The sequence below is a fragment of the Pseudomonas sp. FH1 genome (assembly GCF_000510895.2).
Lineage (GTDB): Bacteria > Pseudomonadota > Gammaproteobacteria > Pseudomonadales > Pseudomonadaceae > Aquipseudomonas > Aquipseudomonas azotoformans_A.
The window spans coordinates 1-57054 of the sequence record NZ_AOHM01000123.1 but is presented as its reverse complement, the minus strand read 5'-3'; the positions used below and the strand labels follow the sequence as shown (position 1 = coordinate 57054).

Below are 57054 nucleotides of genomic sequence, written 5' to 3'. Positions count from 1 at the left end.
GAATAAAAGGGAACTGCAATGAGCTTGATCATTTCCATGGCCGCCTTCGCGTTGGCCACTTCCATCACGCCCGGACCGGTGAATGTGGTGGCGCTGAGTTCGGGGGCGCGTTTCGGGTTTGTCGCCAGCCAGAAACATGTGGTTGGCGCTGCTGTGGGGTTCACCTTGTTGCTGGTGCTGATTGGCCTGGGCCTGCATGAGGTACTGGTGCGCTGGCCGATCCTGACCCAACTGATCCAGTGGGGCGGAGTGGCCTTCCTGCTGTACATGGCTTGGAAGCTAGCGGTCGACGATGGTCGACTGGATGCCGAGGGCACTGCCACCGCACCGTCGATGCTGTATGGCGCGATCATGCAATGGCTCAACCCCAAGGCGTGGCTTGCCTGTGTGGCGGGGATGGGGCTGTTCGTCGCGGACGGCGACGCCGCGCAAGTCTGGCTGTTTGCGGCGCTTTACCTGGTGATCTGCTACCTGTCGGTGGCCTGCTGGGCCTATGCGGGAACCTTCCTGCGCCGCTACCTGGGCAATCCCCAGGGCGTGCGGGTGTTCAACCGTTCAATGGCCGCGTTGCTGGTGGCCAGTGTGGGTTATTTGCTGATGGCGTGAGCCGGTCGCGGTACTGCCCCGGCGTGGCGGCGAAATGCTGTTTGAAGGTGCGCTGGAAATGCGCCTGGTCGGCGAAGCCTGCGGCCAGGGCTACATCGGCGATCAACTCGCCCTGGCGCAATTGCGTACGGGCAAAATGGATGCGCTGGTTGACCAGGAACGCATGGGGCGTGAGGCCGTAATACTGCTTGAAGGCCCGGATCAGGTAGGACGGTGACAGCTCGGCCGCACCGCAGATATCTTCGAGTTTCAGCGCCTGGGTGCAGTGCTCTCGGATGTACTCGGCGGCCCGCTCCAGCCTTTGGTTGACCTCGCGCAGCGGGGTATGGGAGGGGTTGAGTCGCTGCTGTACTTCGCTGAAGTAGCTCACCAAAGCGCTTTGTTTTTTCAGGTGCTCGGCCTGTTCATCCACCAATATCCGGTACAACGCCAGCAGGCCCTGGTACAGCACCGGGTCCTGGGTGTAAGGCGTGTTGAAGGGCCGGTAGCCCTGGTCAGCACTGAAGCCCAACTGATGCTGCAAATCCGTCAGCCAGGGCGTGTCGAGGTACACCATCTGATAGGACCACGGCTCATTGGCGATGGGATTGCACGCGTGCACGTCGCCGGGGTTCATCAACACCACGGTGCCGGCGCTGATCTCAAAGGTGTCGACGCCATAGTGGTAGTAGCTGCGGCCGGTTGTCACTGCACCAATGGAAAAGTGCTCGTGCGCGTGTCGGGTATAGGTCACCTTGCGCCCATCGTCGATGGTGCGTGCCTCGATGAAGGGCAGGCGCTCGTCGCGCCAGAAGCGCGGCGAGCGTGAAAGATGAGCGCGGTTGTGCATCGACATGGCGGCGGTTGCCTCCCTTGAGCGAGTGCAGGGATCATTACACACACCGCCAGTGCCGTCAGCTCAGAAGTCCCACTTGGTCGCCAGTTGCACGCTACGCGGCTCGCCATAGAAGCCCGTACCGAAGTTACCCAGGCCGGTGTAGTACTTTTTGTCGAACAGGTTCTTCACGTTGAGCGTGGTGCTCAGGTGCTCGTTGAAGCGGTAGCGCGCCATCAAGTCCACCAGGTAGTAGCTGTCCTGGGTGATCCGCGAGTTATGGCCGAAGTTGACGGTGTCGGCCGGATCGGGCTGGAACACATTGCCGAAGAACTCGCTCTGCCAGTTCACGCCGCCGCCCACGGTGACGTTCTGCAGGGCGCCGGGCAGGCGATAGGCGCTGAACAGGCGTACCACTTGCTGCGGCGTGGTGGTTTGCAGCACCGAGCTGTAGACGTAGCCATCATTGGCATCGCGGGTGTGCTGGTAGGTGTAGCCGGCGGAAAGGTTCCAGCCGTCCAGCACTTCACCCGACAGCTCTGCTTCGAAGCCCTTGGTGGTGGCGCCGGCAATAGGGCGGTACACCGAGTCGGTCTCGAAGCCCGAGACATACTCGGCGACGTTGTCCTGCTCGATGCGGAACGCGGCAAAACTGGCGTTCAGGCGGCCCTCGTAGAACGCGGCCTTGATCCCGGCTTCGTAGGTTTCGCCTTCGATCGGGTCGAGCAATTTGCGGTCCGCGTCCTTGCTGGTTTGCGGACGGTAGATTTGCGTGTAGCTGGTGTAGACCGACCAGGTGTCGTTGAGGTCGTAGACAATCCCCGCGTACGGCGTGACCACGCCGCTCTGATGATACGTGGTGCGATTGTCGGTCTTGGTCGGGTCGTAGAAGTCGGTGGTGTCGGTGCCACTGAAATTGCTGACGCGGGTGCCGAGGATCACCGACAGGTCATCGGTGGGTTTCAGGCGCGTGGCCAGGTAGGCGCCGGTCTGGCGTTGCACGATGTCGTTCTGGCCGCTGCGTGGGATATCCGGCTTGGCGTACTCGCCGCGCCAATCGAAGATGCTGCCGCCCACCGCGGGGTAGATCGAGCCATACACTGGTACGTCCTGCTTCGAACGGGTGGCCATGAAGCCCATGATCAACTCGTGCTCGCGACCAAACAGACTGAACGGCCCGCTGAGGTTGACGTCCAGGGTGTTCTGCACCTGATCGCCCTTGTACTTGCCCATGAACATGTACATGTTCTCGCCGCTGACCGGGTCCGGGTTGCCGCCGCTGGCGGAGGCGAGCAGGGTGTCGTGCTGGCTGCGCTTGCGGTCGAGGCTGACCTTGAGCGACCAGTCGTTTGCCAGCTTTTGCTGCACCGAAGCGAAGAGCGTCTGGTTCTGGAAGTCGCGACGGCTCCAGTCGGCCGCCGGGTTGAACGAGCGCGAGAAGTTCGTGCGCGAGCCGTCGCTGAAGTACATCGGGAAACCGGTCCAGCTGGCGCCGCGTGAGCGGGTGTTCTGCTGGTCGATGCCGAAGGTCAACAGCGTGTCGGGCGTAAGGTCCGCCTCAAGGATGCCGTAGGCGATGTCCTTGGTGTTCTGGTAATGGTCCAGGTACGACTGGCGGTCCTGATACACACCGACAAACCGTCCACGCACATTGCCTGATTCGGTCAGCGGGCCGGAGATATCGCCTTCGGTGCGGTAGTTGTCCCAGGAACCGAAGGTCTGGGTCACCGAGGCCTTGAACGCTGCCGTAGGTTTCTTGCGGATCAGGTTGACTGTGGCGGACGGGTCGCCGGAACCGCTCAACAGGCCAGCCGAACCCTTGATGATTTCCAGGTGGTCATACACCGCCATGTCGGTGCTGGTGGTGCCGTAGTCATACACGCCGTCGTAGGTGGAGTTGACGCCGTCGTACTGGAAATTGGTGATTGGCAGGCCACGGCTGGAGAACTCCCAGCGCTCACTGTCGTAGTTCTGCACGCTCACGCCGGGGGCGCGGCGCAGGGTGTCGGCGATGCTGTTGGAGCCTTGGTCATCCATCTGCTGGCGGGTGATCACGGTGACCGATTGCGGGGTCTCGCGCATCGACAGTGGCAGGCCGGTCGCCGAGGCCATGGAGCCAGTGGTGTAGGAGCGGGTGTCTTCGGTGGTGGCGCCGAGGTCCTGGCCGGAGATAGTCGTGGCGCCCAGTTCGAGGGCGCTGGTATTGGCCGGGATCTGTTCCAGCACATAGCCGTTGTTGCCTTGGGGCAGGGCCTGCAAACCGCTGCCCTGCAACAAGCGCTGCAAGCCGGCTGCCGGGGTGTAGCTGCCATTCAGGCCGGGGCTGATCTTGCCGGCGGCGAGGTTGTTGTGGCCGGCGATGTAAATACCGGACTGCTCGGCAAAGCTGTTCAGCACACTGATCAGGGAGCCGGCGGCAATGCGATAGCTGCGGCTGGCTTCCTGGGTCGAGGGCGACTCGGCGGCTTGCAGCGTCGGTGTGCCAAGGCAAAACAGCGAGGTAGCCAGCGCCAATGGGCGCAGCGCGAAGCGAGCAGGTTGCGACATGGATGTTTCCCTTTGGATCAAATCGATCGGCGAAATGAAGCGTCTGCAGGGTTAACCGAACGAGTTTTCAAAAAGGGAACTGGCGGTTGAGGATTGTTTACCGAGGACCGACGGTGACCCACCATGTCATCGGTTTATCGACACGTATCGGCAATGCGGCTTGCAGCAGATTCAGCGCGTGGTCGCTGTCCATCAACGGGAATGAACCCATCACCGGCAAGTGCGCCACGGCCGGGTCGCAGCCCAGGTGGCCGGGGCGATAACGGTTGAGTTCGGCGATCAGTTGGCCAAGCGGCAGGTTGTCCGCCAGCAAAACGCCGCGGCTCCAGGCCTCGCGCGACGGTGAGGCCGGTGCGGTTGGCTGGAAGCCGTTGCGGCTGAATGAGACTTGCTGGCCGGCTTCGATGATGCGCACGGGGTGGTTGGCAGCGGTGACTTGCACCCGGCCTTCGAAGACGTTGAGTTGGGTGTGGTCGTCGCTTTGTACCACGCTGAAACGAGTACCCAGCGCCTGCATACGGCCGTGTGCGGTATCCACCAGGAATGGCCGGCTGGCATCCTTGGCCGTGTCGATCAGCACTTCGCCGAAACGCAGTTGCAGCAAACGTTGAACCCCATCAAAGCGCACATCCAGAGCCGTCAAGGCGTTCAACCACACATGACTGCCATCGGCCAGCAGCGTGTCGTGGGTTTCACCGCTACGGGTGGCATAGTCCGCACTCCAGCCGCCGACCAGTCGGGGCAGGGCGGTTGTGCGCCAAGTGCCCCAGGCCAGTGTCGAACCGACGCCCAGCACCAGCAGCGTCTTGAGAGTTTGACGGCGCGAGGTGCGCAACGCCCGGCTGGCGCCGTGGGCGTGTTCCTGCAACGGGGTAAAACGCTGGCTTACACGCTGCACATAGTGCCAGGCCGCCAAATGCTCGGGGTTCTGCGCGACCCAGGCCTGCCAGTGCAGTTGCTCCAGGGCTCCCCCTTGATCCTGCAGGCGCACGTACCATTGCGCCGCCTGCTCCAGGCTGGCGTGGCTGAGTTTGCCGGGCGTGTTCATTGCACCAGCATGCCGTCGAGTTCCGCTTCCAGGATCGCGCAATGCAACAGGGCCTGAGCCATGTACTTCTTGACCATGCGCTCGCCCACGCCCAACTGCTCGGCAATCTGCTTGTAGGCCAGGCCGTGCAGTTGGGCGAGCAGGAAGGCTTCGCGGACGTTCTTTGGCAGGCGCGCAAGCATGGCGTCCACTTCGTAGAGTGTTTCGACGATGATTGCGCGTTGTTCCGGTGACGGCTGGGTGGCTTGCGGACACAGGGCCAGGCTGTCCAGCCAGGCCTTCTCTAGCTGGCGCCGCCGCCAGAGGTCGATGCACAAGCCACGGGCGATGGTTGCCAGGTACGAGCGCTGGCCCACGTGGTCGGTTTCGACCGGCGGGCGGTTGAGGAGGCGAATAAAGGTGTCGTGGGCCAGGTCGGCGGCATCCCAACGGTCATTCAGCCGACGGCGCAGCAGGCCGAGCAGCCAGCCGTGGTGAGTGCCGTAGAGGTGGGTGAAAGAGGTCGACACGATGTCCATCCAGCGCAAAAGGATTGGCGTAAATAAGAATTGGTCGCGATTAAAGCAAAGGGGGCGCGTGTGCGCAAATGATATTGAATGGCTATTGAAGGGGAGGTGTGCAGTCGATCAAATGTGGGAACGGGCTTGCTCGCGAATGCGTTTTGTCAGTCATAGATGCATCGACTGACACACTGCATTCGCGAGCAAGCCCGCTCCCACATTTCTGATCTACGTACATCAGGCGGGCACGAGGAACGCTGCTTCCAGCAGTTGCCGGGTGTAGGCATGCTGCGGGTCGGCAAAAATCGCCTTGGCATCGCCTTGTTCCACCACCTGCCCATGCTTGACCACCATCAACTGGTGACTCAGCGCCTTCACCACCGCCAGGTCATGGCTGATGAACAGGTAGGTCAGGTTGTACTTGGCCTGCAGGCTACGCAGCAGTTCCACCACTTGGCGTTGCACCGTGCGGTCCAGGGCTGAGGTAGGTTCATCGAGCAGGATCAGGCGCGGCTTGAGCACCAAGGCGCGGGCGATGGCGATGCGTTGGCGCTGGCCGCCGGAGAACTCGTGGGGGTAGCGGTGCCGGGATTCGGGGTCGAGGCCCACTTCCTTGAGCGCCGCGATGATCGCGGCTTCCTGCTCGGCCGGCGTACCCATCTTGTGGATGCGCAGGCCTTCGCCGACGATCTCGCTGACGCACATGCGCGGGCTCAGGCTGCCGAACGGGTCCTGGAACACCACCTGCATTTCCCGGCGCAGCGGGCGTACCTGCTGCTGGGTGAGCTTGTCCAGTTGCTGGCCTTCAAAGCGAATGCCGCCCTTGCTGGCGATCAACCGCAGAATCGCCAGGCCCAAGGTGGATTTGCCCGAGCCGCTTTCACCGACGATGCCCAGGGTCTGCCCCTGGGGCAGGCTGAAGTTGATGCCGTCCACCGCCTTGACGTAATCGACGGTGTTGCGCAAGAAGCCTTTCTTGATCGGGAACCAGACTTTCAGGTCATCGACTTCCAGCAACGGGGGGCCGACTTCGTTGCTGGCCGGTCCGCCGCTGGGCTCCGCCGCGAGCAGTTCCTGGGTGTACGGATGCTGGGGCGACTGGAACAGCGTTTCACAGTCGGCCTGCTCGACGATGCAACCCTTTTGCATCACGCACACGCGATGGGCGATACGCCGCACCAGGTTCAAGTCATGGCTGATCAGCAGCAGGGCCATGCCCAGGCGCGCCTGCAGTTCCTTGAGCAATTCGAGGATCTTCAATTGCACCGTCACATCCAGCGCCGTGGTCGGCTCATCGGCGATCAGCAGCTCCGGCTCATTGGCCAGGGCCATGGCGATCATCACCCGCTGGCGCTGGCCGCCGGACAGCTCATGGGGCAGGGCCTTGAGGCGTTTGTGCGGCTCGGGAATGCCCACCAGATCGAGCAGCTCCAAGGTGCGCTGGGTGGCGACCTTGCCTTGCAGCCCCTTGTGCAGGCCGAGCACTTCGTTGATCTGCTTCTCGATGGAGTGCAGCGGGTTCAACGAGGTCATCGGCTCCTGGAAGATCATCGCAATGCGGTTGCCACGAATATGGCGGATGGTTTTTTCTTTTAGTGTGAGCAGGTCCTGCCCGGCATAGTCGATGGTGCCGGAGGGGTGCCGCGCCAGCGGGTAGGGCAGCAGGCGCAGGATCGAGTGGGCGGTCACCGATTTGCCCGAGCCACTTTCGCCCACCAGGGCAATGGTCTCGCCACGCTTGATGTCGAAGCTGACGTTGTTCACCACGCGGTGGTGATGGTCGCCCGTGACGAACTCGACGGAGAGGTCGCGGATTTCGATCAGATTATCCTGATTCATCTCATTTCCTCGGGTCGAAGGCATCGCGAGCGGACTCGCCGATAAACACCAGCAAACTCAACATGATCGCCAGCACGGCAAAGGCACTCATGCCCAGCCACGGCGCTTGCAGATTGGATTTGCCCTGGGCCACCAGCTCACCCAGGGACGGTGAACCGGCCGGCAAGCCAAAACCGAGGAAGTCCAGGGCGGTGAGGGTGCCGATAGCGCCGGTGAGAATGAACGGCATGAAGGTCATGGTCGACACCATCGCATTGGGCAGGATATGCCGGAACATGATCGCGCCATTCTGCATGCCCAGGGCCCTGGCGGCGCGCACGTATTCCAGGTTTCGCCCGCGCAGGAACTCGGCGCGCACCACGTCCACCAGGCTCATCCACGAAAACAGCAGCATGATGCCCAGCAACCACCAGAAGTTGGGTTGCACGAAACTGGCGAGGATGATCAGCAGGTACAGCACCGGCAACCCGGACCAGATCTCCAGGAAGCGCTGCCCGGCCAAGTCCACCCAACCGCCGTAGAAACCCTGCAAGGCCCCGGCGATCACGCCGATGATCGAACTGAGCACTGTCAGCGTCAGGGCAAACAGCACCGACACACGGAAGCCGTAGATCACTCGTGCCAGCACATCGCGGCCCTGGTCATCGGTGCCCAACAGGTTCACGCTGGAAGGCGGCGCGGGCGCCGGCACTTTCAGGTCGTAATTGATGCTCTGGTAGCTGAACGGAATCGGTGCCCACAAGGTCCAGGCATCCTTGGCCTTGAGCAGTTCCTGGATGTAGGGGCTCTTGTAGTTGGCCTCCAGCGGGAATTCACCGCCAAAGGTGGTCTCCGGGTAGCGCTTGAGCGCCGGGAAATACCAGCCGCCGTCGTAGTGCACAGCCAGCGGCTTGTCGTTGGCGATCAGCTCTGCGCCCAGGCTCAGCACGAACAGGATCAGGAACAGCCACAGCGACCACCAGCCACGCTTGTTTGCCTTGAACCGCTCGAACCGGCGGCGATTGAGGGGGGATAGATTCATCTCAATGCTCCCGGCTGGCAAAGTCGATACGCGGATCGACCAGGGTGTAAGTGAGGTCGCCGATCAGTTTCACGATCAGCCCCAGCAGGGTGAAGATAAACAGGGTGCCGAACACCACCGGGTAGTCGCGGTTGATCGCCGCTTCAAAGCTCATCAGGCCCAGGCCGTCGAGGGAGAAAATCACTTCCACCAGCAAAGAACCGGTGAAGAAAATCCCGATGAAGGCCGAAGGGAAACCGGCGATCACCAGCAACATCGCGTTGCGAAATACATGGCCGTACAGCACGCGGTGGTTGGTCAGGCCCTTGGCCTTGGCGGTGACGACGTACTGCTTGTTGATCTCATCGAGAAAGCTGTTCTTGGTCAGCAGGGTCATGGTGGCGAAGTTGCCGATCACCAGGGCTGTGATGGGCAGCGCCAGGTGCCAGAAGTAATCGAGGATCTTGCCGCCCCAGCTCAGTTCGTCGAAGTTGTTCGACGTAAGCCCGCGCAAGGGGAACCAGTCCAGGTAGCTACCACCGGCAAACACCACGATCAGCAGGATCGCAAACAGGAACGCCGGGATCGCGTAGCCGACGATGATCGCCGAGCTGGTCCACACATCAAAATGGCTGCCGTGTCGCGTGGCCTTGGCGATCCCCAGCGGGATCGACACCAGGTACATGATCAGCGTGCTCCATAACCCGAGGGAAATGGACACCGGCATCTTTTCCTTGATCAAGTCGATGACCTTGGCGTCGCGGAAGAAGCTGTCGCCAAAGTCCAGCTGGGCATAGTTCTTGACCATGATCCACAAGCGTTCCGGCGCCGATTTGTCGAAGCCGTACATCTTCTCGATTTCCTTGATCAGCGCCGGGTCCAGGCCCTGGGCGCCACGGTAGCTGCTGGAACCGGCCACCGACACTTCGGCGCCGCCACCGGCAATGCGGCTGGTGGCGCCTTCAAAACCTTCAAGCTTGGCGATCATCTGCTCCACCGGGCCACCGGGGGCGGCCTGGATGATGACGAAGTTGATCAGCAGGATCCCGAACAACGTGGGGATGATCAGCAACAGGCGGCGAAAGATATAGGCCAGCATTTAATCGCCTCCACTCGCCGGATCGGCGCTGGCGTCTGGTTCTGAGGTGACGGCGGGTTTTACGTCAGGCTTGGCCCACCAGGTGGCGGTGCCAACGTCGTAGCGCGGCGGGACTTTGGGGTGGCCCAGGTGATCCCAGTACGCCACGCGGAAGGTCTTGATGTGCCAGTTCGGGATCACGTAGTAGCCGAACTGCAACACGCGGTCCAGGGCCTTGGCGTGCGCCACCAGGCTTTTGCGCGAATCGGCGTCGATCAGCTCTTCCACCAGCTGGTCGATGGCCGGGTCCTTGAGCCCCATGTAGTTGCGGCTGCCGGGTTTGTCGGCGCTGGAGGACTTCCAGAACTCGCGCTGTTCGTTCCCCGGCGAGGTGGACTGCGGGAAGCTGCCCACCAGCATGTCGAAGTCCCGCGAGCGAATGCGGTTGATGAACTGCGAGACGTCAACCCGACGGATCACCAGGTCGATGCCCAGGTCGGCCAGGTTGCGCTTGAACGGCAGCAGGATGCGTTCGAACTCGGTCTGGGCCAGCAGGAACTCGATTTTCACCGGCTTGCCGGTGGTGTCGACCATCTTGTCATCGACGATGCGCCAGCCGGCTTCCTGCAGCAGTTGGTAGGCCTCGCGCTGCTGGGTGCGGATCATGCCGCTACCGTCGGTCTTGGACGGTTCGAAGGCCTGGGTGAAGACTTCAGGCGGGATCTTGTCGCGCAGCGGTTCGAGGATCGCCAGTTCATCCGGGCCCGGCAGGCCGGTGGCGGCCATTTCCGAGTTTTCAAAGTAGCTGCGGGTGCGGGTATAGGCGCCGTTGAACAGCTGCTTGTTGCTCCATTCGAAATCCAGCAACAGGCTGATGGCCTTGCGCACGCGCACGTCCTGGAACATCGGCTTGCGCATGTTGAACACGAAGCCCTGCATGCCGGTGGGGTTGCCGTTGGGAATTTCTTCCTTGATCAAGCGGCCCTGGGCCACCGCCGGGATGTTATAGGCGTTGGCCCAGTTCTTGGCGCTGAACTCCAGCCAATAGTCGAACTGCCCGGCCTTGAGGGCTTCCAAGGACACGGTGCTGTCGCGGTAATAGTCAGTGATGCGGTTATCGAAGTTGTAGAAACCCTTGGCGACCGGCAGGTCCTTGGCCCAGTAATCCTTGACCCGCTCGTAGCGGATCATGCGCACGGCCTTGACCTCGGCCACCTTGTACGGCCCGCTGCCCAGCGGCACTTCGAGGTTGCCCTTGGCAAAATCGCGGGTGGCCCACCAATGCTTGGGCAATACCGGCAGTTGCCCAAGGATCAGCGGTAATTCGCGGTTGTTGGTGCGCTTGAACTTGAACAGCACCTTCAGCGGGTCTTCGGCGATCACTTCGTCGACGTCGGCGTAGTAAGTGCGGTAGATCGGCGAGCCTTCCTTGATCAGTTCCTGGAAGGTGAACACCACGTCTTCGGCGCGGATCGGGTGACCGTCATGGAAGCGGGCTTCGGGGCGCAAATAGAAGCGCACCCAACTGTTGTCCGGGGCTTTTTCGATCTTGCCGGCGACCAGGCCGTATTCGGTGATAGGTTCATCAAGGCTTTGCATGGCCAGGGTGTCGTAGATCAAACCGAGGTTGTCGGCCGGCACGCCCTTGCTGATGTACGGGTTGAGGCTGTCGAAGCCGCCCATGGCCGACTCGCGGAACGTGCCGCCCTTGGGCGCGTCCGGGTTGACGTAGTCGAAATGCTTGAAGTCGGCGGGGTATTTGGGCGGTTCGTTGTAGAGCGTCAACGCATGTTGCGGGGCGGCGTGGGCCGCGGTGCACAGCAGCAGGCCGCCGAGCAGTGCAGTACGCAAATACATCATTGGGCTTTCTCCGAAGCTTTCAGCCACCACGCGCTCAGGCCCAGGCTATAGGGCGGCGTGGTGACAAAGGCGAACCGGTTGCGGTACGCCAAGCGATGATAGTTGAGGTACCAGTTGGGAATACTGTAGTGCTGCCACAGCAGCACCCGGTCCAGGGCACGGCCGGCGGCCAGTTGCTCTTCGCGGGTCTTGGCGGCCAGCAGTTGTTCCAGCAGGTGATCGACAATCGGGTTGGCAATGCCTGCGTAGTTCTTGCTGCCCTTGATCGCGGCCTGGCTGGAGTGGAAGTACTGCCACTGCTCAAGGCCCGGACTCAAGGTCTGGTTGAGGGTGATGAGGATCATGTCGAAGTCGAACTGATCCAGGCGTTGCTTGTATTGGGCGCGGTCGACGGTGCGCAGGCGCGCGTCGATGCCGATGCTGATCAGGTTCTCGACATAGGGCTGCAGGATGCGCTCCAGGTTCGGGTTGACCAGCAGGATCTCGAAGCGCAGCGGTTGGCCGTCTTTGTTCAGCAGACGTTGGCCGGAGAGTTTCCAGCCGGCGTCACCGAGCAGGGCCAGGGCGCGGCGCATGGTCTCGCGGGGGATGCCGCGCCCGTCGGTCTGGGGCAGGCTGAACGGCTGGGTAAACAGGTTGGCCGGCAATTGCTCGCGGTAGGGCGAGAGCATCAGCCATTCATGGCCGGTGGGCACGCCGGTGGCGGAGAATTCGCTGTTAGGGTAATAGCTCAAAGTACGTTTGTAGGCGCTGCTGAACAGGGTGCGGTTGGTCCATTCGAAGTCGAACATCAGCCCCAGGGCTTCGCGCACCTTGGTCTGGCTGAAATTCGGTCGCCGGCTGTTCATGAACAGGCCCTGGCTCTGGGTCGGGATCTGGTGGGCTATCTGCGCCTTGATCACGTCGCCCCGGTTCACCGCCGGGAAGTTGTAACCGTTGGCCCAGTTTTTGGCCTGATGCTCGATATAGATATCGAACTCGCCGGCCTTGAAGGCTTCGAAGGCCACGTCGCTGTCGCGATAGAACTCCACTTCGACCTTGTCGTAGTTATAAAACCCCTGGTTGACCGGCAGGTCCTTGCCCCAGTAGTCCTTGACCCGTTCGAACACCAGTTGCCGGCCAGGCGTGACCTTGCTGATACGGTACGGCCCGCTGCCCAGTGGTGGTTCGAAGGTGGTGGCCTTGAAGTCGCGGTTTTTCCAATAGTGCTGGGGCAATACCGGCAATTCGCCCAGACGCAGGATCAGCAACGGGTTGCCGGCGCGCTTGAACACAAAGCGGATCCGGTGTCGGTTGAGGATATCCACCCGCGCCACTTCCTGCAGGTTGGTGCGGTATTGCGGATGGCCTTCGGTCAGCAGGGTGCGATAGGAAAACGCCACGTCATAGGCCGTGATTGGTTTGCCATCATGAAAACGCGCTTCCGGGCGCAGGTTGAACACCACCCAGCTGCGGTCCTCGCTGTACTCCACCGACTGGGCGATCAGCCCATAACTGGAGGTGGGCTCATCGCCGGAGGGCGCGTACAGCCCGGTGCCGACCATCAATGGCTCGTTCAGCTCGTTGACGCCGTACTGCAGGAAATTGGGAGTGGAAACCGGGCTGGAGCCCTTGAAGGTATAGGGATTGAGCGTATCGAAGGTGCCAAAGGCCATGACCCGCAATGTCCCGCCTTTCGGCGCTGCGGGGTTTACCCAATCGAAGTGGGTGAATTTGGCCGGGTACTTGAGCCTGCCGAACTGCGTATAACCGTGGCTCTCGGTAATCGCCGCGTTCGCACCAAAGCTCAAGGCCAGACTTATTAGTAGAAGGAGGGGACGCTTCAAGTCAGGGATCCGATCCAGGCGGCTTGCGCTTTATGATCGGTACAGTAACAGCTTGTTCCGGTTGGAAAAAGGTTGCTGTTGTAGTGAGCGTAAGGGCTTCTTGTGGCGAGGGAGCTTGCTCCCGCTGGAGCGCGAAGCGCTCCCAAAACCGGAGTTACACCCGATGTTTGTTGGGGCTGCTGCGCAGCCCAGCGGGAGCAAGCTCCCTCGTCACAATCAGCGTGGCCCGGAAACCACCAGCATCTGCCCTGGCTTGAGCGCCTGGCCAGTACGCGGGTTCCAGCGCTTGAGATGTTGCATCTCAACGTTGAAACGCTTGGCGACGATGTACAACGAGTCGCCTTTCTTGACCTTGTATTGCACCGGCTTCTTGCTGTCGGCCTTGGCCACCAGCTTACGCGTGTCCTGCATCACCAGGGTCTGGCCGACCTTGAGCGCCTGGCCGTTCAGCTTGTTCCAGCGCTGCAGGTCATGCACATCGACCTTGTTGGCCTTGGCGATCAGCGTCAGGTTGTCCCCACTGCGCACCTTGTAGCTGCGGCTACGGCCGGCAACGCGCGCGGTCTCGACTTCGTCGAACACCTGCTTTTTCGGCCGCATCGCCAGCAATTCTTCTGGCTTCATCGTCGAAAGGGTACTAGTGAGCAGTTGTGCCTTGGAACTCGGCACCAGCAGATGCTGCGGGCCATCCAGGGTGGTGCGCTGTTTCAGCGCGGGGTTGAGCTGGAACAGTTCGTCTTCGTCGATTTCGGCCAGTGCGGCGACCCGTGACAGGTCCATGCTTTGCTTGACTTCAACCACTTCGAAGTACGGCGTGTTGGCAATCGGGTTCAGGTTGACGCCATAGGCCTCGGGCGCCAGCACCACTTGGGACAACGCCAGGAACTTGGGCACGTAGTCCTTGGTTTCCTGGGGCAGGGGCAGGTTCCAGTAGTCGGTCGGCAGGCCGAGCTTCTCGTTGCGCTCGATTGCCCGGCTCACCGTGCCTTCGCCGGCGTTGTAGGCGGCCAGGGCCAACAGCCAGTCACCGTTGAACATGTCGTGCAGACGGGTCAGGTAGTCGAGGGCGGCGGTGGTGGAGGCGGTGATGTCGCGGCGGCCATCATAGGCCCGGGTCTGGCGCAGGTTGAAGTAGCGCCCGGTGGAGGGAATGAACTGCCACAAGCCGACCGCATCGCTGCGCGAATAGGCCATCGGGTTGTAGGCACTTTCAATCACTGGCAGCAGCGCCAGCTCCAGTGGCATGTTGCGTTCTTCAAGGCGTTCGACGATGTAATGAATGTAGAGGCTGCCGCGTTCACCGGCGTTCTCGAGGAAGGAGGGGTTGCTGGCGAACCACAGTCGCTGTTGCTCGATACGTGGGTTGACGCCTACACCATCCTGCAATTGAAAGCCCCTTCGCATGCGCTCCCAGACATCTTGGGGCACTTCGGGAGCGGGCTTTTGAGAAAGCCAGATGACGGGTTTCTGTTTGATCTTGGCGCTGAGGTTTGGCTTGGGTTGCACGGTGGATTGTGCGGTGAAATTGCTTGATTGGCAGCCCGCCAGCGTGGCGGACACAGCCACCGCCACAGCTTGAGCCAGGCGGGTCAATGCGTCTGAATGGTTGGATTTACGAATAGATGACGACATTGGCTGGAAGTAAGTTCCGGGCAAAAATGTCGGGCGATTCTAGAAACCCGTTTGGTTCCGGTCAACCATTCAGAAATTACGTATCAGATTGCTTCCCGTTAGAACTTATCTTTCCACGCCCTCAAGCTAGCAAACACCTCGGCCCCAGAGCGGTTGTCGCGGCCATTCCGTTCGTCCGCTTTTTGTTTAACGGATGTTTCAGAGGTGCGCAGAAAGGGGTTGGTACGCTTTTCCAGGGCCAGGTTGGAAGGCAGCGTGATCTCGCCACGTTCGCGCAATTGGCGGACGTTTTCCACCCGTTCGGCGATATCGGCATTGTCCGGTTCCACGGCCTGGGCAAACTTGAGGTTGCTTTGTGTGTATTCGTGGGTGCAGTACACCAAGGTGTCGGCGGGCAGCGCGGCCAGACGCTCAAGGGAGGTGTGCATCTGTTCTAGCGTGCCTTCGAACAGACGCCCGCAACCGGCGGCGAACAGGGTGTCGCCACAGAACAGCACGCCTTGGTGATAAAACGCGATATGGCCCAGGGTGTGGCCGGGCACGGTATAAATGTCGAAATCCCAGCCGAGCACGCTGATCCGCTCGTCATCGTTAAGGGCGACGTCCCGCGCGGGGATTTTCTCGTTGGCTGGGCCGTAGACCTTGGCGTCAGTCACCCGTTTGAGTTGTTCGACGCCGCCGACATGGTCGTGGTGATGGTGAGTGATGAGGATGTCGCTCAGGACCCACTCAGGGTTTTGCTTGAGCCAGGCCAGTACCGGCGCGGCATCGCCGGGGTCGACCACGGCGCAGCGCTGGGTGCTCGGGTCTTGTAACAACCAGATGTAGTTATCGGTGAAGGCGGGCAGGGCACTGATCTGTATCATTCTTCGATTCGCCAAGCTGAACACATTGGTGCATCTTAGAACGTCTAGGCGAGTTGGAGAATGCAATGACTGATAAAGCGTTCGCCCAGGCCGATCCTGAGTGGCTGGCCCTGATCAGTGCAGCCCGTGAATGGCTGTCCGGTCCGATCGGGCAATTTCTGCTGGACGAAGAACGGCGCATGCTCGAAGACGAGTTGGGCCGGTTCTTTGGCGGCTACCTGGTGCATTACGGCCCCTCGGCCGAAACGCCGCCGTGCGCGCCCCAGGTGCAGCGCAATGTTCGCCTGGGTGCACCGTTGCCGGGGGTGGAGATTGTCTGCGAGGAGCAGGCCTGGCCGTTGAGCGAGCACGCCGCCGATGTGGTGGTGTTGCAGCATGGCCTGGATTTCTGCCTGTCGCCCCACGGCTTGCTGCGCGAAGCGGCGAGCAGTGTGCGTCCGGGTGGTCATTTGCTGATTGTCGGGATCAACCCCTGGAGCAGTTGGGGCTTGCGCCATGTGTTCGCCCACGACGCCTTGCGCCAGGCGCGTTGCATCTCGCCGCAACGGGTGGGGGACTGGCTGAACCTGCTGGGCTTCGCGCTGGAGAAACGCCGCTTCGGGTGCTATCGTCCGCCGCTTGCGTCGACCAAGTGGCAAGCCCGCCTGGCCGGCTGGGAGCGCCGCGCAGGCGCCTGGCAATTGTCGGGTGGCGGCTTCTATCTGCTGGTGGCGCGCAAGATCGTGGTTGGGTTGCGGCCGGTGCAACAGGTACGCCGCGAGCCGATGGGCAAGTTGGTGCCGATGCCGATGGCCAAGGTCAACCGCAAGCAAAGCGACGCATGACCCTCTTTTTGAATGAATACCGAGCAACCGATGACCGATAGCGTAGAACTCTTCACCGATGGCGCCTGCAAAGGCAACCCCGGCCCTGGCGGCTGGGGCGCGTTGCTGGTGTGCAAGGGCGTAGAGAAAGAGTTGTGGGGCGGCGAGCCCAATACCACCAACAACCGCATGGAGCTGATGGGCGCGATTCGCGGCCTGGAAGAACTCAAGCGCCGTTGCAACGTGTTGCTGGTGACCGACTCGCAATACGTGATGAAGGGCATCAACGAGTGGATGGTCAACTGGAAGAAACGCGGCTGGAAGACGGCGGCCAAGGAGCCGGTGAAGAACGCCGACCTGTGGCAACTGCTCGATGAACAATGCAATCGTCATGACATCACCTGGAAGTGGGTACGCGGCCACATCGGCCACCCCGGCAACGAGCGCGCCGACCAGTTGGCCAACCGTGGCGTGGACGAAGTGCGCGGCTACAAACAGAGCTGATGTTTAAAGTGCCGCGATCGCCTGGGCCAGTTGCATATCGGTAAAGGTTTGCCCTGGCAGGCGTTCACGCACATGCACCAACGCCGATGCCAGGCTCACACCCAGTATCTGGCCGTCGCTGGCGACAAAGGCTTCGGCGTCATGACTGGCGGCCTGGACAATCTTGTCGTCCTTGAACGAAGAAGTGGTGCCCTTGCTGGCGCTCATGGACAGGCTGATCAGGAAGTCGGTGGTCATTACGAAGCTGGTAGCGTGTGCAATGCAGGCACAGCCCATCAGCAACAGGGAGCACAGTGTTCTCGAAAGGTTCATGGTGTTGCCGAGTCCGCATTCAGTTGGGGTGCGCAGGCTAGCAAGGGCGCCTTGGGCAATCTGCTGCGGCTTTGCTAAAGATTGTAAGAAACTGTCGGAAATTGAAGGCGTTAGGCCAGCCTTGGGCGGCCTGGAGCGTGACGTGCTAATATCCCGCCCCTTGAAATACACCACACCGTTGAGAGCTGAACCCTGATGGCCATCCGATCTGTTGTACTCGATACCGAAACCACCGGCATGCCGGTGACCGACGGCCACCGGATCATTGAAATCGGCTGTGTCGAACTGATGGGTCGCCGCCTCACCGGGCGTCACTTCCACGTCTATCTGCAACCAGACCGCGACAGTGACGAAGGCGCGATCGGCGTCCACGGCATCACCGACGAGTTCCTCAAGGGCAAGCCGCGTTTCGCTGAAGTCGCCGATGAATTCTTTGAGTTCATCAACGGCGCCCAACTGATCATCCATAACGCGGCGTTCGACGTCGGCTTCATCAACAACGAATTTGCCCTGATGGGGCAGACTGATCGTGCAGACATTTCCCAGCACTGCTCGATCCTCGACACCTTGATGATGGCCCGTGAGCGCCACCCCGGCCAGCGCAACAGCCTCGATGCCTTGTGCAAGCGTTATGGCGTCGACAACTCCGGCCGTGAGCTGCACGGCGCCTTGCTCGACTCCGAGATTCTTGCCGACGTCTACCTGACCATGACCGGCGGGCAGACCAGCCTGTCCCTGGCGGGTAACGCTTCAGACGGCAGCGGCTCGGCGGAAGGCTCGGGCAACCGTCCTTCGGAAATCCGTCGCCTGCCAGGCGACCGCAAGCCGACCACGATCATCCGCGCCAGTGAGCAGGACCTGGCCGAGCATGCGGCGCGGCTGGAAGCGATTGCCAAGTCGGCGGGTGCGCCGGCGTTGTGGTCAACCCTGACCCAGCAATAGGCCGGAAAAACGCGGTAAAAATGTGGGAGCGGGCTTGCTCGCGAATAGGGTGGTTCAGTTAACTTATCTATCGACTGACACACTGCATTCGCGAGCAAGCCCGCTCCCACCTTTGATTTGTACAACCGTTGAAATCTTCATTCGCGTCATCGCCCCCCAGCTTCTACCCTTGAGTGCATAGCCCTCAGGACTGAACGCACTCATGTACAAAGACCTGAAGTTTCCTGTGCTTATCGTGCACCGTGACATCAAGGCCGACACCGTTGCCGGTGACCGGGTTCGAGGCATCGCCCGAGAGCTGGAACAAGAGGGCTTCAGTATTTTTTCCGCAGTGGATTACGCCGAAGGGCGACTGGTGGCTTCTACCCATCATGGCCTGGCGTGCATGCTGATCGCCGCCGAGGGTGCTGGCGAAAATACCCACCTGCTGCAAAACATGGTCGAGCTGATCCGCCTGGCGCGGCTGCGGGCGCCGAACCTGCCGATCTTTGCCCTGGGCGAGCAAGTCACCCTGGAAAATGCGCCCGCCGACGCCATGAGCGAACTCAACCAGCTACGTGGCATTCTCTATCTATTCGAAGACACCGTACCGTTTCTTGCGCGGCAAGTCGCCCGTGCGGCACGCACCTATTTGGATGGCCTGTTGCCGCCATTCTTCAAGGCGCTGGTGCAACATACCGCCGACTCCAATTACTCCTGGCACACCCCCGGCCATGGCGGTGGCGTGGCCTACCGCAAGAGCCCGGTGGGGCAGGCGTTTCATCAGTTCTTCGGGGAAAACACGCTGCGCTCCGACCTCTCGGTATCGGTGCCTGAACTCGGCTCGTTGCTGGACCACACCGGCCCACTGGCCGAAGCCGAAGCCCGCGCCGCGCGCAACTTTGGCGCCGACCACACCTTCTTCGTGATCAACGGCACCTCTACCGCCAACAAGATCGTCTGGCATTCCATGGTCGGCCGCGATGACCTGGTGCTTGTGGACCGCAATTGCCATAAGTCGGTGCTGCACTCGATCATCATGACCGGCGCCATCCCGTTGTACCTGTGCCCCGAACGTAACGAACTGGGCATTATCGGCCCGATTCCCCTGAGCGAATTCAGCCCCGAATCGATCCGCACCAAGATCGACGCCAGCCCGCTCACCCGTGGCCGCCCGCCGAAAGTGAAAATGGCGGTAGTGACCAATTCCACCTACGACGGGCTCTGCTACAACGCCGAGCTGATCAAGCAGCAACTGGGCAACAGTGTCGAGGTGCTGCATTTTGACGAAGCCTGGTATGCCTACGCGGCATTCCATGAGTTCTTCGCCGGGCGCTACGGCATGGGCACTTCGCGCACGCCAGACAGCCCGTTGGTGTTCACCACCCACTCGACCCACAAGCTCCTGGCGGCCTTCAGCCAGGCCTCGATGATCCATGTGCAGGACGGTGGCGCACGCCAACTGGACCGTGACCGCTTCAACGAAGCTTTCATGATGCATATCTCCACGTCGCCGCAATACAGCATCATTGCTTCGCTGGATGTCGCGTCGGCGATGATGGAAGGCCCGGCCGGGCGTTCGCTGTTGCAGGAAATGTTCGACGAGGCATTGAGTTTCCGCCGCGCCCTGGCCAACTTGCGCCAGCACATTGCTGAAGAGGATTGGTGGTTTTCGATCTGGCAGCCGCCCTCGGTCGCGGGTATCGACCGCGTCGTCACCGCCGATTGGCTGTTGCATCCTGAGGATGATTGGCATGGCTTCGGCGACGTGGCCGAAGACTATGTGCTGCTGGACCCGATCAAAGTGACCCTGGTGATGCCCGGCCTCAATGCCGGCGGCGCCCTCAGCGATTGCGGGATTCCCGCAGCGGTCGTCAGCAAATTCCTCTGGGAGCGTGGACTGGTGGTGGAAAAAACCGGGCTGTATTCCTTCCTTGTGTTGTTCTCCATGGGCATCACCAAGGGCAAATGGAGTACCTTGCTCACCGAGTTGCTGGAATTCAAGCGCAGTTACGACGCGAATGTCAGCCTGGCCAGTTGCCTGCCTTCGGTGTTTGCCCAAGGGCCGGTGCGTTACCAGGGGCTGGGTTTGCGCGATCTGTGCAACCAATTGCACGGCTGTTACCGCAGCAATGCCACGGCCAAACACCTCAAGCGCATGTACACCGTCTTGCCGGAAATCGCGATGAAACCGGCCGACGCCTACGATCAATTGGTGAGGGGCGAAGTGGAGGCAGTCTCTATTGATGCCTTGCAAGGCCGCGTCGCAGCAGTGATGCTGGTGCCTTACCCGCCCGGTATTCCATTGATCATGCCGGGCGAGCGCTTTACCGAGTCGACACGCTCGATCATCGACTACCTGGCGTTTGCCCGGACGTTCGATAGCAGTTTCCCCGGTTTTGTCGCCGATGTTCATGGGTTGCAACACGAAGATGACGGCAGTGGTCGTTGTTACACCGTCGATTGCATCAAGGGTTAAGGATGGTTATGCAAGCTGTAATGAACCCGAAGTATCCGGGGCTCAGTGTACGGGTCGCCGACGAAGGCTTTGATGCCTACGTGTGGGGCAATGACTTCAGCTTTGAAGTCAGCGCCTACGGTGAGCCGCAGATGGGCACGCGGGTCGATCAATGGCCCGTGGAGCGCATCCTGCCGTACCGCAAGTGCTATGGCATCGACCCTGAAGAGTTCGCCAGTTTCCGCGATGCGCCCGACAGCGCGATCTTCATGGCCTACCTGGATGATCGCCCGGTGGGACATATCGTGGTCAGCACCAACTGGAACGGTTTTGCCCACGTCGACGAGCTGGCGGTGGCCTTGCCCGCGCGGCGCCACGGGGTGGCCAAGGCGCTGCTGGATGTGGCGCAGTTCTGGAGTCGCAAGAAGAACCTGCCGGGCATGATGCTGGAAACCCAGAACAACAACCTGGGCGCCTGCCGATTGTACGAGCGTTGCGGTTATGTGATGGGCGGGGTCGATCACCTGCGCTATCGCGGCATCGATCCGCAAACCCGTGAAGTGGCGATATTCTGGTATCGGCTGTTCAAGAGCGAAGTCGACAAGACTTAACCTGCCAACAGGCCCTCGGCCTTTTGCGTCACGATTTCCAGCAGCGCATTAAGCGCGGGCGAAGTCACGCCATCCTTGAGGGTCAGCGCGTACAGGCTGACCATGATCGGTGGCGACACCGGGCACGCATCCAGCCCAGCCTCACGCGCGCCGAACGCGGTGAAGGGGTCGACCACTGCCAGGCCTTCTCCCGCTTCCACCATGCTGCGCATCATCTGGTAGGTCTGTACGCGTGTCTGCACCACGGGTAGCGGGCGCAGGGCTTGCAGCTTGGCATCCAGCAGGCGGCTGAGCGGGTCCTGGCCTTCCAGGCCGATCATCGATTGCCCGGCCAGGTCCTGTAGCGCGATGTATTTCTGCTTGGGCTTGAGCCAGCCGTGGGGGGCGAGCAATTGCAGTTTGCCCTGGGCCAGTACCGTGCTGTGGATTTGCGGGTGTTCCGGATCATGCAGGCTCAAACCCACATCGGCCTCGTGCAGCAGCAGGCTCCTGACGATTTCTCGGGTCGGTTGGCTAGACAGGTTGCACGGTGTGTCCTGAAAACGTCGGCGCAACGCTGCAATGCTTTGCGGTAGCAGTTGGTTGGCCAGCGGCGGCGTACACAGGGCGCGCAGGGTGGGGGCATGATGATGTTTCAAGCGGCTGGCCAAGCGTTGCACCGGCTCCAGCGCTTCATAGACGTGGGCGATTTCGGCTTGCAGTTCCAGGGTTTCCCGGGTGGCCTGCAAACGTCCACGCACACTGGCGAACAGCATAAAACCCAACTGCTGCTCGGCGTCCTTGAGCGCCGCGTCCACATCGCCCACGGAGAGTTGCAACCACTCGGCGGCCAAGCCTGGGTGTCCGGTCTGCAAGATGGCCTGAATCACTTCGATATGACGTAAACGCATCGCCGGAGTCTATGTGCAGCGGGCCCGGTATTCAATAGAATGGCGATGCTGATCATCAACGACCACAGCCGGCTACCGGCATTAACAACAAAAACAGGTCTGGTCTATATGCCTTTACCCTCGATTTTTCTCGGGGTAACGGCCAAGCAACTGCTGGTCCTGGTGACCGTCGGATGCGTGGCTGCTTATCTCCTCGACACTCAGAACGAAACCGCGCCGGAAAACCTGGCCCTTGAAGCCTATATCCGTTCCCAGGAACAGGTGGTCGAGCAGGTGGGCTCGGTGCTGGGCATGGAGTTGGTCAGGCAGGTGGTCGCGCATCCGGGCTACAACTCGGCGGGCTACCAGCGTTCGCTGTATGCCGTTGAAGGCGAGCGGGGGCGGTTGATGGTCACGCTGAAGAAGGTGCAGGGAGAGCGGGGCATCGAGGTCACGGAAATCCGTCGTCCGTGATCACCCCAGCCCAGTCAATGCCGTCAATGGCCAGGACTGAGCAGGTGGATAGGGCGAGATCTTATGACGCGAGGGTGGTTTGCGATTCGCGCACAAGAATGGTGCCCGATTGGATCAACTTGAATTCGTCGCCTTCCAGTTTCTCTACACGGTCGCCAATGGCCAGCTTGTAGGTGGTGGTAGGTGCCGAGCCAGCCAGGTCGCCTTGCGCCGGGTTGGATTCCTGGAACTCATGCACCGAATACACGCGTCCTTCTGCGTCTCTGGCATGAAACTGTCCGACTAATACTGCTGCCATCTGTTTAGAACCTCTGGAGATAAACACTCGATTTGCGGTTCTGTAGACCGTCATGGAGCGGGGTAGTTTACTTACGGAATAAAAATACTATTCGCTGATATTTTCAGATGCTTCCTACGTGTCGCAGTGCCAGGCAAACGCCCGCAGGAATATCAAAACCTTCTGGTGAACACGCCGCGAAGACTCTATAACTACAAGCTCCTTTAGTCAGACGTCGGGAAACCCCAATGAGCAAGGTCTACACCGTAGCCGTCGTGGTCGGCAGCTTGAGAAAAGACTCGATCAACCGCAAGGTCGCACTGGCACTGGCCGAACTGGCCCCGGCCAACCTGAAGTTGAACATTGTGGAAATTGGCGATTTGCCGCTCTACAACGAAGACATTGACGGGGCGACACCGCCGGCAGCCTACAGTACTTTCCGCAAACACGTGAGTTCATCCGACGCGGTGTTGTTCGTGACCCCGGAATACAACCGCTCCGTGCCCGCCCCGTTGAAGAACGCCATCGACGTCGGTTCGCGGCCTTACGGGCAGAGCGCCTGGAGTGGCAAGCCGGGGGCGATCATCAGTGTATCGCCGGGTGCGATTGGTGGATTTGGCGCCAACCATCACCTGCGCCAGTCCCTGGTGTTCCTCGATATACCGTGCATGCAGCAGCCGGAGGCCTATCTGGGCGGCGCGGGCAGTGTGTTTGACGAGGAGGGCAAGGTCTCGGAAAAGACCAAGCCGTTCTTGCAGGCGTTCATTGACGCCTATGGCAAGTGGGTCGAAAAACAGCACGGCTGAATACTCCGGACTTTGTGGCGAGGGAGCTTGCTCCCGCTGGACTGCGCAGCAGGCCCATCTTTTGGGGCCGCTTCGCGGCCCAGCGGGAGCAAGCTCCCTCGCCACAGGTACAGTGTTCACATCAGTTTTTCCCCCGCGTGTCAGGCCAACTGATCCGCAAGCAACAACGCCAACTCCGTGCTTTTCAGGCGCGACGCCTGATCGACCTCCGGCCCCAAGATGGTCTTCTCCACATAGAGCGAGTGCACATCCGTCACCCCGATAAAGCCTAGCCAGGCCTCCATGTAAGGCTTCTGGAAATCCATCGCCTGGGTGTCCGGCGCCGAAAAATCCATACCCCGCGCATACACGTTCACCGCCGTCTTGTTGCGCAGCAGCCCGCGCAACCCGTGCTCCGGGCTGAATTCGAACAACACGTCCTTCTGCGACACCACGTCGATAAAGTGCTTGAGCTTGTAGGGCACGGCGAAATTCCACAGCGGAACCGAGAACACCAGCACGTCAGCCTGATGCAGTTGGGCCGCCAGCCTTTTCAGCGTTTCCCAGGCGAGGGCTTGTTCTTCGCTCATGAGCGTTCCACTGAGCCCGGCGTATTTGGCGTCCATGATCGGGCCGTCGAATTCGGGCAGGTCCAGCGCCCAGAGGTCCAGGGTATTGACCTGGGTGTCGGGCGCGTTCTGCTGATACCGCGCGATAAACTGGCGGGCGATTTCCAAAGAGGCGGAGCGCTGTTTGCGCGGTGAGCATTCGATGTGCAGGAGGGTGGTCATGGCAGGTCTCGGAGAAAGGTGACCCAAGCATTGCAACATAGCGCCAGGTGAAATATAAATCGTGTTTTATCGCCTGATTAATCTGTTATCAGAATATGTTCGATATCGTCCTGCTAAAAACCTTTGTTGCCGTGGTGGATGAAGAAGGCTTCAGCCGCGCCGCTGCCCGTTTGCACCTCACCCAATCGGCGGTCAGCGGGCATCTGCGTCGTTTGGAGGAACAGGTGGGCAAGCCCTTGCTCACCCGCACCACGCGCTCCCAGCAACTGACGCCTGACGGCGAACGCCTGATGGCGTATGCAAGGGGCATCCTGGCGCTGAATCGCAATGCCTGGGCCGAGCTGACGCGCTCGGCATTTGAAGGAAATCTGCGCGTTGGAGTGTCGGAAGAGTTCGCGGATGCGCGTCTGTTGCGCGAGTTGCAGGAGGTTGCCGCGCAATACCCCGGCCTGCAAATCACTGTGCAGGTGGGGATTCCCGGTTCGTTGCTGGCATTGATGAAGCAGGGCGAGCTGGATGTTGTGGTCGGTTCATTGTGCGAATCCAGCGAGCCTGGCCTGGCGCTGTGGCAGGAGCCGCTGGTGTGGGCCTGGTCTGCGCAACCGCTGACGACGTTGCCGACGCCCTTGCCCTTGGCGCTGTTTCCCGAGCCTTGCCCTTATCGCGAAGCGGCGCTTTCACGTCTGGCCCAGGCGGGCATCGTTCAGCGTACCGCTATGCTGTGCTCAAGCTATGCGGCGCTGCATGCCGCTGCGTTGGCGGGGTTTGCCATTGCACCGATCGCGCGCAGCCAACTGGTGCCCGGCTTGACGGTACTCGGCGCCGAGCACGGGTTACCCGAATTGCCCGATGCCGAGTTCCGCCTGTTCAGCGCGCCGGAGGCGGATCCACGCATGGTCGAGGTGATCACCGAAGTAGTGGTCCGCTACGGCGCTTCCTTGCGCTAGCGCAACCAGTTGGTGCGCGCCAGCTCGATCACCTCATCGCCACGGCCACTCATCACCGCCTTGAGCATATACAGGCTGAACCCCTTGGCCTGTTCCAGCTTGATGGTCGGCGGCATCACCAGCTCCTGGGTCGCGGTGACTACGTCCACCAGCACCGGGCCGTCATGGGCGAGGGCGCGGCGCAGGGCCGGTTCCAGGTCTTCGGACTGCTCCACGCGAATGCCGAGGATGCCCATGGCGTTGGACATGGCGGCGAAGTCCGGGTTTTTCAGCTCGGTACCGGCATCCAGATAGCCCGCTGCCTTCATTTCCATGGCTACGAACCCCAAGGAAGAGTTATCGAAAACGATGACTTTCACCGGCAGCTTCAGCTGCGCCAACGAGATGAAATCCCCCATCAGCATGGCGAAACCACCGTCACCCGACATCGAGATCACCTGCCGATCCGGAAAGGCTGCTTGCGCACCTATCGCCTGGGGCATGGCATTGGCCATCGAGCCGTGGTTGAACGAACCGATCAGGCGGCGCTTGCCATTCATCTTCAAATAGCGCGCAGCCCACACGGTGGGCGATCCGACATCGGCGGTAAAGATTGCATCGTCATCCGCCAATTCACTGAGCAAGCGTGCGACGTATTGCGGGTGAATCGGTCGATTGGCTTTTGAGGGTTGAGCGAGGTCGTCCAGCCCTTGGCGGGCTTTCTCGTAATGCTTCAGGGACGTTTCGAGAAAGCTGCGATCGGTCTTGCGCGTCAGGCGCGGCAGCAGGGCGCCGATGGTTTCGCTGACATCCGCGGCAATGCCCAGGTCCAGTGTGGCGCGGCGGCCGAGGGCCTGCGGGTTACGGTCGACCTGAATGATCTTGGCGTCGGTTGGGTAGAACTGGCGGTAGGGGAAGTCGGTGCCGAGCATGATCAAGGTGTCGCAGTCGAGCATGGCATGGTAGCCAGAGCTGAAGCCGATCAGGCCGGTCATGCCCACGTCGAACGGGTTGTCCCATTCCACGTGTTCTTTACCGCGCAGGGCGTGTACCACAGGGGCGCCGAGGGCGTCGGCCAGGGCCACCACCTGGTCATGGGCGCCGGCACAGCCGCTGCCACACAGCAGGGTGGTTTTCTGGCTGCTTTCCAGGATCTCGGTGAGGCGTTGCAGGTCCTGCTCCGCCGGCAGCGTGCGTGGCGCATGCAAGGCGGGCCACGGCTTGAGCTTGTCTTCGACTTCCAGCAGCGACACATCGCCCGGAATCACCACCACCGCCACGCCGCGATTGAGGATCGCCGACCGCATGGCGCGGTGCAGCACGTGAGGCATCTGTTCGGGGTTGGTGACCAGCTCGATAAAGTGGCTGCACTCCTTGAACAGTTCCTGCGGATGGGTTTCCTGGAAGTAGTTCAGGCCGATCTCCGACGACGGGATCTGCGCGGCAATCGCCAGCACCGGCACATGATTGCGATGGCAGTCGAACAGGCCATTGATCAAATGCAGGTTGCCCGGCCCACAACTGCCGGCGCACACAGTCAGTTCTCCGGTGGCCGCCGCTTCGGCGCCGGCGGCGAACGCAGCCACCTCCTCATGACGCACATGCATCCACTCGATACTGTCCATGGTGCGCAGGGCGTCGGTGAGGCCGTTGAGGCTGTCGCCGGTCAGGCCCCAGATGCGCTTGATCCCCGCCTGTTCAAGGGTTGTCGCCAATTGCTGGGCCAGGTTGATTTTCGCCATGAAGAACTCCAATCGTCAGTGAGGTTAAAAACTGCTGATCAATAGGGGACAGTTCGATCACGGCGGATGTTCATCCTTTAATGTGAAGATTGCGTCATGGCCGCCCGGTATTGCCGGGTGCGTCGCGCCAGAAACCATTGGTCACGCACCAGCGCCATGCACGGCGCGACGTTGGCCTTGGGCAAATGGCCGCGGCTGAGGCGGCGCATCTGGTAGCGCACCACGGCAAGGACGGCGAGGGAGGCCAGGGGTTTGCGCTTCCAATCGATGGGCTTGAGTTGTGGGTGGGGGTCGCGGCCCTCACGCCAGTGCTGGATCAACTGCGGTTCCAGGGTCAGGGCCGTGGCGATCCCGGCCATGGCGACGCCGCTGTCCAGCACCTGTTGCACGATGGGCAGGCGACGGATGCCGCCGGTGACCATCACCGGCATCTTGGCAATGGTCGCCAGTTGGCTGGCGAACTCCAGGAAGTACGCCTCCCGCGCCAGGGTACGGCCGTCACGCGCTTCGCCTTGCATGGCCGGTGCTTCGTAACTGCCGCCGGATAATTCCAGCAGGTCGATGGGCAGCGGGTTGAGCATTTCGACCACGGCGCGTGCATCGGCTTCTGCAAAACCGCCCCGTTGGAAGTCGGCGGAGTTGAGTTTGACGGCGACACAAAACGACGGGCTGACGTTGGCGCGTACCGCACGGATCACTTCCAGCAACAACCGCGCGCGGTTCTCCAGGGAGCCGCCCCAGCGGTCGGTGCGTTGATTGCTCAACGGCGACAGGAACTGGCTGAGCAAGTAGCCATGGGCGCCGTGGATCTGCACGCCGGTAAACCCGGCTTTTTCAGCCAGGCGTGCGCTGGTGGCAAAGCGCTGGATCACATCCTGGATATCGTCCTCGGTCATGGCCTTGGGCGTGGCAAACATCTTGGAGAAACCGCCCAGGTCGAGCGCCACGGCGGACGGTGCAATGGCTTGCTGGCGCAAGTTGGCCGGTGTCTGGCGGCCTGGGTGGCTGAGCTGAACCCAGAAGTGCACGCCGTTGCCGCGCGCCACGTCGGTCCACTCGCGAAAGCTCGCCAGGTGCTGCTCGTCTTCGAGGGCCACGCCGCCAGGGCCGGTCATGGCGCGGCGGTCGACCATCACGTTGCCGGTGATCAACAAGCCAGGCTCGCCCTGCGCCCAAGCCTTGTACAGCTGCTTCAGTTCAGGGGACGGTGCCTGATTGCCGTCGGCCATGTTTTCTTCCATCGCGGCCTTGGCGATGCGGTTGGAGAGGACTTGGCCATTGGGCAGTTGCAGGGCTTCAAAGGGTGACATGGGTTGACTCCTGAGCGGGGGAGGCCTCAGGCTAAGCTTAAAGTTAACTTTAATGTCAAGCAGGTGCGGCGATGAATATTGGTGAGCTGGCAAAGCAGAGTGGGCTGGCGGCGTCGCGGATCCGCTTTTATGAGGCCGAGGGGCTGATCAGCCAGGTGGGGCGTCAGGCCAATGGTTATCGGCGCTACTCGGCGGAAGCATTGCAGACGTTGCAGCTGATTCAGAGCGCGCAACAGGCCGGTTTTACCTTGCAGGAACTCAAGGCGCTGATGCCTGCGCCGGGTGAGCATAAGCGTGAAGAGCTGATCGAGGCGCTGGAGCGCAAGGTGGCGCAGATCGAAGAGATGCAAGCGCAACTGGCTCATAGCAAGGCGCAATTGCTGGGAGTGATCGAAGCGGTGCGGGCGCAGCCCGAAGGTGTGCCGTGCAGCATGGGGCAAAAGCAGGTGCTGGCGTCGATCAAACTCAATGCATAAAAAAAGCCCTGGCATGCCAGGGCTTTTTCATGCGCCAAGACTCAGCGACGACGGAACAACGGCAGAGGTTCATCCGTGGCGGCCTGGTACGTCACCGAGAAGTCCTTGAGGCTTTCCAGCGCTTCGTAGGGGTCTTTGTCGGCGCGCAGGGCGAAGGCATCGAACCCGCAGCGGCGCAGGTAGAACAGTTGGTCGCGCAGCACATCGCCAATCGCGCGCAGCTCGCCTTTGTAGCCATAACGGTCACGTAGCAAGCGGGCGTTGGAGTAATTGCGACCGTCGGTGAAGGCCGGGAAGTTAAGGGCTATGACCTGGAAGTGCTCCACGTCGTCACCGATTTCTTCGGCTTCTTCCTCTGCATCCAGCCATACGCCCAGGCCGCCATCGCGGGCCTTGAGGGCGTGCGCGTGTTCGCGCCACAGGGCCAACGGCACGATCAGGTCGTCGCAGTTGGAAATGCCGTCGAAGCTCGCGTCCTTGGGCAGCAGGTGCCAGGTTTCGTCGAGGACTTCGTTGTTCTTAATGATTCGCTGCATAGACGCGCTCCTTGAACAGGTCGATGCCGATGCGCTGGTAGGTGTCGATGAAACGCTCATCTTCGGTGCGCTGTTCGATGTACACATCGATCAACTTGCCGATCACCTCAGGCATGGCTTCCTGGGCGAAGGATGGGCCGAGGATCTTGCCCAGGCTCGCATCGCGGCTGGCGCTGCCACCCAGGGACACTTGGTAGAATTCTTCGCCTTTCTTGTCCACGCCCAGGATGCCGATGTGGCCGACGTGGTGGTGACCACAGGCGTTCATGCAACCGGAAATGTTCAGGTCCAGCTCGCCGATGTCGAACAGGTAATCCAGGTCGTCGAAACGGCGCTGGATCGATTCGGCAATCGGGATCGACTTGGCGTTGGCCAGGGAGCAGAAGTCGCCGCCCGGGCAGCAGATGATGTCGGTCAGCAGGCCGATATTCGGCGTGGCGAAACCGCCTTCGCGCAGCTCGCCCCACAGGGTGAACAGTTGGCTCTGTTCGACGTCCGCGAGGATGATGTTCTGCTCGTGGGAGGTGCGCAGTTGACCGAAGCTGTAGCGCTCGGCCAGGTCGGCGACGGCGTCCAGCTGCTTGTCGGTGATATCGCCCGGTGCAACACCGGTCGGTTTCAGCGACAGGGTCACCGCCACGTATCCCGGCTTCTTGTGCGCCAGGGTGTTGCGGCCACGCCAGCGGGCGAAGCCTGGGTGTTCTTGGTCCAGCGCTGCGAACTCGGCGTCCTGATTGCTCAGGGCTTTGTATTCAGGGTCGACGAAGTGCTTGGCGACGCGGTGCACTTCGGCTTCGGTCAGGGTGGTCTGGCCGCCGCGCAGGTGTTCCATCTCGGCGTCGACTTTCTGGGCGAACACCTCAGGGGTCAGCGCCTTGACCAGGATCTTGATCCGGGCCTTGTACTTGTTGTCACGACGGCCGTAGCGGTTGTAGACCCGCAGGATCGCGTCGAGGTAGCTCAACAGGTCTTGCCACGGCAAGAATTCGTTGATGAAGGCACCGACCACCGGGGTACGGCCCAGGCCGCCACCGACCAATACGCGAAAGCCCAGCTCGCCGGCTGCGTTGTGCACCGGCTCCAGGCCGATATCGTGCACTTCGATGGCCGCACGGTCCGAGGTCGAGCCATTGATGGCGATCTTGAACTTGCGCGGCAGGTAGGCGAATTCCGGGTGGAAGGTGGTCCATTGGCGGACGATTTCGCACCAGGGGCGTGGGTCGATCAGCTCGTCGGCGGCAACACCGGCGAATTGGTCGGTGGTCACGTTGCGCAGGCAGTTACCGCTGGTCTGAATGGCGTGCATCTGCACGGTGGCCAATTCAGCCAGGATGTCCGGCACATCTTCCAGCGCCGGCCAGTTGAACTGTACGTTCTGGCGGGTACTGATGTGGGCATAGCCTTTGTCGAAGTCGCGGGCAATCTTGGCCATCATGCGCGTCTGGCGCGACGTCAGTTGGCCATAGGGCACGGCCACCCGCAGCATCGGCGCAAAGCGCTGAACATAAAGGCCATTTTGCAGGCGCAGAGGGCGGAACTCTTCTTCGCTCAGTTCACCTGCCAGATAGCGTCGGGTCTGATCACGGAACTGCTTGACGCGGTCCTCGATGATGCGCTGATCGTATTCGTCGTATACGTACATATAGGTCCTGTTCTCGGCAAATCTGCGCGCACGGCCGCGCACTCCCAACGGAGCCGGCGCACGATACCAGTTTGCGTTTATGCGCAAAAGTGATGTTTGAGTATATGCAAATAACCAAATCGCCTAATGAGAACCGTTATCGCCATACCCACATTTGTCATGCGGGCAATCGTCAACTTTACTGTGAGCGTGTTTAGGGGGCGTTCTCATCGATTTTCCCCGCCGCGTTGTGTCTTAAAGCGGGCCAGGCAAGGCGCAGGCCGCCGGGAATGGTGTTCCCTTTCCAAGGCCTGCAACGCAGCATGGCCCGCTTTCAGGCACAACCCGAAGGGCCGGGCCTGCTGCTGTGCAGGGCTGCGTTGCTCGAAGCTTATTTGGAAAAACCAAACTACGCTTCTCGCGCCTTGCCCTGCACAGCAGCAGACCCGGCGCGGCGGGGAAAATCGATGAGAACGCCCCCTAGCAATCACCTATAAAACCGACAAGAGGCGATGCGATGAGCAATCCGACAAAAGCCCGTAAACCCGACAGTACCGTTGATGCCTGGGCCATCCTGTTCCTGATCATTCTGGTCGTGGGAACTGCCGTGTTCTGGGTAAGCCACCAGTAAACAGCCTCGATTGACTGTCGCAATGCCACTATCATGGCGGTCAATATTCAAGGCTTGAACATCCATGTCGAAGGTGCTGATTGCGTGTGTGTGGTTGCTGGGATCGGCGTACGGGGCGATGGCCCATGCCACGTCGGTGGTGTTTCTCAACCCTGGCATGTCGACGGAAACCTTCTGGGTCAGCTACGCGCAATTCATGCAGGCCGGTGCCAAGGACCTCGGCCTGCATTTGCGTGTGCGCTATGCCGAGCGTGACGCCCATAACACCCTGAGCCAGGCCCGCGAAGCACTGCAAGGCAGCGAGCGGCCGGATTATCTGGTGCTGGTGAACGAGCAGTACGTCGCCCCGCAGATCCTGCGCATGGCCCAGGGCAGTGGGGTGAAGCTGCTGATCGTGAACAACGCGCTGACCGCCGATCAGGTGCAATTGCTCGGCAACAGTGCAGGCTGGATCGCCAGCATGGTTGCCGACGACGAACAGGCCGGCTACCTGATGCTCACCGATCTACTGCGCCAGCACGGTCCGGTCGCAGCCGGTGAGACCATCGACCTGCTGGCATTCTCCGGCACCAAGACCACCCCTGCCGCGCAATTGCGCGAACAGGGCTTGCACCGCGCCCTGGCCGAGCACCCTGAAGTACGCCTGCGCCAGTTGGTCTACGGCGAATGGAGCCGTCAACGTGCGTTCGAGCAAGCCACGCTGCTGTTCAAGCGCTATCCGCAAACCGCGCTGGTGTGGTCGGCCAACGACGAGATGGCGCTGGGTGCCATGCAGGCGTTACAGGACAGCGGGCGCGTGCCGGGCAAGGAGGTGTTGTTCAGCGCGGTGAACAGTTCGCCGCAGATCTTGCAGGCGCGGCTGGAAGGGCGCTTGAGTACGCTGGTCGCCGGGCATTTCACCCTGGGCGGCTGGGCGATGGTGTTGATCAATGATGACGCCAAGGGCGTGGATATCAGCGCCCATGGTGGGCGTGACCGCCAGCAAGCGCTGTTCCAGCTGATAGACGCCTCCCAGGCACAACGCTTGCTGGGGCCCACGGCGCCCGTTGATTTTCGCGCACTGTCTGCCGTCGGCAAGCCGGCGTCCTACCGTTACCCGTTCAGCCTGCAACTGCTGCTGCGCTAGACACCGGCCAACAGCAGCACCAGCTTGACGATGCCGAACAGCGTCAAGGCAAACACCGCCGTGAACAGAATGCCCAGCACTACAAAGTGGCTGGGTTTGCCGTGTGTGAAGTCGCGGGCGCGGTTCTTGCCGCTTTGCACGCCAAACGCGGCCGCCATCACGCTGTGCAGCATTTGCCAGAAGGTAGGGGGCTTGTTGTTGACTGGATCGTCCATACATCCCTCGACACAAGGTGTGTGAGGGACAGCATAGACAATCCCGCCTGGCTTAGTTGTCGTAACCCAGGTTCGGCGCCAACCAACGCTCGGTCACGCTAAGGTCCTGGCCTTTGCGCGCTGTATAGCTCGCCACCTGGTCCTTGTCGATCTTGCCCACGGCAAAGTACTGCGCCTGCGGGTGGGCAAAGTACCAACCGCTGACCGCTGCCGCCGGGAACATCGCGTAGTGCTCGGTGAGGAACACGCCGCTGCGGCCCGCTTCCATCTCGCGTGCCTCCGGGTCCAGCAGTTGGAACAAGGTGCCTTTCTCGGTGTGGTCCGGGCACGCCGGGTAGCCCGGGGCAGGGCGGATGCCGCTGTACTGCTCCTTGATCAGCGCCTCGTTGTCCAGTTGCTCGTCCTTGGCGTAACCCCAGTAGTCTTTACGCACTTGCTGGTGCAGCCACTCGGCGCAGGCTTCGGCCAGGCGGTCGGCCAGGGCCTTGACCATGATCGAGTTGTAGTCGTCGCCCGCGTCCTGGTAGACCTTGGCCACTTCTTCGGCGCCGATGCCGGCAGTGGTGATGAAACCACCGATGTAGTCGGTCACGCCGCTGTCCTTGGGCGCCACGAAGTCGGCCAGGGAGAAGTTCGGCTTGCCGTCGGTCTTGATGATCTGCTGGCGCAGGTGGTGCAACTTGGCGATTGGCTGGCCGTCGTCACCGTAGACTTCCAGGTCGTCGTCCTTCACCTGATTGGCCGGCCAGAAGCCGAATACCGCGCGGGCGCTGATGAGTTTTTCGTCGATCAGTTTCTTGAGCATTTCCCGGGCATCGGCGTACAGCGCGGTCGCCGCTTCACCGACAACTTCATCAGTCAGAATGCGTGGGAATTTCCCCGCCAGGTCCCAGGAAATGAAGAACGGCGTCCAGTCGATGTACTCGGCCAGCACCTTGAGGTCGATATTGTCCAGCACCTTGGCGCCGGTAAAGGTCGGCACTACCGGCGTGTAGGTGCTCCAGTCGAACTGCGGCTTCTTGGCGATGGCGGCCGGGTAGCTCAGGCGTTCGGTGCGGGCGCTGCGGTTTGCGGTGCGTTCACGCACTTCCACGTATTCCTCGCGGGTACGCTCCACGAAGCCGGCTTTCAGCTCCTTGGACAGCAACTGAGTCGCCACGCCGACCGCACGCGAGGCGTCGGTGACATACACCACGGCATCGTTGCTGTACTTGGGCTCGATCTTCACCGCTGTGTGCGCCTTGGAGGTGGTGGCGCCACCGATCATCAGCGGCAGGTGGAAGTCCTGGCGCTGCATCTCACGGGCCACGTGCACCATCTCGTCCAGGGACGGCGTGATCAGGCCGGACAGCCCGATGATGTCGCACTTCTGCTCCTTGGCCACCTGCAGGATCTTCTCCGCCGGCACCATCACGCCGAGGTCGACGATGTCGTAGCCGTTGCAGCCTAGCACCACGCCGACGATGTTCTTGCCGATGTCATGCACGTCGCCTTTTACCGTGGCCATCAGGATCTTGCCCTTGGCTTCGGGCTTGTCGCCTTTTTCCAGCTCGATGAACGGGATCAAGTGGGCCACGGCCTGCTTCATCACGCGGGCGGATTTCACCACTTGGGGCAGGAACATTTTGCCCGCGCCAAACAGGTCGCCGACGATGTTCATGCCGGACATCAGCGGGCCTTCGATCACTTCGATAGGGCGCGCGAACGACAGTCGCGATTCTTCGGTGTCCTCGACAATATGCGTGGTGATGCCCTTGACCAGCGCGTGTTCCAGGCGCTTGTTCACCGGCCAGCCGCGCCATTCTTCGGTCTCGGCTTCTTTGACGCTGCCGTCGCCCTTGTACTTGTCGGCGATGGCGAGGAGGGCGTCGGTGCCGTCCGGCGTGCGGTTGAGCACCACGTCTTCCACGGCGTCACGCAGCTCGGCCGGGATCTGGTCGTAGATCTCCAACTGGCCGGCGTTGACGATGCCCATGGTCAGGCCGTTGCGGATCGCATACAGCAGGAACACCGAGTGGATCGCCTCACGCACCGGGTTGTTGCCACGGAACGAGAACGACACGTTGGACACGCCGCCGGAGCTCAATGCGTAGGGCAGTTCATCGCGGATGTAGGCACAGGCGTTGATGAAGTCGACGGCGTAGTTGTTGTGCTCTTCAATCCCGGTGGCGACCGCGAAGATGTTCGGGTCGAAGATGATGTCTTCCGGCGGGAAGCCGACTTCGTTCACCAGGATGTCGTAGGAGCGTTTGCAGATCTCTTTCTTGCGCGCTTCGGTGTCGGCCTGGCCGGCTTCGTCGAACGCCATCACTACCACGGCGGCGCCGTAGCGCTTGCACAGCTTGGCGTGGTGGATGAACTGCTCCACACCTTCCTTCATGCTGATGGAGTTGACGATGCCCTTGCCCTGGATGCACTTGAGGCCAGCCTCGATCACTTCCCACTTGGAGGAGTCGATCATGATCGGCACGCGGGAGATGTCCGGCTCGCCGGCAATCAGATTGAGGAAGGTCACCATGGCCTTCTTCGAATCCAGCATGCCCTCGTCCATGTTGATGTCGATCACCTGGGCGCCGGCTTCCACCTGCTGCAGGGCGACTTCCAGGGCTTCGGTGTAGTTGTCCTCGCGGATCAGGCGGGCGAACTTGGCCGAGCCGGTGATGTTGGTGCGCTCACCGACGTTGACGAACAACGAGCTGCGGTCGATGGTGAAAGGTTCCAGGCCCGACAGGCGGCAGGCCTTGGGGATATCCGGGATCTGGCGCGGCGCGTAACCGGCCACGGCCTTGGCGATGGCCTCGATGTGGCCCGGCGTGGTACCGCAGCAACCGCCGACAATGTTGAGAAAGCCGCTCTGGGCGAACTCTTCGATGACCTTGGCGGTTTGTGACGGCAATTCATCGTACTCGCCGAACTCGTTCGGCAGGCCGGCGTTCGGGTGCGCAGAAACGTGGGTGTTGGCCTTGTTCGACAACTCTTCCAGGTACGGACGCAGCTCGCTGGCACCGAGGGCGCAGTTCAGGCCGACGGAAATCGGCTTGGCGTGGGCCACGGAGTTCCAGAACGCTTCGGTGGTTTGGCCCGACAGGGTGCGGCCGGAGGCGTCGGTGATGGTGCCGGAGATCATGATCGGCAGTTCGATGTTCAATGCCTCGAACACGCCCTGCACGGCAAAGATCGCGGCCTTGGCGTTGAGGGTGTCGAAAATGGTCTCGATCAGGATCAGGTCGGCGCCGCCTTCGATCAGCCCTTTGGTGGCCTCGGTGTAGTTCTCCACCAGCTCATCGAAGGTTACGTTGCGGTAGCCGGGGTTGTTGACGTCGGGCGACAGCGAGCAGGTGCGGCTGGTCGGGCCGAGCACGCCGGCGACGAAACGCGGCTTGGCCGGGTTTTCGGCGGTCTTGGCGTCGGCGATCTTGCGCGCCAGGCGTGCGCCTTCTACGTTTAGCTCATAGGCCAGTTCTTCCATGCCGTAGTCGGCCATGGAGATGCGCGTGGCGTTGAAGGTGTTGGTTTCGAGGATGTCGGCACCGGCATCCAGGTAGGCTTTTTCGATGCCACCGATCACGTCCGGACGGGTGATCACCAGCAGGTCGTTGTTACCCTTGACGTCGCTTGGCCAATCGGCGAAGCGTTTGCCACGGTAGTCGTTTTCCTCAAGCTTGTAGCTCTGGATCATCGTGCCCATACCGCCGTCGAGGATCAGGATACGTTCCTTGAGGGCTTGATGAAGGGCTTGCAGACGAACGCTACGATCGGACATGGGACTACTCTGGTCAGGCATTTCGGAGGGCGTGAATCATAACAAACCTGTGCCGATTTAGAGCATGCGCAGTTTTTGCATGAATATCGTTCATGTTGTTGTGGGGTGTGGCCCGGTAGAATCACCGGCAAATTTTCAGCGTACGTATTGAATCGGGACCGGATACATGTCACTTCGCCTCATCACCAGCGCCGTCCTGGCACTGGTCGCCTGCATTGCACAGGCCGACGGACCCGCCCCGGCGATTTCGTACACCCGCGACATTCAACCCATCTTCACCGAGAAATGCGTGGCCTGCCACGCCTGCTACGACTCCGCCTGCCAACTGAACCTGGGCAGCGGCGAAGGCGCAGCCCGTGGCGCCAGCAAAGTGCCGGTCTACGATGGCGAGCGCAGCCAGGCGACGCCGACCACCCGTTTGTTTTATGACGCGTTTGGCAAGCAAGCCTGGCAGCAAAAGGGCTTCTATTCAGTCCTGGACGCCCAGGGCAGCCAGGCTGCCTTGATGGCGCGCATGCTGGAATTGGGCCATAACGCACCGCTGCAGCCCAACGCCAAGTTGCCTGAAGACATCGTGCTGGGCCTGAACCGTGAAAACATGTGCGCCATGCCGGGTGAGTTCAACGCTTACGCGGGTGCCCATCCCAAGGAAGGCATGCCGTTGGCAGTCACGGGGCTGACGGACCAGCAGTACCAGACCTTGCAACGCTGGCTCGCGTCCGGCGCACCTATCGACGAGCAAGGTCTGGCGCCCAGTGCCAAGGAAGCCCTGCAGGTGCAGCAGTGGGAAAACCTGTTCAACCAGCCCGGAGCGCGGGAAAGTCTGGTGGCGCGCTGGCTGTTCGAGCACTTGTTCCTCGCGCATATCTATTTTGAAAACGGCGAGCCAGGGCATTTCTTCCAGTGGGTGCGCTCGCGTACGCCAAGCGGCCAGCCAATCGACCTGATCGCCACTCGTCGCCCCAATGATGACCCAGGCACCCGTGTGTATTATCGCCTGTGGCCGGTGCAGGGCGTGATCGTGCATAAGACCCACATCACGTACCCGTTCAGTGCCGAGAAAATGGCACGTATCAAAGAGCTGTTCTACGCGGGCAACTGGCAGGTCGACGCGTTGCCGGGCTATGGCCCAGGCCGTCGCGCCAATCCGTTCGAAACCTTCGAAGCCATCCCGGCCAAGGCGCGTTACCAGTTCATGCTGGACAACGCCGAGTACTTCGTACGCACCTTTATCCGTGGACCGGTGTGCCGTGGGCAGATCGCCACGGACGTGATCCGCGACAACTTCTGGACCCTCTTCCAGGACCCGGAGCACGACCTCTACATCACCGATGCGCGCTATCGCGGCCAGGCCACGCCGTTGCTGGCCATGCCGGGGCAGAACGATGACGTCGGCAGCGTGCTCAGTCTGTGGCTGGCTTACCGCGACAAGCGCAATGCTTACGAGGCCCTGCGCCGCGACAGCTATGCCGACTTGCCGCCGCCAAGCTGGTCGAGCCTGTGGGCCGGCAATGACAATGCCTTGCTGAGCATCTTCCGCCACTTCGACAGCGCCTCGGTCACCAAAGGCCTGATCGGCGAAGTGCCGCAGACGATGTGGCTGTTCGACTACCCGCTGCTGGAGCGCACCTATTATCAGCTGGCGGTGAACTTCGATGTGTTCGGCAATGTGTCGCACCAGGCCCAGACCCGGTTGTACTTCGACCTGATCCGCAATGGCGCCGAGCAGAACTTCCTGCGCCTGATGCCGGCCGATTCTCGCGATGACTTTATGGATGATTGGTATCAGAACAGCGGAAAACTCAAGCTGTGGCTGGACTATGAGGCGATTGATGACGATAAGCCTACCGGCCTGCATCTAAGCGAAAACGATCCGAAGCGCGACTTTGCCAACCAGTTGCTGGCGCGATATGGAGATTTGAATGCGAGCCCGGATCCGATCAACCGTTGCACGGGTGCCTATTGCTCCCGTGATGGTGTCGACCCCGCCATTCAGGATGCGGAGCAGGCGCTGAGCCGCCTGACGTCACGCCCGGCCGCTGGGCTCAAGGTTATCGATCAATTGCCTGAAGCGACGATGCTGCGGGTTGAGACTGCCAATGGTCAGCGTGTGGTTTACAGCATGTTGCGTAATCGCGCGCACAGTAACGTGGCGTTTCTGTTGGGTGAGGCTTATCGCTATCAGCCGGGCCTGGATACGGTGACGATTTATCCGGGTGTGTTGAGCAGCTACCCGAACTTTATGTTCAATATTCCGGCCCAGGAAGTGCCGGAGTTTGTGGCTGAAATGGAGCGGGCCAAGGATGCCAAGCGGTTTGAGAAGATTGTGGATCGTTGGGGTGTGCGGCGTAGTCATCCGCTGTTTTGGCAGTATTTCCATGATTTGTCGGCGTATGTTCGTGAGACTACGCCGGTGGAGGAGGGGGTGTTGGATATGAATCGGTATGAGAATTTGTGAGGGGGGTACGCGTACATATCCGTTATTTAGGTGACGGCGGCTTATGGTTCCGCTCTTACAGCGGGTCACTTTTGGAGGGACCGGAATGCCGGCCCAGCCAAAAGTAACCAAAAGGTCCTCGCCCCAACACTCGGCACCTCGCTTAGGCTCGGTGTGCCCGAACGAAGGCTTGAATCCGTGGGCCGCCGCGATGGGCCATCCTTGGCCCAGCGCGGCTAACCCGGCGTCCTGCCGGGTTACCCACGGATTCAAGCCTGCGTTCGGCCAGCGTGTTTGACGGGGCGCCCCAGATCAAAATCAAGATCAAGAGCGACTCGCTTCGCATCGTAGATACGCGGTCCACTGTAGGAGCCGGCTTGCCGGCGAAAAACGTGAGAACGCCGCGTTTTGTCTGGTTACCCGCGTCATCGTTAACGTCTATCGCAGGCAAGCCAGCTCCTACAAGGTACCGCGTTTGCCCTTGCCTTTGCTCTACACCACTCAAGCCGGCTGTCAGGCCGCTGTGCTTTTGCTTTTGATTTTGATCTTAGGCGGCCCCCCAAATCCCTGTCGGATTACGGGCACACCGAGCCTAGGCGAGGTGCCGAGTGTTGGGGCAAGAGCCCTTTGGTTACTTTGGGACTCTTTTCCAAAGTGACCCGCTGTAAGGGCGGAACCAATATCAGCCGTTACCCAAATAACGGATATGTACACCCCCCCAACAAACCTATCCCGACAAAAACACTAGGACTTTGTACCTACGTAATATTTTGGCGTAAACTGCCGGCAAGCCTGTGAGGAGTTTCCATGACTGCCATAACCATTACCGACGCCGCCCACGATTACCTGGCTGACCTGCTGTCCAAGCAGAACACCCCAGGTATCGGCATCCGCGTCTTTATCACCCAGCCCGGCACCCAATACGCCGAGACTTGCATCGCCTACTGCAAGCCTGGGGAAGAGAAACCTGAAGACACCGCCCTGGGGCTGAAAAGCTTCACCGCCTACATCGATGCCTTCAGCGAAGCCTTCCTCGACGACGCCGTGGTCGACTACGCCACCGACCGCATGGGCGGCCAGCTGACCATCAAGGCGCCCAACGCCAAGGTGCCGAATGTCAACGCCGACAGCCCGGTGAACGAGCGCATCAACTACTACCTGCAGACCGAAATCAACCCCGGCCTTGCCAGCCACGGCGGCCAGGTCAGCCTGATCGACGTGGTTGATGACGGCATTGCGGTGTTGAAGTTTGGTGGCGGCTGCCAAGGCTGCGGCCAAGCGGACGTGACCCTGCGCGAAGGCATTGAGCGCACCTTGCTGGAGCGCATTCCAGAGCTCAAGGGCGTACGTGACGTGACCGACCACACGCAGAAAGAAAACGCCTACTACTGAGTAAGGTGTTCGCTGCGAACAAAAAAACGGCGCCCCGTGAGCGCCGTTTTTTTATGTCCCGTTTCAGGGGCGGTACAGATGGGCATGGCCCGCGCGATACAGCGACGATTCGCTGAAGCTGTCACTCGCCAACACCCGGCCGACCACAATCAATGCCGTGCGCCGAAAGCCCTTGGCCGACACCTTCTGGGCAATATCACTCAAGGTGCCCATCGCCCAATCCTGATCCGGCCAGGTCGCCCGGTGCACCACGGCAATCGGGCAGTCCGCGCCGTAATGCGGCAGCAGTTCAGCGACAATCTTCTCCAAGTGATTGACCCCCAGGTGAATCGCCATGGTGGTGCCATGTCGGGCCAGGCTGTCGAAATCCTCACCGTTGGGCATGCGGGTCTTGTCGGCGTAGCGGGTCAGGATCACGCTCTGGGCGATGTCAGGCAGGGTCAGCTCGGTTTCCAGCAAGGCGGCGCAGGCAGCCACGGCGGTGACGCCGGGAATGATCTGGAACGGAATGCCCAGCTCTCGCAGGTGGCGGATCTGTTCGCCAATGGCGCCATACAGGCTCGGGTCGCCAGAATGGACGCGCGCTACATCCTGGCCCTTCGCGTGGGCCGTCTTGATCAGATCGATGATTTGTTCCAGGTGTAATTCGGCACTGTTGACCACCGTTTGCGCCGAGTGGCCTTCCAATACCGCCGCCGGCACCAATGAGCCAGCATAGATGATCACCGGGCAGCTGCGGATCAACCGTTGGCCTTTGACGGTGATCAATTCCGGGTCGCCGGGGCCTGCGCCGATGAAGTAGACGGTCATGGTAATTCCTGTTGAAAAACGGGCGAGCATGAATGTTGCTCATGATCGAGGTCGGCAATTATCGGGATTTTAGCCGGCGCACGCCAATGCAAAGGTGGCCTGGGTGCTCTTTTGGCGAGTGATCAACAGGCGGGCAGGGCTGCCGGCGAGCTGTTCAGCGAGGGCCAATGCGGCGCTTTCGGCTATGCCGTAACAGCCGGTATGGGCAAAAGCGATGTCGGATTTGTGGCTCAGGCGGTGTTCAAACACCACCAGTTGTTCAGCGCTGAAACACTGCAGCGGCAGGTTCAGCTTCTGCGCCAATGCCAGCAATCCGGGTTCCTGCTGTTTGCGATCGAGACTGGCCAGCGCAGTAATGCGCTGGCGCTCGATACCGCCCTCGGCGAGGGCAGAATCGAACAACGCCAACAAGGTGTGAAGATCACAACCCCGCTGGCAACCCAGGCCAACCACCAAAGTCATGCCGAGTATTGGTCGTCACGGTTGCGACGGAACAACCACGCGCTGATCAGGCCCAAGGCCAGCCAGAAGGCGACGTTGGTCAGCTGCGAAGCAATCTTGAACTGCGCTTCCAGGGCTTCTGGAGCGAGCATCGAATGCACTTCCGGTTGCGGCGCGCCGATCACATGCGGGACCGCCAGGATCGCCACGCCCAGCACTTTCAGCAGCCAGTTGCGACCAAACACGATCAAAGCGATGCCGGCAGCAGTAGACGCCGCAGTGCCGATCCACCAGGTCTGGCGCAGCGCCAGGTCGGCGGCGGCAGTGCCCGGCAGCTCAGGCGGCAGGCCCATCGTCGGTGCCAGCACAAAGGTTGCGTAGCCGGCCAAGCCCCACAGCAGGCCTTGGGCTGTACGGGTTGGCGTACGCAGCGTGTAGAGGCCGGCCAGCATCAATGCAAAGCCGACCGCGACCACTAGGTTACCGCCCGTGGTGGACAGCACGCGCTGCCAGCCATCTTCCGGCTCCCAGGCTTCAGCGTCATGGGTGTGGGCGGCAGCGCCTTCGGCGTGTTCGTGGGCCATTTCGGTGGCGGCCGGGGCTTTTTCGAAGGTTTCCGCCTGCAGAATCAGCGGGGCGACCCAAAAGCTTTGCAGCAGGGTCAGCAGCAGGGCAGCCAGCAGGCCGGTGAAGCCTGCGGTTTGCGCGATACGCTTGATCATGTCGGCAGGTCTCAGTGGCACGGGAACGCGGCGCTGTGGCGGGTATCGTGGGCCGCGTTGTGCACGGCCTCGATGTGCGAGAAACCGGCGAAATACACCAGGCACGCGCCGAGGATCGACGCGCCGATGGCGGCGGTCAGGCGTTGGCTCAGGGTCGAGGTGTTGCTGGCGGAGTGCGAGGTGCTGCTGATGATCGACATGGCGCGTCCCTTTCAGGTGTCAGGGTGAAACGAGCGCATGAAAACCCCGCGAGCCGGGCACGCAGGGTTTGAACAGCGCCCGCCCACCGCGGGTTTGTTATCTGATTTTTTCGGGCCGGTCTCCGGGCTTGCGAGGGGCATTGCGCCTATTAAGCATCGCCTTCCCATGCCGTAGGCACAGTGGATCTGACGCTTCGCTCGCTTACCGTTGCGGGGGCAGCACCGGACTGGTCATATCGCTATGACGCACCGGTTTCCCGTTTCACCCTGTGAAGGGCACCCGAAACAAGATGTGTAGGAGAGCATGGGGGTGGGAGGGGAGTCAATTGGGGTGTGTACATATCCGTTGCTGCGGTGATGGCTGAAATTGGTTCCGCCCTTACGGCGGCTCACTTTTAATAGAGCGCAAAAGTAAGCAAAACGCTCTTGCCCCAACACTCGGCACCTCGCCTAGGCTCGGTGTGCCCTCACTCCGGCTTGAATCCGTGGGCCGCCGCGATGGGCCATCCTTGGCCCAGCGCGGCTAACCCGGCGTCCTGCCGGGTTACCCACGAGCCGGGGGGACGCCTAGTTCTTGCCGGCGAAAAACGTGAGGCCGCCGCGTTTATCCAGATGTACCCCCGTCATCGTTGAAGATCATCGCCGGCAAGCCAGCTCCTACAGTTGACCGCGTTTGCCTTTGCCTTCGCTCTACACCACTCAAGCCGGCTGTCAGGCCGCTGTGCTCTTGCTTTTGATTTTGATCTTAGCCGCCCCGCGCCATGGATGGCGCGTGGCGGCGGCCCCCCAAATCACTGTCGGATTACGGGCATACCGAGCCTAGGCGAGGTACCGAGTGTTGGGGCAAGAGCCCTTTTGGTTACTTTTGGCTGGGCCGGCATTCCGGGCTCTTTTCCAAAAGTGACCCGCCGTAAGGGCGGAACCATAAGCAGCCATTACCGCAGCAACGGATATGTACCCCAACCCAAACCCCATCATTGACCATCCCCCAAGCACTGCGTAGCCTTGCACCCTCGAGGTTCTTCGGCCCCAGGCCGAAGCTAAGAAGGGAACGCGGTCCAAGCCGCGGCTGCCCCCGCAACTGTAAAGGGTTCAGCTGACTGCCACGCCACTGCCAAACCGGCGGGAAGGCGCAGCCAGCGCCGGTCGCAAGACCCGCACGCCCCAAGCCAGGAGACCTGCCTCGCAACCGATTTTCTACTTCAACCGGGCGGGGTGATCCGGTGACGAAATCCGCTGCTGCGCACCGTCGCAGGGCCTATCGTCCCGTATGCCCGCCCCCAAGGGCATCCGATGAAAACACTGGCCAAACTCCCCGTCACCATCGTCACCGGCTTCCTCGGCTCGGGCAAGACCACTTTGTTGCGCCACATGCTCGACAACGCCCAGGGCCGCCGCATTGCGGTGATCGTCAACGAATTCGGCGAACTGGGTATCGACGGTGAAATCCTCAAGCAGTGTTCCATCGGCTGCACCGAAGAAGAAGCCAACGGCCGCGTCTACGAGCTGGCGAACGGCTGCCTGTGCTGCACCGTGCAGGAAGAGTTCTTCCCAGTGATGCGCGAATTGGTGGCCCGTCGCGGTGACCTCGATCACATTCTCATCGAAACCTCCGGCCTGGCCCTGCCAAAACCGCTGGTTCAAGCCTTCCAGTGGCCGGAAATCCGCAGCGCCTGCACCGTGGACGCCGTGATCACCGTGGTCGACAGCCCGGCGGTAGCCGCCGGCACCTTTGCTGCGTTCCCGGACCAAGTGGATGCCCAGCGCAAGCTCGACCCGAACCTGGACCACGAATCACCCCTGCACGAGCTGTTCGCCGACCAACTGGCCAGCGCCGACCTCGTTATCCTGAACAAATCCGACCTGATCAGCCCTGAAGACCTGGCCCGCGTGCGCCTGGAAGTCGCGGAAGAACTGCCGCCAGCGGTGAAGATCATCGAGGCCAGCAGCGGCCGCTTGCCCCTGGATGTATTGATCGGCCTGGGTGCGGGCTCCGAAGAGCACATCGACGGTCGCCACAGCCATCACGATCATCATCACGAAGGTGAAGACGATCACGATCACGATGCCTTCGACTCCATTTCCATCGATCTGCCGCAAGCCGACGAAGCACTGTTGCTCGACGCCCTGACCCAGTTGGTGGTGCAACACGGCATCCTGCGCGTCAAAGGTTTCGCCGCGATCCCGAACAAGCCGATGCGCCTGCTGATCCAGGGCGTGGGTACGCGTTTCGACAAGCACTTCGACCGTGCCTGGGGCGCTGACGAAGCGCGCATCACGCGTCTGGTGCTGATCGGCCAGGACCTTGACGCGGCGGGCCTCGAAGCGCAACTGCGCGCTGCCCTCAGCGTTTAACCCATGCACCTGCTCAGGACCCAGCCCGGTGGTTTCGTCTCGGACGACAATATTGCCGACCTTGGACAAACCCCCGCTGACCTGGTGATCCTGTGCAGCGGCGATTCCAGCCTGGCGCTGCTGGCCGAAGCAGCGCAGCAGTTGCCGGACGACTACCCCAGCTTTCGCCTGGCCAACCCGATGCAGGTGCAGAACCATGCCTCGGTCGATCTGTATGTCGATGAGGTACTGCGCCACGCCAAGGTCATCCTGATTTCGCTGCATGGCGGCATCGGTTATTGGCGTTACGGCATCGAGCGGTTGGTGGAATTGGCCGAGCGCGGTGTGCAGCTGATCCTGGTGCCGGGGGATGATCGCCCGGACCCGGAACTCAGTGGCCTGAGCACCGTCGGCGCCGAAGCGCGTGATCGCCTCTGGCACTTCCTGCGCCAGGGCGGTCTGGGCAATGCACTGGATTTTTATCGCTGCCTGGCCAGCGCTTACCTGGGCCGTGACTACGCCTGGGCCGAGCCGCAAACCCTGCCGCGCACGGCGATTTATCATCCGCGCCACGCCAACGCCCGGCTGAATGATTGGCAGGCCGACTGGAATGCCGAGTGGCCGGTGGCGGCGGTGCTGTTCTACCGTTCTCATTTGCAGGCGGCGAATACCGGTTTTATTGATGTGTTCTGCCAGCGTTTGCAGGCCGCGGGCCTCAACCCGTTGCCGATGGCGGTGGCCAGCTTGAAAGAACCCGGCTGCCTGGCGGTGGTCGAGGACCTGCTGGATGAGGTGGGCGCGGCGGTGATTCTCAATACCACCGGTTTCGCCCAATCCAGTCCGGAAGCACCGCATTTGCGCCCGTTTCGCCGCAATATCCCGGTGATCCAAGCGATCTGCGCCCAGGACAACCAGCCCGGCTGGGAAGCCAGCGAGCAAGGCCTCGGCCCCCGCGACTTGGCGATGCACATTGCTTTGCCGGAGTTGGACGGGCGCATCATCAGCCGGCCGATCAGCTTCAAGGATTTGGCGTGGCGTAGCGAGCGCAGTCAGTCGGACGTGGTGTGCTACCGCGCAGCGCCCGAGCGCATGGATTTTGTCGCTGAATTGGCGCGCCGCTGGGTCGAACTGGCGCGAGTGCCGAATGCCGACAAACGCATCGCGCTGATCCTCGCCAACTACCCGACCCGCGATGGGCGTATCGGCAATGGTGTTGGCCTGGATACGCCGGCAGCGGCGCTGAATATCCTGCGCGCCTTGCACGCTGAGGGTTATCCGGTGCCGGATGCGCTGCCGGAAAGCGGCACTGCGCTGATCCACGATTTGCTCGGCGGTGTCACCAACGACCTCGACAGCCTCGATCTACGGCCCTGCCATCAAAGCCTGGGCATGGATGACTACGAAGCGATGTTCAGTCGCTTGCCCGAGGCCAATCGCCAGGCCGTGCTGGATCGCTGGGGCACGCCCCATAACGACCCGATGTTCCGTGACGGCCGCCTGATGATTGCTGGTTTGCGCCTGGGCCTGACGTTCGTTGGTATCCAGCCAGCGCGGGGTTATCAGGTGGACGCGAGCGCCGTCTACCACGACCCGGACCTGGTGCCGCCCCACGGCTACCTGGCGTTCTATTTCTGGCTGCGCCACACCTACGGTGCCCATGGTGTGATCCACGTGGGCAAGCACGGCAACCTTGAATGGTTGCCGGGCAAGGGCGTCGGCCTGTCGGAACACTGCTGGCCTGATGCGCTGCTGGGGCCGTTGCCGAATATCTACCCCTTTATCGTCAACGATCCCGGCGAGGGCGCTCAGGCCAAGCGGCGCACTCAGGCGGTGATCATCGATCACCTGATGCCGCCGCTGACCCGTGCCGAAACCTATGGGCCGCTGCGTAACCTTGAGCTGTTGGCTGACGAATATTACGAAGCGCAACTGCTCGATCCGCGACGCGCCCTGGAGTTGCAGAAAGACATCCTCAAGCTGGTGCGCGAAACCCGCATCGACCAGGAACTTGAGCTGGGGAGCGACGCCGACGCTGCCGTGTGGCTGCCGCGCCTGGACACTTACCTATGCGACTTGAAAGAGTCGCAGATCCGCGATGGCCTGCACATCTTTGGTGAGTCGCCCACAGGGCGCTTGCGTATCGACACGTTGCTGGCCTTGCTGCGGATCCCGCGTGGCGACGGCCGTGGCCCGCAATCAAGCCTGCTGCGCGCGCTGGCCAAGGCCTTTGAGTTGGGGTTCGACCCGCTGGACTGTGCGTTGGCCGAGCCTTGGACTGGGCGTCGACCGCTGGTGTTGCAGAAGATCGATCCGCAGTTGTGGCGCACCGCTGGCGATACCCGCGAACGCCTGGAGCTTTACGCGGCGCGATTGATCGAGCAAGCATTGGAAGGGCCGATTGAGCAGTTGGAAGAGCCCGCTTGGGAAGAGGTGAAGGCGGTTATTGAAAGCCTGCGCATCGTGGTTGCGCCGCGTCTGGACGCTTGTGGCCCTGCGGAAATGCGTGGATTGCTGGATGCCCTCAGCGGCCGTTTTGTGCCGGCAGGCCCGAGTGGCGCACCGAGTCGCGGGCGTTTGGACGTACTGCCAACGGGGCGCAACTTTTTCACCGTCGACGTGCGCAACCTGCCGACCACCACGGCCTGGCGCATCGGCTTCCAGTCCGCCAACCTGATTCTTGAGCGGCATTTGCAAGACCACGGCGACCACCTGCGCCAGCTCGGCCTGTCGGTATGGGGCACCGCCACCATGCGCACCGGCGGCGACGATATCGCCCAAGCCATGGCCCTGATGGGCGTGCGCCCGGTGTGGGCGACCGGCAGCCAGCGGGTGGATGATTTCGAGATCCTGCCGATCAGCCTGTTGGACCGTCCGCGCGTTGACGTGACCTTGCGGGTGTCGGGCTTTTTCCGCGATGCCTTTGCCAACCTGATCCGCCTGTTCGACGCCGCGGTGCAAGCCGTGGCGGCGATGGATGAGCCGGATGATATGAACCCGCTGGCGGCCAAGGTGCGCAGTGAGCGTGAGGCGCTGCTCCAGTCTGGCCTGGACGCAGAAGCGGCGGCGAGGCAGGCCGGTTGGCGCATCTTCGGCGCCAAGCCCGGTGCCTACGGCGCGGGCGTGCAGGGCGCGGTGGATGGTCGCCTGTGGCAAAGCCGTGAAGACCTGGCCGAGGTTTACCTGAACTGGGGCGGCTATGCCTATGGCGGTTCCGACGAAGGCACCGCCGCCCGCGCGCAATTTGCCCAGCGTTTGAGCCAGGTGCAGGCGGTGTTGCAGAACCAGGACAACCGCGAGCACGACTTGCTCGACTCCAACGATTACTACCAATTCCAGGGCGGCATGCTCGCTGCCGTGGAAACGCTCAGTGGCGACAAGGCTGCCAGCTATCATGGCGACCACAGCCAGCCCGACCTGCCGAAGATCCGTACCCTGAAGGAAGAGCTGAACCGGGTGATCCGCTCCCGTGCTGCCAACCCTAAGTGGATCGAGGGCGTGAAGCGCCATGGCTATAAAGGTGCCTTCGAGATGGCGGCGACCGTGGACAACCTGTTCGCCTTCGACGCCACCACGGCGCTGATTGACGATCACCAATACGCCCTGTTGGCCGACGCTTACTTGCTCGACCCCGACACCCGCGCGTTTGTGCAGCAACACAACCCTGATGTGCTGCGGGATATGACTGAGCGCATGCTCGAAGCGCAACAGCGTGGCATGTGGCAGGAGCCGGGGGCGTACCGCGAAGCGTTGGAAAACCTGTTGCTCGATATAGAAGAAGACAGCTGATGACTGATATTCCCCATTTCCCGCTGTCCGCCGTAGTCGGCGCCGATGACTTGAAGCTGGCGCTGTGCCTGACCGCCATCGACCCGAAGATCGGCGGTGTGCTGATCGAAGGCCCGCGCGGCATGGCCAAGTCGACCTTGGCGCGCGGTTTGGCGGACCTGCTGGCCAGCGGTCAGTTCGTGACCTTGCCCCTGGGCGCGACTGAAGAGCGCCTTGTCGGCACGTTGGACCTGGACGCTGCATTGGGCGAGGGCCGTGCGCAGTTTTCTCCCGGCGTATTGGCGAAGGCGGATGGCGGCGTGTTGTACGTCGATGAAGTCAATCTGCTGCCCGATCACCTGGTGGACCTGCTGCTGGACGTGGCCGCCAGCGGCACCAACCTGATCGAGCGCGACGGCATTTCCCATCGCCATTCGGCGCGCTTCGTGTTGATCGGCACCATGAACCCGGAGGAGGGCGAGTTGCGCCCGCAACTGCTCGACCGTTTCGGCTTCAACGTGGCGTTGAGCGGGCAGACCTTGCCGACCGAGCGTGGGCAGATCATCCGTCGTCGCCTGGATTTCGACAGCGACCCGGCGGCGTTCTGCGCGAAATGGGAAGCATCGCAGTCGGCCTTGCGCGAACGCTGCACCCAGGCACGGGCGCGGCTCGACACGATTGCGCTGGATGATGACGCGCTGGCTCAGATCACCGAGCGGTGTTTTGCCGCGGGCGTCGATGGTTTGCGTGCGGACCTTGTCTGGTTGCGGGGTGCCAGGGCCCATGCTGCTTGGCGGGGCGCCAGCGCGATTGCCGACGAAGATATCGACGCGGTTGCCGAGTTTGCCTTGCGCCACCGCCGCCAGGAGCAGGCGCCTCCAGCCAGTCCTCCGAACGAAGGGCAGTCGCCCAAACCCTCCGACACTTCGCCCGGCCAAGGCCAATGGGGCGACATGCCCACTCCGGCCCTGCCCACGGGGGCGCGTCGGGATGTACCTACCTGGCCAAAAAAGCCCTAGGCATTCGCCCCCGACCTGGCGTGGGGGCGGATGCCCGCCCCAAGGCAGGGCGACTGGACAGCGGCAGGCACGGCAAGGCGCGCAGCGCGAAACAAGGCTCGATCAATTGGCCGGGCACCTTGCTCGGTGGTCGGCCCCAATCCCGTGAAGACTTGCTGTTTCACCTGCGCAGCCGTTCGGCTCATGAGCTGTGGCTGGTGATTGTGGATGCCTCGGCGTCCACCCGACGGCACAGCGCGCTCACCGACGCCAAGGGTTTGTTGGCGCAACTGTTTGATGATGCTTACCGCCAACGGGCGCGGATGGCGTTGTTGACTGCCAGCGGGCACTCGCCCAAATGGCAGGTCCAGGGATTGAAGGCGGCGAAGGGCTTGGCGGGTTGGCTGGATCAATTGGGCGCGGGCGGTGGTACGCCGTTGCTTGCGGCGTTGACCGAGGCCGGGGCGTGGCTGGCGCAGCGGCGCAAGCGGTATCCGGCTGAACAACAGCGGCTGCTGGTGATTACGGATGGGCGACTCAAGAATATCGACGGGTTGCCGTTGCTGGAGTGTCCTGGTGTGCTGGTGGATATCGAGCGTGGGCCGATCCGCTTGGGTCGGTCACAGGCGCTGGCGGTGGGGCTGCAACTGGATTACCGGCATATCGACGATTAGGTGTTGCCGGGCACGTTCGGCCACAGGTTGGCCACCAGGAACAACCGTTCGGCTTCCTCCCAATCCTCGTCCACTTGAACCATGCGCACCAACAACTGCGCCGGCGCCATCGGATCCAGCTCCGCCAGCCAGCCGCGCATCTGTTCTTCACTCCAGACGTGATCCGCCGTGTAATGCGCTGGCGCCAACCACGCATGCCGGGGCAGGGGTTGCCAACGGCCGGGTTGGCTGCGGCTGACAAACGCTTGCCAATCGCGCTGATGCAACCAGCGCCCACGCAAATGGTGCGGATGGGCGCCAGTGGGGGCTTGGGCCTCGCCAGGCCAGGGATACAGCAGATAACCGCCGAGCCACAAATGCGCATCGAACTGCTGGATATCCAACGCCGCCAACGCCTCGCGACTTTCCGCCCGCGCTGAAATGGGCAGTTGGTGCTGGGCCAGATGCGCCAGTTTTCGATCCAGCCGGTCATGACAGCCAGGCCCCAACCACTGCGCCGTATCCTGGCCATTGCCGTCCTGCGGCCCAAGATAGAGTTTGATCGCCAGTTCCAGGTGATGCACGCCGTCGCGGTCACGCAGCAGCATGTCCAGCTCGCCCAGGGTATGTCCGGCACGCCGGATTGGCAGGTTGGCCGCCAGCAACTCAACCCCCGGCGCATGCTGCACGGCGAACTGCCACAAGCGTTCGTAATACAGGCCCAGGCGCCGGGTGCGCGACTGGCTCAACCACTGCTGCAAGGTGCTGCTGTCCTGGTCGAGTTGGCGCAACCACTGCTCGAGTAAATGCGGGGCCTGCACCCAATCGCTGCCGGCCAGCGGATGGCGTTGCGGCCAAGGTGTCTGCGCCAGCATCGGCGGGGCGAGCATCACCCACGCCAGGTCGCGCACTTCGGGGTGGCGCAGCTGGCGGGGCAGGTTGTGCAGATCCGGGAACACAGTCATGGTCCGAGCATAGCCGTTTACAAGGGGCATGGGTGGCTGAGAACCATTGTCATCAAGGCGTCACGGCGACAAAGGATTTTGCCTGGGGCGGCCTTTCGCCCATAATCCTTCTTTTTGCCACACCCCATATCCCGCAGGAGCCCCATGGAGCAATTTCGCAATATCGGCATTATCGGTCGCCTGGGCAGTACCCAGGTGTTGGACACCGTCCGCCGGCTGAAAAAATTCCTGCTGGAACGCCACCTGCATGTGATCCTCGAAGACACCATCGCTGAAATCCTCCCCGGCCACGGCCTGCAGACCTCGTCACGCAAGATGCTCGGCGAAGTCTGTGACATGGTGATTGTGGTCGGCGGCGACGGCAGCCTGTTGGGGGCCGCCCGTGCCTTGGCGCGGCATAACGTGCCGGTGCTGGGGATCAACCGGGGCAGCCTGGGTTTCCTGACCGATATCCGCCCTGATGAGCTGGAAGTCGAAGTGGCCAAGGTGCTCGACGGCCATTACCTGGTGGAGAACCGCTTCCTGCTGCAAGCCGAAGTGCGCCGCCACGGCGAGGCCATCGGCCAGGGCGATGCCTTGAATGACGTGGTGCTGCACCCCGGCAAGTCCACGCGGATGATCGAGTTCGAACTCTATATAGACGGCCAGTTCGTGTGCAGCCAAAAGGCCGACGGCCTGATCGTGGCCACGCCCACCGGTTCCACCGCCTACGCGTTGTCGGCGGGTGGCCCGATCATGCATCCCAAGCTGGATGCCATTGTGATCGTGCCGATGTACCCCCATATGTTGTCGAGCAGGCCGATTGTGGTCGACGGCAACAGTGAGCTGAAAATCGTGGTGTCCAAAGACATGCAGATCTACCCGCAGGTGTCGTGTGACGGGCAGAACCATTTCACCTGCGCCCCCGGTGACACCATCACCGTGAGCAAGAAGGCACAGAAGTTGCGGTTGATCCACCCGCTGGACCACAACTACTACGAAGTGTGCCGCACCAAGCTGGGCTGGGGCAGCCGCTTGGGGGGTGGAGGCGACTGATGCTCGATCCCGCGCGTAGCTACGACCTGATTGGTGACGTGCACGGTTGCGCCCACACCCTTGAGCATTTGCTCGACCGGTTGGGCTACCACAAGCAGGGCGGCACCTGGCGCCATCCGTCGCGCATGGCGGTGTTCCTCGGCGATATCATCGATCGGGGGCCGCGTATCCGCGAGGCGCTGCACATCGTCCACGACATGGCCGAGGCCGGCCAGGCGCTGTGCATCATGGGCAACCATGAATTCAACGCTCTGGGTTGGACCACACCGGCGCCGCCGGGCAGTGGCAAGCAGTTCGTGCGCGAGCACAACCCACGGCATGCGCGGTTGATCCACGAGACCCTGACCCAATTCGAACACCACCCGGCCGACTGGCACGACTTCCTCGGCTGGTTCTACGACATGCCGCTGTTTGTCGATGCCGGGCGCTTTCGCGTGGTGCATGCGTGCTGGGATGACGGCTTTATCGATCCGCTGCGCGCGACCTTCCCGGACGGCTGCATTGACACGCATTTCCTGCAAGCCGCCGCCGTGCCGGGCAGTTTTGCCTGCAACGCCTTCGACAGGCTGCTGCGCGGCACCGACATGCGCCTGCCGGATGGCCTTACGCTGACCGGCGGCGATGGCCTGACGCGCTCGTTCTTTCGCACCAAGTTCTGGGAAGACGACCCCAAGACCTACGGCGACATTGTGTTCCAGCCCGACGCGTTGCCGGAACCGGTGGCGCGCACGCCGTTGTCGTCCACCGAAAAGAATTCCCTGCTGCGCTACGGCGTCGACGAACCCTTGTTGTTCGTCGGTCACTACTGGCGCAGCGGCAAACCGGCGCCGATCCGCGAGAACCTGGCTTGCCTGGACTACAGCGCGGTGCTGTACGGCAAGCTGGTCGCCTATCGTCTGGACCAGGAAACCCGCCTCGACCCGCGCAAGTTCGTCTGGGTCGATGTCGAGCGGCCGGAGGTGCTCACATGAGCCCCTGCGCGCTGCACATGCACTTTTGAGGAACCTCCATGGATGATTCGACGTTCGACCAACTGGAGGCTGCGCTGGCCGCGGCCCCTGGTAACGTCGCGCTGCTGACCGTGCTGCTGGGCGCCAGTGTTGAGCGCGGCGAGCACGCACGCGGGCTGAAGCTGTTGCCCGACGACCTTGAACAATGGCCTGACGCGCCCGCCTTGAAGTTCGCGGCGGCGCAGTTGTTGCTGGCCGACGGTCAAGCGCAAAGGGCGCTGCCTTTGATCGAAGGTGGCGACCCTGCCGCGCGACTGCTCAAGGCCCGTGCCCTGGCGGCACTGGAGCGTCTCAAGGATGCCCAAGTGGAATATCGCGCAGCGGTGGACGCCAATCCGGCCCTGGAAGACATGGCGCTGTGGCGCCGCTTGAACGTGTCGGTGGTGGATTTCCCTGGCACCGAGGGTCGTCCGCGCCTGCGCGTGATCTCCAATGACGACACTGACCAGAGTGAAGTCGTGCGCCTGCTGGTGCCGGAAAACGAAACCCTGACCTTCGATGATATCGGCGGCCTGGATGAGCTGAAAAAGACCATCCACAAAAAGATCATCCTGCCGTACCAGAAACCGGGCCTGTTCCAACGCTTTCGCAAGAAAGTCGGCGGCGGCGTGCTGCTTTACGGTCCACCGGGTTGCGGCAAGACCATGCTGGCCCGGGCTACGGCGGGGGAGTGCAAGGCGACGTTTTTCAACGTGGCGATTTCCGATGTGCTGGACATGTACATCGGCGAATCCGAGCGCAAGTTGCACGCGTTGTTCGAACAGGCGCGGGCCCAGGCGCCGGCGGTGATGTTTTTCGACGAGGTCGAGGCGCTGGGTGGCAAACGTGCCAATACCCGCGAGTCGACATCGTCCAAGCTGGTGAGCCAGTTCCTCTCCGAGATGGACGGTTTCACCAACGACAACCACGGCGTGCTGATCCTGGCCGCGACCAACGTGCCGTGGTCGGTGGACTCGGCGTTCCGTCGCCCTGGCCGCTTTGACCGCGTGCTGTTTGTACCGCCACCGGACCGCCCGGCGCGGGAAGCCATGCTCAAGGCGATGATGAAAGGCCGGCCAATGGCGGACGACATCGACTTCGCCTTCCTGGCCAAGAACACCTCGGGCTTCTCCGGTGCCGACCTCAGCGAGTTGGTGGAAACCGCTGCTGATGAGGCGATTGAAGCCTCCATCGAGAGCGGTGCCGAACAATCGATTTGCGACCGGCATTTCAAGCAAGCCTTGAAAGAGGTGCGCGCCACCACCTTGGAATGGCTGACCACCGCGCGCAATTACGCGCGCTATGCCAATGAAGGCAACCAGTACGACGAAGTGCTGGCCTTCCTCGACAAGCACGGGAAGGGTCGCTGATGGCGCAGTACGGAGGTTATCGCATTGAGGATGAACCGCGTCCCGGCGCCTTGGCCAAGTGGGCGGTCTCGCCGTTCTGGCCGCTGCTCGGCCTGATGCTCGGCGGCGCGTGGCTGGGCTTGCCGTGGTTTGTGTTCAACTCCATTGCCGTCGGCAGCCCGACGCGGGTGCGCGAATGGGTGCTGGCGGGCGTTGCGCTGCTGGGCAGCATCGTGATCGGTTTTGCCTTGTTGCAGCTGGTGGGTGCGGGTTATCTGCAGACGCAGGCGCAAATCCAGTACGCCTTGCTGGTGCTGGTGGTGTGGAAACTCACCCTGGGCTACCTGTTGTACATGCAGCAAAGCGCGACCATCGAAATTTACCAGTACTACGGCGGCGAGTTGAGCCGCTTTGGTTTTCCCTTGGCGTTGATTGGTGGCTTCGTGCTTAAAGGCATGGTCGTCAAATGGCTGCCGTACACCTTGTGGTACCTGGTGGTGAGCTGATGAATACTGACTATCTGCTGCAACTGGCCTACCAGCGCCTGCAGGCCGACCACAACGACGGCGCAATCGATGCCCTGCGCCAACTGTTGGCCAGCGACCCGGATTCCGCCGAGGCCCACGCCTTGCTGGCGATCTGCCTGATGAACATGCGCCGCGTGCATGCCGCCAAGCGCGAAGTGCAGCTGGCCTTGGCCGCCGATGCGCAACTGCCGCTGTCCCACTATGCCGCCGCGCAGGTAGCGATTGCCTTACGCAAGTTCACGTTGGCCCAGGAACACGTGACCCAGTTGTTGGACATGGAACCGCTGAACCCGGCGTACTACCGTTGCCAGGCCGAGTTGTACCAACTCACCGGTCGCCTGGCGCAGAGCCGCGAGCCGTTGCAGAAAGCCCTGGAGCTGGGTCCGGACGATCCGGCGAACCTGGTGGCCATGGCGCAATTTCACCGCGATAGCAGCCAGTGGGACCAGGCGTATCAATTCGCGCGCCAGGCGTTGCAAGCCGACCCTGCGAATGCGGCGGCCGTGGTGGTGCTCGGCCATCTGTTGCTGCGTAAAGGGGACATCAACGGTGCTCGCGATCACGCGATCTGGGCCCTGCAACAAAACGCCACCAACGTTGCGGCGCTGCACCTGCTCACGGCCGTCAAGGCCCGCAGCAACGTGTTCCTCGGCACCTGGTGGCGCTTCAACAGCTGGATGAACGAGCGCAGTGCGACCCGCGCCATCATCCTGCTGTTGTGCATGTTTGTGGTCTACCGTGTCGTGGTGATCACGTTGACCGACCAGGGCTACCCGCAGGTGGCCGAGATGGTCAATTGGCTGTGGCTGGCCTTTGCCGCCTACACTTTCGCGGCGCCGCAGATATTCCGGCGCCTGCTGGATAAGGAGCTTGTGCAGGTCAAGCTCTCCAAGGAATTCTGACGGGCCAGAGGCCCCGTCACCCATGTACTCGCTGAACCTCAGAGGTTGTTCACATGTCGTCTTTTGCTGAAATGATCGAAAACATCACCCCGGACATCTACGAGAGCCTCAAGCTCGCCGTGGAAATCGGCAAGTGGTCCGATGGCCGCAAGCTCTCCGCCGAACAGCGCGAGCTGTCGTTGCAGGCCATGATCGCCTGGGAAATCCAGAACCTGCCGGAAGAGCAGCGCACCGGCTACATGGGCCCGCAGGAATGTGCGTCCAAGTCGGCGCCCGTACCGAATATCCTGTTCAAGTCGGATGCGATCCATTGATTGAAATTGGTCGCGGTGCAGTCAGCAAAATGTCGGCGCAACTCGGTGAGCCGACCGTTCAATACGCGTTTCGCCTGGGCGATGTCGAGGTACCGGTCAACCCGTTGATCGGCACGCACGTGCGCCTGGAATACCTCGGTGCCATCCATTGCAGCCATTGCGGCCGCAAGACCAAAACCAGCTTCAGCCAGGGTTACTGCTACCCGTGCATGACCAAGCTGGCCCAGTGTGACCTGTGCATCATGAGCCCTGAGCGTTGCCATTACGACGCCGGCACCTGCCGCGATCCGGGCTGGGGCGAAAAATTCTGCATGACCGACCACGTGGTGTACCTGGCGAATTCGTCGGGGATCAAGGTCGGCATCACCCGCGCCACCCAGTTGCCGACACGCTGGCTGGACCAGGGCGCGAGCCAGGCGCTGCCGATCATGCGCGTGGCGACCCGCCAGCAGTC

The 57054-nt window shown here is 61.7% G+C and carries 50 protein-coding genes and 2 riboswitches; of the genes, 24 read left to right on the top strand and 26 right to left on the bottom strand.

Translation table 11 applies throughout. The annotated features are described in order from the left end of the window. Positions 1-18: 18 nt before the first annotated feature. Positions 19-606 (top strand): LysE family translocator, encoded by a 588-nt coding sequence (locus H096_RS26345; RefSeq protein ID WP_033902283.1) that lies wholly within the window; start codon positions 19-21, stop codon positions 604-606. Here H096_RS26345 and H096_RS26340 read toward each other — a convergent pair. The 11 genes from H096_RS26340 to gloB all read right to left on the bottom strand — a co-directional run bounded on the left by H096_RS26340 (position 548) and on the right by gloB (position 15616). Beyond that, positions 548-1441 (bottom strand): AraC family transcriptional regulator, encoded by an 894-nt coding sequence (locus H096_RS26340; protein ID WP_033902282.1) that lies wholly within the window; start codon positions 1439-1441, stop codon positions 548-550. The two genes, H096_RS26345 and H096_RS26340, sit on opposite strands and share 59 nt — an antisense overlap. Before the next feature lie 63 nt (positions 1442-1504). Next, positions 1505-3967: a TonB-dependent receptor gene (locus tag H096_RS26335; protein WP_033902281.1), complete on the bottom strand. Its 2463-nt coding sequence runs from the start codon at positions 3965-3967 to the stop codon at positions 1505-1507. A gap of 97 nt (positions 3968-4064) precedes the next feature. After that, on the bottom strand, positions 4065-5015 hold the full coding sequence (locus H096_RS26330; RefSeq protein WP_033902280.1) for a FecR domain-containing protein: 951 nt from the start codon (positions 5013-5015) through the stop codon (positions 4065-4067). After that, positions 5012-5533: a sigma-70 family RNA polymerase sigma factor gene (locus H096_RS26325; RefSeq protein ID WP_033902279.1), complete on the bottom strand. Its 522-nt coding sequence runs from the start codon at positions 5531-5533 to the stop codon at positions 5012-5014. The genes H096_RS26330 and H096_RS26325 overlap by 4 nt, the downstream gene beginning before the upstream one ends. A 219-nt stretch (positions 5534-5752) precedes the next feature. After that, positions 5753-7354 (bottom strand): ABC transporter ATP-binding protein, encoded by a 1602-nt coding sequence (locus tag H096_RS26320; RefSeq protein WP_033902278.1) that lies wholly within the window; start codon positions 7352-7354, stop codon positions 5753-5755. A 1-nt stretch (position 7355) separates the two neighbouring features. Further along, the gene (locus H096_RS26315) at positions 7356-8375 is read right to left on the bottom strand and encodes an ABC transporter permease (RefSeq protein ID WP_012723835.1); all 1020 of its coding nucleotides are present in this window, start codon (positions 8373-8375) and stop codon (positions 7356-7358) included. Position 8376: 1 nt separating this feature from the next. Next, positions 8377-9453 (bottom strand): microcin C ABC transporter permease YejB, encoded by a 1077-nt coding sequence (locus tag H096_RS26310; protein WP_033902277.1) that lies wholly within the window; start codon positions 9451-9453, stop codon positions 8377-8379. Next, positions 9454-11292: an extracellular solute-binding protein gene (locus H096_RS26305; RefSeq protein WP_033902276.1), complete on the bottom strand. Its 1839-nt coding sequence runs from the start codon at positions 11290-11292 to the stop codon at positions 9454-9456. It lies immediately after the preceding gene. Continuing rightward, the gene (locus tag H096_RS26300; protein ID WP_033902275.1) at positions 11289-13118 is read right to left on the bottom strand and encodes an extracellular solute-binding protein; all 1830 of its coding nucleotides are present in this window, start codon (positions 13116-13118) and stop codon (positions 11289-11291) included. Before H096_RS26300 ends, H096_RS26305 begins: the two co-directional genes overlap by 4 nt. A gap of 216 nt (positions 13119-13334) precedes the next feature. Next, positions 13335-14750, bottom strand: coding sequence for a lytic transglycosylase domain-containing protein (locus H096_RS26295; RefSeq protein WP_033902274.1), 1416 nt, complete (start codon positions 14748-14750; stop codon positions 13335-13337). A 98-nt stretch (positions 14751-14848) separates the two neighbouring features. Beyond that, complete coding sequence (gloB, locus tag H096_RS26290) at positions 14849-15616, bottom strand: hydroxyacylglutathione hydrolase (protein ID WP_033902273.1); 768 nt, start codon at positions 15614-15616, stop codon at positions 14849-14851. 65 nt (positions 15617-15681) lie between these two features. Between gloB and H096_RS26285 the strand changes: the two genes are divergently transcribed. Further along, positions 15682-16440, top strand: coding sequence for a methyltransferase domain-containing protein (locus H096_RS26285; RefSeq protein WP_016979721.1), 759 nt, complete (start codon positions 15682-15684; stop codon positions 16438-16440). A gap of 30 nt (positions 16441-16470) precedes the next feature. Continuing rightward, positions 16471-16923 (top strand): ribonuclease HI, encoded by a 453-nt coding sequence (gene rnhA / locus H096_RS26280; protein ID WP_010210917.1) that lies wholly within the window; start codon positions 16471-16473, stop codon positions 16921-16923. A 3-nt stretch (positions 16924-16926) separates the two neighbouring features. Here rnhA and H096_RS26275 read toward each other — a convergent pair whose 3' ends face one another. Beyond that, entirely contained in the window at positions 16927-17235 is a 309-nt protein-coding gene (locus H096_RS26275; protein WP_033902272.1) for a DUF2388 domain-containing protein, read from the bottom strand. Between the two features lie 201 nt (positions 17236-17436). Here H096_RS26275 and dnaQ point away from each other — a divergent pair, with 201 nt between their 5' ends. The 3 genes from dnaQ (at position 17437) to H096_RS26260 (ending at position 21225) form a co-directional block, all read left to right on the top strand. Then, entirely contained in the window at positions 17437-18177 is a 741-nt protein-coding gene (gene dnaQ / locus H096_RS26270; protein ID WP_177053027.1) for a DNA polymerase III subunit epsilon, read from the top strand. 202 nt (positions 18178-18379) lie between these two features. Further along, a complete protein-coding gene (locus H096_RS26265) occupies positions 18380-20635 on the top strand; it encodes an Orn/Lys/Arg decarboxylase N-terminal domain-containing protein (RefSeq protein WP_033902270.1) in 2256 nt (751 codons plus the stop codon). 8 nt (positions 20636-20643) lie between these two features. Then, a complete protein-coding gene (locus H096_RS26260) occupies positions 20644-21225 on the top strand; it encodes a GNAT family N-acetyltransferase (RefSeq protein WP_082461863.1) in 582 nt (193 codons plus the stop codon). Here H096_RS26260 and H096_RS26255 read toward each other — a convergent pair. After that, positions 21222-22115: a LysR substrate-binding domain-containing protein gene (locus tag H096_RS26255; protein ID WP_033902268.1), complete on the bottom strand. Its 894-nt coding sequence runs from the start codon at positions 22113-22115 to the stop codon at positions 21222-21224. The two genes, H096_RS26260 and H096_RS26255, sit on opposite strands and share 4 nt — an antisense overlap. A gap of 108 nt (positions 22116-22223) precedes the next feature. On the opposite strand from H096_RS26255, the gene H096_RS26250 reads away from it, so the two are divergent. Beyond that, complete coding sequence (locus H096_RS26250; RefSeq protein WP_033902314.1) at positions 22224-22568, top strand: hypothetical protein; 345 nt, start codon at positions 22224-22226, stop codon at positions 22566-22568. A 61-nt stretch (positions 22569-22629) separates the two neighbouring features. Here H096_RS26250 and H096_RS26245 read toward each other — a convergent pair whose 3' ends face one another. Then, entirely contained in the window at positions 22630-22866 is a 237-nt protein-coding gene (locus H096_RS26245) for a hypothetical protein (protein WP_016979714.1), read from the bottom strand. Positions 22867-23093: 227 nt separating this feature from the next. On the opposite strand from H096_RS26245, the gene H096_RS26240 reads away from it, so the two are divergent. Then, positions 23094-23651 carry an NAD(P)H-dependent oxidoreductase gene (locus H096_RS26240; RefSeq protein ID WP_033902267.1) on the top strand — a complete coding sequence of 186 codons (558 nt, stop codon included), beginning with the start codon at positions 23094-23096 and terminating at the stop codon, positions 23649-23651. 140 nt (positions 23652-23791) lie between these two features. On the opposite strand, the gene H096_RS26235 is transcribed toward H096_RS26240, so the two are convergent. Further along, complete coding sequence (locus H096_RS26235; RefSeq protein WP_033902266.1) at positions 23792-24421, bottom strand: NAD(P)H-dependent oxidoreductase; 630 nt, start codon at positions 24419-24421, stop codon at positions 23792-23794. Between the two features lie 95 nt (positions 24422-24516). On the opposite strand from H096_RS26235, the gene H096_RS26230 reads away from it, so the two are divergent. Next, a complete protein-coding gene (locus tag H096_RS26230; RefSeq protein ID WP_033902265.1) occupies positions 24517-25368 on the top strand; it encodes a LysR family transcriptional regulator in 852 nt (283 codons plus the stop codon). Here the strand turns inward: H096_RS26230 and poxB are convergent. Continuing rightward, complete coding sequence (gene poxB / locus H096_RS26225; RefSeq protein ID WP_033902264.1) at positions 25365-27089, bottom strand: ubiquinone-dependent pyruvate dehydrogenase; 1725 nt, start codon at positions 27087-27089, stop codon at positions 25365-25367. The two genes, H096_RS26230 and poxB, sit on opposite strands and share 4 nt — an antisense overlap. Positions 27090-27166: 77 nt before the next feature. After that, positions 27167-28399 (bottom strand): NADH:flavin oxidoreductase/NADH oxidase family protein, encoded by a 1233-nt coding sequence (locus tag H096_RS26220; RefSeq protein WP_033902263.1) that lies wholly within the window; start codon positions 28397-28399, stop codon positions 27167-27169. A 71-nt stretch (positions 28400-28470) separates the two neighbouring features. Here H096_RS26220 and H096_RS26215 point away from each other — a divergent pair, with 71 nt between their 5' ends. After that, positions 28471-28875, top strand: coding sequence for a MerR family transcriptional regulator (locus H096_RS26215; protein WP_033902262.1), 405 nt, complete (start codon positions 28471-28473; stop codon positions 28873-28875). A 41-nt stretch (positions 28876-28916) separates the two neighbouring features. Here H096_RS26215 and H096_RS26210 read toward each other — a convergent pair whose 3' ends face one another. Both H096_RS26210 and H096_RS26205 read right to left on the bottom strand, forming a co-directional pair. Continuing rightward, a complete protein-coding gene (locus tag H096_RS26210; protein WP_033902261.1) occupies positions 28917-29411 on the bottom strand; it encodes a DUF934 domain-containing protein in 495 nt (164 codons plus the stop codon). Beyond that, positions 29395-31053 carry a nitrite/sulfite reductase gene (locus tag H096_RS26205; protein WP_033902260.1) on the bottom strand — a complete coding sequence of 553 codons (1659 nt, stop codon included), beginning with the start codon at positions 31051-31053 and terminating at the stop codon, positions 29395-29397. Before H096_RS26205 ends, H096_RS26210 begins: the two co-directional genes overlap by 17 nt. Before the next feature lie 674 nt (positions 31054-31727). On the opposite strand from H096_RS26205, the gene H096_RS26200 reads away from it, so the two are divergent. Beyond that, entirely contained in the window at positions 31728-32789 is a 1062-nt protein-coding gene (locus H096_RS26200) for an ABC transporter substrate-binding protein (protein WP_033902259.1), read from the top strand. Here H096_RS26200 and H096_RS26195 read toward each other — a convergent pair. Both H096_RS26195 and metH read right to left on the bottom strand, forming a co-directional pair. After that, the gene (locus H096_RS26195; RefSeq protein ID WP_033902258.1) at positions 32786-33004 is read right to left on the bottom strand and encodes a DUF2970 domain-containing protein; all 219 of its coding nucleotides are present in this window, start codon (positions 33002-33004) and stop codon (positions 32786-32788) included. The two genes, H096_RS26200 and H096_RS26195, sit on opposite strands and share 4 nt — an antisense overlap. 52 nt (positions 33005-33056) lie before the next feature. Then, positions 33057-36767, bottom strand: coding sequence for a methionine synthase (metH, locus tag H096_RS26190; RefSeq protein WP_033902257.1), 3711 nt, complete (start codon positions 36765-36767; stop codon positions 33057-33059). A 166-nt stretch (positions 36768-36933) separates the two neighbouring features. On the opposite strand from metH, the gene H096_RS26185 reads away from it, so the two are divergent. Together H096_RS26185 and nfuA are read left to right on the top strand one after the other, a co-directional pair. Continuing rightward, a complete protein-coding gene (locus tag H096_RS26185; RefSeq protein ID WP_033902256.1) occupies positions 36934-39225 on the top strand; it encodes a fatty acid cis/trans isomerase in 2292 nt (763 codons plus the stop codon). Between the two features lie 786 nt (positions 39226-40011). Continuing rightward, on the top strand, positions 40012-40596 hold the full coding sequence (nfuA, locus tag H096_RS26180) for a Fe-S biogenesis protein NfuA (RefSeq protein WP_003190728.1): 585 nt from the start codon (positions 40012-40014) through the stop codon (positions 40594-40596). Between the two features lie 63 nt (positions 40597-40659). Here nfuA and cobM read toward each other — a convergent pair whose 3' ends face one another. The 4 genes from cobM to H096_RS26160 all read right to left on the bottom strand — a co-directional run bounded on the left by cobM (position 40660) and on the right by H096_RS26160 (position 42769). Beyond that, on the bottom strand, positions 40660-41406 hold the full coding sequence (gene cobM, locus H096_RS26175) for a precorrin-4 C(11)-methyltransferase (protein ID WP_033902255.1): 747 nt from the start codon (positions 41404-41406) through the stop codon (positions 40660-40662). Between the two features lie 69 nt (positions 41407-41475). Further along, positions 41476-41868, bottom strand: coding sequence for a cobalamin biosynthesis protein (locus H096_RS26170; protein WP_033902254.1), 393 nt, complete (start codon positions 41866-41868; stop codon positions 41476-41478). Continuing rightward, positions 41865-42569: a CbtA family protein gene (locus H096_RS26165; RefSeq protein ID WP_033902253.1), complete on the bottom strand. Its 705-nt coding sequence runs from the start codon at positions 42567-42569 to the stop codon at positions 41865-41867. Before H096_RS26165 ends, H096_RS26170 begins: the two co-directional genes overlap by 4 nt. Positions 42570-42580: 11 nt before the next feature. Next, complete coding sequence (locus H096_RS26160; protein WP_033902252.1) at positions 42581-42769, bottom strand: CbtB domain-containing protein; 189 nt, start codon at positions 42767-42769, stop codon at positions 42581-42583. A 95-nt stretch (positions 42770-42864) separates the two neighbouring features. After that, positions 42865-43068: riboswitch (cobalamin riboswitch) on the bottom strand. A 700-nt stretch (positions 43069-43768) separates the two neighbouring features. Beyond that, a riboswitch (cobalamin riboswitch) is annotated at positions 43769-43970 on the top strand. Between the two features lie 92 nt (positions 43971-44062). Between H096_RS26160 and cobW the strand changes: the two genes are divergently transcribed. From cobW to H096_RS26140, 4 genes are read left to right on the top strand one after another with little or no spacing between them, the layout of a single operon-like run. Beyond that, a complete protein-coding gene (gene cobW / locus H096_RS26155; RefSeq protein WP_033902251.1) occupies positions 44063-45124 on the top strand; it encodes a cobalamin biosynthesis protein CobW in 1062 nt (353 codons plus the stop codon). A gap of 3 nt (positions 45125-45127) precedes the next feature. Continuing rightward, positions 45128-48889: a cobaltochelatase subunit CobN gene (cobN, locus tag H096_RS26150; RefSeq protein ID WP_033902250.1), complete on the top strand. Its 3762-nt coding sequence runs from the start codon at positions 45128-45130 to the stop codon at positions 48887-48889. Beyond that, a complete protein-coding gene (locus H096_RS26145) occupies positions 48889-49887 on the top strand; it encodes an AAA family ATPase (RefSeq protein ID WP_033902249.1) in 999 nt (332 codons plus the stop codon). The genes cobN and H096_RS26145 overlap by 1 nt, the downstream gene beginning before the upstream one ends. Positions 49888-49940: 53 nt before the next feature. Continuing rightward, on the top strand, positions 49941-50540 hold the full coding sequence (locus H096_RS26140; RefSeq protein ID WP_033902313.1) for a VWA domain-containing protein: 600 nt from the start codon (positions 49941-49943) through the stop codon (positions 50538-50540). Here the strand turns inward: H096_RS26140 and H096_RS26135 are convergent. After that, positions 50537-51484, bottom strand: a complete 948-nt coding sequence (locus H096_RS26135; RefSeq protein WP_033902248.1) for a DUF1853 family protein — start codon at positions 51482-51484, stop codon at positions 50537-50539. The genes H096_RS26140 and H096_RS26135 overlap by 4 nt on opposite strands. Positions 51485-51628: 144 nt before the next feature. Here H096_RS26135 and H096_RS26130 point away from each other — a divergent pair, with 144 nt between their 5' ends. From H096_RS26130 to H096_RS26100, 7 genes are all read left to right on the top strand, one after another. Continuing rightward, positions 51629-52519, top strand: a complete 891-nt coding sequence (locus tag H096_RS26130) for an NAD(+) kinase (RefSeq protein ID WP_003217892.1) — start codon at positions 51629-51631, stop codon at positions 52517-52519. After that, on the top strand, positions 52519-53490 hold the full coding sequence (locus tag H096_RS26125) for a metallophosphoesterase (protein WP_033902247.1): 972 nt from the start codon (positions 52519-52521) through the stop codon (positions 53488-53490). The genes H096_RS26130 and H096_RS26125 overlap by 1 nt, the downstream gene beginning before the upstream one ends. A gap of 38 nt (positions 53491-53528) precedes the next feature. Continuing rightward, the gene (locus tag H096_RS26120) at positions 53529-54878 is read left to right on the top strand and encodes an ATP-binding protein (protein WP_033902246.1); all 1350 of its coding nucleotides are present in this window, start codon (positions 53529-53531) and stop codon (positions 54876-54878) included. Beyond that, a complete protein-coding gene (locus H096_RS26115; RefSeq protein ID WP_033902245.1) occupies positions 54878-55363 on the top strand; it encodes a hypothetical protein in 486 nt (161 codons plus the stop codon). The genes H096_RS26120 and H096_RS26115 overlap by 1 nt, the downstream gene beginning before the upstream one ends. After that, the gene (locus tag H096_RS26110) at positions 55363-56286 is read left to right on the top strand and encodes a tetratricopeptide repeat protein (RefSeq protein WP_033902244.1); all 924 of its coding nucleotides are present in this window, start codon (positions 55363-55365) and stop codon (positions 56284-56286) included. The genes H096_RS26115 and H096_RS26110 overlap by 1 nt, the downstream gene beginning before the upstream one ends. Before the next feature lie 53 nt (positions 56287-56339). Next, on the top strand, positions 56340-56600 hold the full coding sequence (locus H096_RS26105; protein WP_033902243.1) for a DUF1315 family protein: 261 nt from the start codon (positions 56340-56342) through the stop codon (positions 56598-56600). Continuing rightward, a partial coding sequence (locus tag H096_RS26100) for a DUF2797 domain-containing protein (RefSeq protein WP_033902242.1) occupies positions 56597-57054 on the top strand: 458 nt, incomplete at its 3' end. The genes H096_RS26105 and H096_RS26100, both read left to right, overlap by 4 nt.

Bases quoted from the DNA above. Each gene is read 5' to 3' on its own strand.
- H096_RS26345 (WP_033902283.1), top strand. From the start codon at position 19: ATGAGCTTGATCATTTCCATGGCCGCCTTCGCGTTGGCCACTTCCATC.
- H096_RS26340 (WP_033902282.1), bottom strand. From the start codon at position 1,441: ATGTCGATGCACAACCGCGCTCATCTTTCACGCTCGCCGCGCTTCTGG.
- H096_RS26335 (WP_033902281.1), bottom strand. From the start codon at position 3,967: ATGTCGCAACCTGCTCGCTTCGCGCTGCGCCCATTGGCGCTGGCTACC.
- H096_RS26330 (WP_033902280.1), bottom strand. From the start codon at position 5,015: ATGAACACGCCCGGCAAACTCAGCCACGCCAGCCTGGAGCAGGCGGCG.
- H096_RS26325 (WP_033902279.1), bottom strand. From the start codon at position 5,533: ATGGACATCGTGTCGACCTCTTTCACCCACCTCTACGGCACTCACCAC.
- H096_RS26320 (WP_033902278.1), bottom strand. From the start codon at position 7,354: ATGAATCAGGATAATCTGATCGAAATCCGCGACCTCTCCGTCGAGTTC.
- H096_RS26315 (WP_012723835.1), bottom strand. From the start codon at position 8,375: ATGAATCTATCCCCCCTCAATCGCCGCCGGTTCGAGCGGTTCAAGGCA.
- H096_RS26310 (WP_033902277.1), bottom strand. From the start codon at position 9,453: ATGCTGGCCTATATCTTTCGCCGCCTGTTGCTGATCATCCCCACGTTG.
- H096_RS26305 (WP_033902276.1), bottom strand. From the start codon at position 11,292: ATGATGTATTTGCGTACTGCACTGCTCGGCGGCCTGCTGCTGTGCACC.
- H096_RS26295 (WP_033902274.1), bottom strand. From the start codon at position 14,750: ATGTCGTCATCTATTCGTAAATCCAACCATTCAGACGCATTGACCCGC.
- gloB (WP_033902273.1), bottom strand. From the start codon at position 15,616: ATGATACAGATCAGTGCCCTGCCCGCCTTCACCGATAACTACATCTGG.
- H096_RS26285 (WP_016979721.1), top strand. From the start codon at position 15,682: ATGACTGATAAAGCGTTCGCCCAGGCCGATCCTGAGTGGCTGGCCCTG.
- rnhA (WP_010210917.1), top strand. From the start codon at position 16,471: ATGACCGATAGCGTAGAACTCTTCACCGATGGCGCCTGCAAAGGCAAC.
- H096_RS26275 (WP_033902272.1), bottom strand. From the start codon at position 17,235: ATGAACCTTTCGAGAACACTGTGCTCCCTGTTGCTGATGGGCTGTGCC.
- H096_RS26265 (WP_033902270.1), top strand. From the start codon at position 18,380: ATGTACAAAGACCTGAAGTTTCCTGTGCTTATCGTGCACCGTGACATC.
- H096_RS26260 (WP_082461863.1), top strand. From the start codon at position 20,644: ATGCAAGCTGTAATGAACCCGAAGTATCCGGGGCTCAGTGTACGGGTC.
- H096_RS26255 (WP_033902268.1), bottom strand. From the start codon at position 22,115: ATGCGTTTACGTCATATCGAAGTGATTCAGGCCATCTTGCAGACCGGA.
- H096_RS26250 (WP_033902314.1), top strand. From the start codon at position 22,224: ATGCCTTTACCCTCGATTTTTCTCGGGGTAACGGCCAAGCAACTGCTG.
- H096_RS26245 (WP_016979714.1), bottom strand. From the start codon at position 22,866: ATGGCAGCAGTATTAGTCGGACAGTTTCATGCCAGAGACGCAGAAGGA.
- H096_RS26240 (WP_033902267.1), top strand. From the start codon at position 23,094: ATGAGCAAGGTCTACACCGTAGCCGTCGTGGTCGGCAGCTTGAGAAAA.
- H096_RS26235 (WP_033902266.1), bottom strand. From the start codon at position 24,421: ATGACCACCCTCCTGCACATCGAATGCTCACCGCGCAAACAGCGCTCC.
- H096_RS26230 (WP_033902265.1), top strand. From the start codon at position 24,517: ATGTTCGATATCGTCCTGCTAAAAACCTTTGTTGCCGTGGTGGATGAA.
- poxB (WP_033902264.1), bottom strand. From the start codon at position 27,089: ATGGCGAAAATCAACCTGGCCCAGCAATTGGCGACAACCCTTGAACAG.
- H096_RS26220 (WP_033902263.1), bottom strand. From the start codon at position 28,399: ATGTCACCCTTTGAAGCCCTGCAACTGCCCAATGGCCAAGTCCTCTCC.
- H096_RS26215 (WP_033902262.1), top strand. From the start codon at position 28,471: ATGAATATTGGTGAGCTGGCAAAGCAGAGTGGGCTGGCGGCGTCGCGG.
- H096_RS26210 (WP_033902261.1), bottom strand. From the start codon at position 29,411: ATGCAGCGAATCATTAAGAACAACGAAGTCCTCGACGAAACCTGGCAC.
- H096_RS26205 (WP_033902260.1), bottom strand. From the start codon at position 31,053: ATGTACGTATACGACGAATACGATCAGCGCATCATCGAGGACCGCGTC.
- H096_RS26200 (WP_033902259.1), top strand. From the start codon at position 31,728: ATGTCGAAGGTGCTGATTGCGTGTGTGTGGTTGCTGGGATCGGCGTAC.
- H096_RS26195 (WP_033902258.1), bottom strand. From the start codon at position 33,004: ATGGACGATCCAGTCAACAACAAGCCCCCTACCTTCTGGCAAATGCTG.
- metH (WP_033902257.1), bottom strand. From the start codon at position 36,767: ATGTCCGATCGTAGCGTTCGTCTGCAAGCCCTTCATCAAGCCCTCAAG.
- H096_RS26185 (WP_033902256.1), top strand. From the start codon at position 36,934: ATGTCACTTCGCCTCATCACCAGCGCCGTCCTGGCACTGGTCGCCTGC.
- nfuA (WP_003190728.1), top strand. From the start codon at position 40,012: ATGACTGCCATAACCATTACCGACGCCGCCCACGATTACCTGGCTGAC.
- cobM (WP_033902255.1), bottom strand. From the start codon at position 41,406: ATGACCGTCTACTTCATCGGCGCAGGCCCCGGCGACCCGGAATTGATC.
- H096_RS26170 (WP_033902254.1), bottom strand. From the start codon at position 41,868: ATGACTTTGGTGGTTGGCCTGGGTTGCCAGCGGGGTTGTGATCTTCAC.
- H096_RS26165 (WP_033902253.1), bottom strand. From the start codon at position 42,569: ATGATCAAGCGTATCGCGCAAACCGCAGGCTTCACCGGCCTGCTGGCT.
- H096_RS26160 (WP_033902252.1), bottom strand. From the start codon at position 42,769: ATGTCGATCATCAGCAGCACCTCGCACTCCGCCAGCAACACCTCGACC.
- cobW (WP_033902251.1), top strand. From the start codon at position 44,063: ATGAAAACACTGGCCAAACTCCCCGTCACCATCGTCACCGGCTTCCTC.
- cobN (WP_033902250.1), top strand. From the start codon at position 45,128: ATGCACCTGCTCAGGACCCAGCCCGGTGGTTTCGTCTCGGACGACAAT.
- H096_RS26145 (WP_033902249.1), top strand. From the start codon at position 48,889: ATGACTGATATTCCCCATTTCCCGCTGTCCGCCGTAGTCGGCGCCGAT.
- H096_RS26135 (WP_033902248.1), bottom strand. From the start codon at position 51,484: ATGACTGTGTTCCCGGATCTGCACAACCTGCCCCGCCAGCTGCGCCAC.
- H096_RS26130 (WP_003217892.1), top strand. From the start codon at position 51,629: ATGGAGCAATTTCGCAATATCGGCATTATCGGTCGCCTGGGCAGTACC.
- H096_RS26125 (WP_033902247.1), top strand. From the start codon at position 52,519: ATGCTCGATCCCGCGCGTAGCTACGACCTGATTGGTGACGTGCACGGT.
- H096_RS26120 (WP_033902246.1), top strand. From the start codon at position 53,529: ATGGATGATTCGACGTTCGACCAACTGGAGGCTGCGCTGGCCGCGGCC.
- H096_RS26115 (WP_033902245.1), top strand. From the start codon at position 54,878: ATGGCGCAGTACGGAGGTTATCGCATTGAGGATGAACCGCGTCCCGGC.
- H096_RS26110 (WP_033902244.1), top strand. From the start codon at position 55,363: ATGAATACTGACTATCTGCTGCAACTGGCCTACCAGCGCCTGCAGGCC.
- H096_RS26105 (WP_033902243.1), top strand. From the start codon at position 56,340: ATGTCGTCTTTTGCTGAAATGATCGAAAACATCACCCCGGACATCTAC.